Genomic DNA, 57671 nt, shown 5'->3' with positions numbered 1-57671 from the left:
ATGGGATTTGCTGCTCGTAAAGCCCTATCGTGACGGCGGGCCACCGGTGAACGGCTGGGACATTAACGGGCTGAAGACGGCTGTACATATTGATGGTGAGCTTAATCATCCTGGAGCTGCGAACCGGAAGTGGAGTGTTGAAGTGGCCATCCCGTGGAGCAGCCTGAAGGAGTGCGCAGCCGAGAGCCGTCCACCGGTGGCAGGTGAGTTCTGGCGGGTGAATTTCTCCCGTGTCGAGTGGCAAACCGAGGTGCAGGACGGTGAATACCGCAAGGTTCTGAATCCGGAGACCGGCAAGCCGTTTCCGGAAGACAACTGGGTGTGGTCACCGATGGGCATTATCAATATGCATTATCCGGAGTTGTGGGGCTATGTTGTGTTTGCAGACGGAGAAGGACCGGATTTCTTTGAATTGCCGCAGGATGAACGCATCAAATGGGAGCTGCGCCGGCTCTACTACCGCGAGCGGAATTATTTTGAAGCTGAAGGGAAGTTCACCAACGATGTGAAGCTGTTGATGGGCGAGGAATCATGGAGCATCGTACCTGCAATCGAAACAACGAGAAGTCTGTTTCAGATTTCGGCCTCTTCATCGGACGGAACTGCTTTGTATTGCATCCGCGAAGACGGAAAGCTATGGAAGGAGTGCTGAGCAATGACCATGCAGACCTCTGTATTCTCACTGGATCAACAGACAATGGAGCGGATCGAACATAAGCTCCGCGACAAGCAGCGGATGGCACAAGCCAGAGCGCAGGAGCTGTTTGGGGTTTTTCAAGAGGAACTGACGGATGAAGAGACCTGGGCTCTCAAGTATTTGTTTGCCTATATGCCGGTGAATGATATGGCCGATTACGACGGGGCTTTATTCTTAAGCCATGTACGCCGGACACTGGAAATCCGCAAGCAGATGCCTTGGGGAGAACGGGTGCCTGATCACTTGTTCCTGCATTTTGTTCTGCCTTACCGGGTCAATACGGAAAACATCGAGGATTCCCGCGGGATTCTGCACGACCAATTGGCAGACCGCACGAAGTCATTATCCATGGCGGATGCCATCCTGGAAACGAACTACTGGTGTCATGAGAAGGCAACCTACATTGGCAGCGATTTGCGGACGATCTCACCGCTGACGATGATCCGGAACGCGCGTGGACGCTGCGGCGAGGAGTCAACGCTTGCCGTGGCTGCGCTGCGCAGCATCGGAATTCCTGCCCGTCAGGTCTACACGCCGCGCTGGGCGCATTGTGATGATAACCATGCCTGGGTGGAGGCATGGGCTGACGGAACATGGTATTATATCGGCGCTTGCGAGCCTGAGGCCCGCTTGAATCAAGGCTGGTTCAGTCCGCCTGCGCGGCGGGCGATGCTCATTAATACGCGGATTTATGCGGATTATCCGGGACCAGAGGACATTACGCTTGCCGATGAATGGTTCACGGAAATCAATTTGCTGGAAAACTATGCGCCTACGCGGACGATCACCGTTCTTGTGAAGGATGGGCAGGGAAACCCTGTCAGCGGGGCTGAAGTATATTTTGAACTGTACAATATGGCTGAGTTCTATCCGATTGCAGCATTGCCGACGAACGAACAGGGAGAAGCGTCGTTTAAGACGGGCTTCGGTGATCTGTTGATCCGTGCAGTATATGCCGGCAAATGGGGTGAACAGAAGATCACGGTAGCTGACAGTGACCGCTATGAGATGGTTCTGGATCGTACAGAGCAGCCGGCAGGGACGCTGGATCTGGATATGGTTCCTCCGCCGGAACGCGAAGGAGAAGCGGCAGAACCGCTAACCGAAGAGAAGATTCAAAGACATAACACCCGGCTTGAAGAAGGAACGAAGATCCGGACGGGTTATGAGGACACATTCCTGAATGAAGCGCAGGCTGCGGAGCTTGCCGGGGAGACCGGACTTCCAGCAGAGCGGGTGTGGGATGTGCTGAGCAAGGCGCGCGGGAACAGCCGCGAAATTGCCGCCTTCCTGCGTGAACGCGCTGGTGAGTATGGAGAGTGGCCGCTGCGGTTGCTGGAGGGTTTGAATGAGAAAGATCTGGTGGATACGTTCTGTGAAACACTTGATGATCACCTGATTGGTTCATTACCGCAGCGTGGAGAACTCACCGAAGATACATTCGAACAGTATGTACTCTGTCCGCGTGTATTATATGAGATGATCGTGCCGTACAGGCAATTTTTCCAGGATGCATTCACAGATGCGGAAGCCGAATCATTCCGAGCAGATCCCTCCGTGTTAGCCCGCAAACTGGATGGCGAATTTGAATTATGGGAAGATCTCCCGAACATGAAGGGGAAAGGGAACCCGGTCGGCACATACAAACTGCTGAAAGGGGACCGTGTTTCCCTGGATATTCTTTTCGTCACGATCTGCCGCAGTCTGGGTATTCCGGCGCGACTGCATCCAAGCGAGTTGAAACCTCAATATATGACCGGCGGCAGCTGGGAGGATGCGGTATTTGCTTCAACCTTCACGCAGCATGAGGAGGCGAAAGATTGGGGTTCACTCCGCCTGGTGCGGGATACCGAAGCAGCACTGGAGACACCGGCCGCTTCTTACTCCGAGAATTTTACATTTGCCCGGTTGGAGAATGGAATCTATAAGACGCTCTTTTACCCACATGGTAAAACGGATGTATACGATGAGCCGTTCGAGGTGGAACCGGGCTCATACCGGTTAACAACAGGCGTGCGTCTTAAGGATGGCACGGTACAAGCACGCTTTACTTACTTCAAGGTGAGTGCTGGCGAACAGACGGACGTCATGCTCACATACCGCCAAGCTGTGCAGGATATTCCTGTTCTGGGAACATTGGATCGTGCCAACACGCTCACGATGCTGGATGGACAAAGCAGCACGCTTGGAGAGTTAATAGGCATGAATGGTGCGATTGCAGCCTGGATCGAGCCGGAACGGGAGCCGACCAAGCATTTGTTCCGTGAACTCAGCGAGCTTGCCGAGCCTTTTGCGGAACTGGGTGCTCCGATTATTCTCATCGTCGGCGATTCCGAATGGACCGCTTCATTTGATCCGTCCAATTATCCGAAGCTGCCGTCCCGGACGATTTTTGTCCGTGATTCCACATATGCTTCATTACCGGACTTTATATCACAGTCTCCGGCTCATGAATCGGGCTTCCCTCATCTCTTCGTGCTGGATGCTCAAGATCAAATTCGGTATACGGCTTCAGGATATAAAATTGGAACGGGTAAGGAAGCACTGCAGGTATTAACGGGGGTATGGCAGTAATCAACGGATTGGAGTGAAGTGAAATGACGAAGCAAAACTATATTGTCGCGGGCTACGCCGTCGACGCCAAGCTTCCGGAGATGACGCGGGAAGACCTGACGAAATTAACCCATCTTAATGTGGCCTTCGGCCATGTGCGCAGCCATGAAATTTCTACGGATCATCTGCAAAATTTAGGACATCTACAGGAAATTAAACGTGAGCATCCAGAGCTGTGCATTTTGCTGTCCGTCGGCGGTTGGGGTGCGGGAGGCTTCTCCGAAGCAGCCTCTACCGAAGAGGGAAGAGCAAGCATGGCGGATTCGGCGGTTCGCGTACTGACGAATTATCCATTTGACGGAATCGATCTGGATTGGGAATATCCCAGCTACGGTGAAGCAGAGATTGCATCGAGCCCGGATGATAAGACGAACTTTACGCTGCTCCTTAAGACGATTCGGGAAGCATTAGATCGCAAAGGCTCGCAGGATGGACGGCATTACCTGCTCACAATCGCTGCGGGAGCGGACCAGTATTACGTGGATGGTACCGAAATGGATCAAGCACAAAAGTACTTGGATTTCGTACAGCTGATGACCTATGATATGCGCGGCGGATTTCAGGTTCTGACCGGCCACCATACGAATCTGTATACGCCGACAGGGGACTTGTTCCGCATTAGCACGGATGCTTCCGTAAATATATTCATTCGTGCAGGCGTGCCGAAGGAGAAGATCGTCATCGGTGCCGCATTTTATTCCCGCGTCTGGAATCAGGTGCCGGACCGCAATAACGGTCTTCACCAGATGGCTGGCAGCACCGGCGGGTATGGGCCGAACTATTCGACGCTCACCGCAGAGTATATTAACAAGAATGGGTACACCCGTTACTGGGATCAGGAGGCGTGCGCGCCATACCTTTATAACGGCACCAGTCTGATTTCCTATGATGATGAAGAATCGATCGGGCATAAATGTGAATATGTGAAAGACAACAGTCTGGCAGGGATCATGTTCTGGGAATACAGCTGTGACGAGACCCATCAATTGCTTGACGCGATGTACCGCGGACTTAGAGTATAATACTTAAGATATATACAATAGAGAAGGCTGAAGACTTAACGCATGATGACGAACAACACATGCTGTGTCTTTGGCCTTTTTTTAATATCAGATAAACAAAATTCAAAATAATAGAATATGGAGCCGTCTATGAATAAACAAATCAGATTGGAAACAGCAACCGGGCAGGATGCGAAGCAAATCATGGAATTAATGGTCGCGGTAGAAGGAGATGAGACGGCGAGATGGTATGAAAATGGCGAGAGACCCTATATCCCTGGCTATGATTCTGAAGATATGCAGAAGTATCATGCACGTGATGGAAGATACTATAAGATCCTGCTCGATGAAGCTCTTGCAGGCGTTATCCTGATCTCGACAACGGGAAGGGAGCATGCCCGAATAGACCGCTTTTATATTCATCCTGCGTTTCAAGGCCAGCGCATCGGCACCATGGTTCTAGAGCTTATCGAATCCCTCTATCCGCAGGTCAGGCTTTGGACATTGGATACCCCTCAAAAAAGTCCGAGAAATCATCATTTTTATGAGAAAAATGGATATACCGTGGCAGCTGCAGACGAACATGAAAGGTATTACGAAAAGGTGGTCGCAGAAAACAATGTACAATCAAATTCGGGCGAGTTTACGATAGAGAAGGATTACAGCGGACATAACTTCAGGGAGTGCAATTTGCAGGAAGCGGACTTTTATAGTGTGAATTTACATCAAGCAAGCTTCTCCAATGTGAATATGGGTGGCGCGACTTTTCAAAATATCAATTTAGCGCGCACGCGTATTACGAATACGAATTTGAGTGACACCATCATCGGCGACTCGAATCTCAGCGGCGTGGAAATTTGCCATGTTTCGCTCGCAGGCGCTTATCTTCATGATATTCATTTGAATAAAGGTGATCATCAGCAGCCGCTCGTCATCGAGAGATGTGAAATGAAGGATAGTACGATTGCGAATTCGGATTTAAGAAACCTTTCCATTAAGGAGTGTCAAACCGATGGCATGAGCATTGACGGCATTCTCGTGAGTGACCTGTTAAAAGCTTACCATAGCAAGTCTTCTGAAGAGTAAACAGCAAAAAAGCACGCTTGTCAAAATATATCATAATGATGCGATAACTATAGCTTTTACGGATAGAATTTCCAGAGTGTTTGGGAGAATTGTAAGGCTGTTCTCAACAGGTATATCCTATGGTAAACTTTGAATAATACATATTTCCAATTTATGTATTGCGGGCCCTAGACTGTGAGTTTGGTTATAGCGATGCGGCCAACAAGGAGTACTTTCTTTATTTTCTGGAATATAAGAAATTAGGCATAGATACCAATCAACAACGAAATGAGGTGCACAACTGGACAAGGCATGACCTACAAGAATCAGAAGGTAGTCCCTGGCCAGCCCGTGATGGTAGATGATGATCTGATTCTTTATTTGATCAAGAAGCTGTAGAACGAATTTGAAAGTTTGAAATCAAAGGAGGATCCAGCATGGTACAGAAACAGTCTAATGATGAAAACGAGCTGCCGAGCGGATTATCTAAACCAGCACAGCGCGCGCTGATCGGAGCCGGTTTATTGAATCTGAAGGATATTGCCAACATTCGTGAGGATGAGCTGAAGAAGCTGCATGGAATCGGGCCCAATGCGGTGGAGACCCTCCGGCAGGCACTGCAAGAGAAGGGGCTCTCTTTTGCCAAGAAATGAGGATGAACGGTTGCAGGTTTCAAATAATCGGGTCTTTCGAACCGGGAATATAAGCTAAGAAGGAAATGCGGAAGAAAGAAGTGAGCAGATGATGATCCAATTTTCGAACGGAAAAGTGACTGTGTTCCAAAGCGTTTTATTTCAAACCACCTCGACTGTTATTCAGCTGGATGATTTTATCCTGGTTGTGGATCCGAACTGGCTCCCAAGCGAAATTCAGGAGATTAAGGAACATGTTGATGCAGTCCAAGGAGACAAAGCATGTTATTTGCTGTTCACGCATGGGGATTACGATCATATCATCGGGTATAAGGCTTTTCCGGAAGCCAAAACGATTGGGAGCGCGGGATTGCAGCATCATCCGAAAAAGGAGCATAAGCTGAAGCTAATCCGTGATTTTGATGCTACCTATTATGTCACGCGCGGCTATCCGGTTGAATTCCCTGAGCTTGATATTGTCATCGAAAAGGACGGTCAGCAGATTACGATCGGGTCTACCACACTTACCTTTTACCTGGCCCCGGGTCATACGGAAGACGGCTTGTTCACGGTGATCGAGTCTGCGGGAGTTTTTGTGGCTGGCGATTATTTATCCGATTTCGAGCTTCCATTCATTTACCACAGCGCATGCGCGTATGAACAGACCATCCGCAAGGCCGCACGAATCTTAATCGATTACCCGATTCAGCTGCTCATTCCCGGCCATGGACAGTACACGGCAAGCCCTGCTGAAATGGACAGGAGAGTGAGCATGGCGCTGGATCATCTGGAACGATTGAAACAGGCGGTTCTCGCAGGTGATGAGCAGGCTTTGGAGCAGTTGAAGCTTGCTCACGGCTTTTTATCCGAAACAACGATGGAGTGCCATAAGGATAATGTGAGAATCATGCAGCGGGAGCTTCTGGGAGAAGGGGTAAAGGAGGACTAATCATGAATTATACAATCCGGCCGATTACGGATCTGGATATATCTTTTATGTGGGAGATGTTATATGAATCCATGTATGTTCCTGAAGGCCAAAAGCCATTCAGCAGGGATATTCTTCAGGACCCCTCGATAGCCAAGTATGCTGAGCATTGGGGTCGGGATGGAGATATCGGATTTATTGCCTTAACAGAAGATGGACAGCCGATGGGCACGATTACAGCACGGTTGTTTCAGGAGAACAGCCCAGGGTATGGCTATGTCGGAGCTGATGTTCCGGAGCTGGGGATGGCGCTATCTCAGGCGTTTCGGGGTCAGGGGATCGGGACGGCACTCATGAGGACGTTATTTGAGGAGCTGCAAAATAACGGGACGACACGGGTATCGTTGAGCGTAGATCCCAATAATACCGCTGCAGTCAAGCTGTATCAACGCTTTGGATTCGTAGAGGTTGGCATGGTTGATACGTCCATAACGATGGTTGCCGATATACAGCAGCAATTCTCCATTTGAAATGGTAACGGAGGACTGGGATTTGATATCGCTGAATTTATTTATGGAGTAGAGCAGCCAGCCTGCTTGGCAAAGGAGACATTATGCGGATTATTGTTACAGGCGGAGCCATTATTCAGGATGCTGAAGGACGTATACTGCTGCAGCGGCGTTCAGATTACGGGGATTGGGGATTGCCGGGTGGCGGAATGGAACCGGGGGAGCTCATTGAGGATACGATGAAACGTGAGGTCTGGGAAGAAACCGGACTTGAAGTAACGGGGTTTGAACTCTATGGCGTATACAGCGGCCCAAGGATGGAGTACACCTATCCGGATGGAAATGAAGTGGTGTTTGTCATGTTTATTTTTTATGCGGATGTGGATCTTCGGGGGGAAATGGCAAGCGATGGGAAGAGTCTTAAATTCCGTGATCCCGGCGGTGAGTCGCTGGAGCTTGAGTTTAAATCTCTGGATGAAATAGGCAGTCAGCGGATCAGCTCGGTGCAGAGACCTGTTTTTGAAGACTTAAGGGCAGAACGAGAAGGGATTTTAAGATCCTGATACATAGGTTGGATGTTTGAGAGATTTGAGGTGACGAGAGATGATCATTTGGGTTAATGGCGCTTTTGGAGCGGGGAAAACGCAAACGGCGCATGAGCTGCAGCGGCGGATTCCGCATTCTTTTATTTACGATCCGGAGAATGCGGGATACTTTATTCGAAAAAATATCCCCGAAGGCATCAAAAAAGGTGATTTTCAGGATTATCCGATGTGGCGCGAAGTGAATTACGGCATGATTAAGCACATCGATGAACAGTATGATGGAACCCTGATCATTCCAATGACAATCGTCAACCCGCAGTACTTTGACGACATTGTCGGCAGACTGAGACGAGACGGGGTGGTCATTCATCATTTTGCGCTGTGTGCCGCAAGAGAGACATTGCTGAAGAGATTGCGCAGCCGTGGGGAGAATGAGCGTTCCTGGGCAGCACAGCAAATTGAAAGATGCATTGAAGGACTATCTCTTCCGGTGTTCGAAAGGCATGTGGACACGGATACAATGACAACCTCTGAGGTGGTTGAGACCATTGCGGCGGCTTTGAATATCCGTTTATTGCCCGACAACCGCGGGAAACTGCGGAAAAAGTTTGACAGGATAAAAACGCAAGTCAGCCATATTCGATTTTTTCAATAAAGGTAAATGTAATCTTTCTATGAACGGCTTTTTGTTTACTGCCAGCCATGAGGGAGTGAAGGTTGAGCTGAATTGAAATATGTTGAATAAATATTAATATGGTTGTATATTCATACCAATTCAAAACAAGGGGTTGGTATACTTTGAATCAAAGAATCGAGGAATACGCATTAAATGCCTGGCCGACACTGCAAACACTAGTCTATGACGGATGGCTTTTGCGTTTTGCGGATGGTTATACGAAACGCTCCAATTCCGTGAATGCGATCTATAACACAAGTGAAGACGATCTGGCACTAAAAATAACCAAATGCGAGGAAATGTACCGGAATGCGGAACTCGATGCGGTATTTAAGATTACGCCTTTTGTTCCCGCGTCTTTGGATCAGACCTTAGAGGAAAGAGGTTATAAGCTGGTTGATCCGTCCACAGTCATGATCCTGGAACTGGACAAGGCGGCTATGCCGAAGCTGACCCATATTGAGGTCTCGGAATCACTAACTTCGAAATGGGTGGATACCTTCACTTCTTTCCATAATGGTCTGTCAGAGAGAAACCAAGCGGCAATGAAGAAGATGCTGTCCCAAACGGTGCTGCAAACGGGATATTTTACACTGTATCAGGGGTCCATACCTGTTGCCTGCGGACTTGGGGTCATTGAGGATCAAGTTGTCGGGTTATTTGATATCGTCACGTCCGAGCAGCACCGGAATCAAGGTTACGGCGAACAGCTTATCTTGAATATACTGCAATGGGCAAAAGAAAACGGGTCAACACATAGCTATCTTCAGGTTATCCAGAACAATCCGCCTGCTAACCGTCTGTACGAAAAGCTGGGCTACCGTGAAATTTACTCCTATTGGTATCGCAGTAAAACAATACTGTAATATGCATCTTTCACATATATTTCAGACATCAGAAAAGAGGGTTCTATGGAATCTGCAGCATTTTTGATTATATGCATTATCGTGGTAATTGCCGCCGGTTTTATCCAGGGGCTGACGAGCTTCGGATTTGCTTTGATCGCGATGCCCTTTCTGGCAAGGATCATTCCACTTCAGCAGGCAGTTCCGATTGTCGTCATCTTAAGTCTTTGCACGAATTTGATGGTTATCATAGACGCGAGGCGTCACATTGATCTGAAAAAAATCTGGATTCTGATCGTATCGAGCTTATTGGCAGCGCCTCTAGGGACGTATCTGCTTCTTTTTCTGGATGAGCATATTTTAAAATCCTTTACGGGGATTTTCATGATCCTGATTGCTTTGCTGCTCCTGCTTGGTAAGTCTTTTCCCGTCAAAAATGAAAAGCTCGCATTCGTGCCGGTCGGCATCATCAGCGGACTCCTGAATGGAAGTATATCCATGAGCGGCCCGCCTGTCGCGCTCTTTCTATCCAATCAGAAAGTAGATAAAAATACGTTCAGAGCCAATATCACAGCCTATGGCATCATTTTGAATATCATCACCATATGTACATATGCCTACAGCGGCATGCTGACGAAGCAGGTGTTTTCCTACTCTTTGTGGCTGATTCCCAGCATGCTTATCGGCGTCTTCATTGGCATCAAAGCAATCAAAAAATTAAATGATAATCTGTTCAGAAGGCTGGCTTTATGGGTGATTATTCTTTCCGGTATTTGGACATTGATCAGTGTTTTATAAAAAATGAGGTGAAGATATGAAATTCATCATTCTCTTTGGGCCTCAAGCTGTCGGGAAAATGACGGTAGGTCAAGAACTGGAGAAAATTACAGAGTTAAAGCTTTTTCACAACCATATGACGATCGAGTTGGTCACGCCGTTTTTTAGTTATGGTTCGGCACCAGGGAAGCGCTTGGTCAGTTTGTTCCGTCAGGAGATTTTTGAGGAAGTGGCCAAGAGTGATCTGGAAGGATTGATTTTCACGTTTGTATGGGCTTTTGACCTGCAGAACGACTGGGATTATATCGAGAAAATCAGTCGTATATTTGAGAATCAAGGCGGTACAGTATATCTGGTTGAGCTGGAAGCGGATATGGAGGAGCGGCTGGAACGCAATAAAAGCCCGCACCGATTAAGTCATAAAGCGACGAAGAGAAATATTGAGTTCTCCAAAAGGGACCTTCGGGTGACCATGGAAAATCACCGGCTTAATTCCATGGAGGGTGAAATCGGGCATGCCAATTATTTAAGAATCAACAACACGGAGCTCAGTCCGGAAACCGTCGCACAGATGATTAAAGAGAAATTTCAGCTGTGAATCTAATTGTGGCACGGGTAAAATAAGAGATTATAGTCAGATAAATACCATCCAAGAAAGGAAGGTAATCCTGATGAACAAAGTCATTACATACTACAATGCATTCGATGAATGGGGACGGCTGGACCGGGAGCCTATTGAATTCATTATTAATTTGCATCATATCAAAAGTCTTCTGCCAGCTAACGGTCATATTCTGGATAACGGCGCCGGGCCGGGGAAATACGCGATGGAGCTCGCCAAGCTGGGTTACCGGGTGACGTTAACGGATTTGACTCCGAGATTGGTGGAAATCGCGAAGAAAAAAGCCGAGGAATTCCAGGTCGAGGGTCAATTTGCAGGGTTTTATCCGGCAGATGCCCGAGACTTAAGCCTTTTTCCGGAAAATTACTTTGATGCCGCGCTGATGCTTGGACCACTGTATCATTTGCAAGAAGAAGAGAGCCGGGTACAGGCCATTCGGGAGCTGCACCGGGTCACGAAACCGGGTGGGCTCGTATTTGTGGCTTTGATGTCCAAAACCAAGTTTTTAACAACCTCGCTCATGTATCCAGAATTCTGGAAGCCGAACCATACGGTTCAGGGTATCGCGGAATTCCTGGAGTCGGGAACGTTTGACCATCAGGATGAAGGGCGTTTTACCGGAGCGTACTACTTTGACATTGATGATATTAACCCGTTTATGGAGTCTCATGGATTCGAAACCGTCAAACTGGTGGGCTCCAGCAGTATTGCGGGTGCGATGAAAGAGGAACAGTGGGATTACTGGCAGCAGCAGGGTGAAGAAGCATTCCAGCAAATCATGCACATCGTAATGAAGGAATCCGAAAATCCGTATATGCTAGGGTCTGCATCGCATTTGCTTTATATCGGCAGGAAGAGAGCCTGATGGCTCTCTTTTTTATAGGCTGGATTATAGAGTTACAAACCCTTGCCTCCAAGCGGCATTACCGGAATAGATTCCACTCCGGCAATCAGCGGCATGGCACGGGCAATGGAGTCTTTGGTCCCGGGCTGGGTTAGAGACGCTTTGTGAGCTTCAGAACTGCTCCATACTTCGGTTACCCAAATGGCATCGGGTTCCGTTTCCGACAGATTGATAATGTAGACCTCGCATTCCTCAACGGTTTGAGCCGCCGCCGCAGCCTCCAGCAGAATGTTTGCCAGTATTTCCCGCTCTCCAGGCTTTGCCGTGAACTTCACATATGCTCCGTATTTGTTCATTTTAACCGCTCCTTTTTCGCGCCCAAGATTAATTTCTATTTTCTATGATAACGTATACAATTACAACCAATATAGATTAATATTGGAATGAGAATTGGTTCGTTTTTTCAATCACTTCTGCACCTGAAAGGGGCGATACCAATTAAAATCCGGATTATTGGGGCTTGCGGAACCGGGAAGTCATATATCGCGCGCGAGTGCTCGCAGAGGCTTGGAATTCCTCATTATGAAACGGATAATTTCGTGTGGGAACGTGGACTTGAACAGCGCAGATTTCCGACCGAGACGAGGGACAGGCTTGTAAAAGAAGCTGTCAGCACCGAAGCATGGATCATCGAAGGCGTGCATCATAAATGGGGAAAAGAGAGCTTCGAGCATGCTGATCTTATTTTTATCATCTCTCCTAACAAGCTTGTCAGGGATTTCAGGGTTTTTCGAAGATTTATCCGAACCCGGCTTGGCCTCGAGCATGCCAACTACAAGCAGTCCTTTAAAAATTTGCTGGTGATGACCTTTGTATGGAACAAAGGCTTTGACCGGGACACGATGAAGGAAATCCTGGAGCTTACCAAGCCATATGAGGCAAAGCGAAGGATCGTAAAGAGAAACAAAGAGATTTTAGAATGGATTGAGAGCATGTGATGCGAATCCAACAAATAGGCTGAATTCCGGAGGAGCATGAAATGAAAATTGTAATCGGACAACCGAAGATGGAGAAGGAACTGAAGCAGCTGGAAGAAGAGCTAATGGCGCATCCGGATGCGGACATGTTCATTTTCCCCGAAGGATATATCCATGCAAATCTGGAACAGGCTTGCAAGCTGGCGGGTATGCACCATACGGCTATCATTTCAGGCTACAAGAATCCGAAGGATTGGGCAGTGATTATAGATGCTTCAGGAGACCTGCTGGACACGGAAACGATGCAGATTACGGCCTATGAAGTTGCCGGTTTGAGCTAACCTAAACCCCACATGAAATATGCTGATGGTATGCAAATGCTGAATGGAGGACAAAACTTTATTTTTTATATGAAAAATGGGAGGGGTACCGGTGTCTAAGCGTTGCTTTATCATTACAGGGACGTCCAAAGGAATGGGTGAGGCGATTGCCAGACGGATGCTGGAACGCGGGGATAAGGTGTATGGAATATCCAGAAGCAAAGCGGATTCTCTGGCTCATTTGACCGGGTATACCCATGTGAGCTTTGATCTGATGCAGACAACACAAATTGAAGGCATGCTTCATTCCGTTTTAGAGCCAATCCATCCGGAGGATTTTGAGATGGTTTGTCTGATCAATAACGCTTCGATGCTGGAGCCCCTAAAGCTAGTAGAAGACATACAGCCGGAGGAAATGATTGCGAATCTTCAGATTAGCCTGATTGCCCCCATGATCCTTACTTCGGTATTTATCCGGAAAACAAGGGAATGGTCACTTCGGAAAAAGGTGATTCAGATTACGTCGGGATCCGGTTCTTATGCCAATCCGGCCATGAGTGTCTATTCCACGGCAAAAGCTGGCCTCAATATGTTTACCAGATGTGCAGGTACAGAGCTTGCAGACCGCGTCGAAGTGATTGCAGTCGATCCCGGAATGGTGGATACGTCGATGCAGGCAGCTGCCAGAAATAAAGAGATCGAGGATTTTGCTATGGCCGCTCACTTCAAGCAGGCTTATGAGGCTGGTCAGCTGCAGAGTCCTGATGAGATAGCTGCCCATATTGCAAGAATCATCGACACATCCATGGAATCAGGCAGAGTGTTAACTTATTTGGAAAATGAAAATGAAAGAGGCTTATGATGATGAATATGAAGCATAAAGATAAGAATGATATTTTCACAATAGATTGCAAGGATATATTGCTGCGGGAATATCTGATTGAGGATGTGGAGGCACTGTGTGCGCTCACCCGGCAGCCCGAGATCAAGACCTTTTTACCGGATTGGGATGTGCCGCTTGAACAGAGAGTGGACTGGATAACCAATTACGAAACCGTGGATAACCAGCGTTTTCTTCAAGCTGTAGCTTCAGGCGGACATGTCGGTGATCTGATGCTTCGACTCGGAATCATTTTGAAAGAAACGGGTGAGTTCATCGGCTGGTGCAATACTGCAATCAAGGAGGAGCTGCCTGAACCGAACAGAGAAATCATGTACGCCATTTCCAACCAGCATACGAATAAAGGCTACACAACACAGGCTGTTCGTGCACTTGCACAGTATTTGTTTGCCCATACGGATATCATCATGCTTAACGCGGTGGCTTTGACCCATAATCATTCTTCCAACAAGGTTATTCAGAAAAGCGGATTTGATTACGTGGATCAGATCGAGATCGAAGGCCAAAAATACAACCACTATAAGCTTTATAAAGCTGCTTTTCATCTGCCAGGAGTGAACTAATGGGACACGATAGTTAACAGGAAAAAAAGGGGTGAAAGCATGAGTGACCGAAAAAAAATCAAACCAACTTCCCGTGAGCTGATGGAGTTCCATGTAGAGGCGCTATTTACACATGATCAGAACATGAGGCTGCGCACGATAAACGAGCCCTGGCCCGGAGAGGACTCGGCCCCCCGGTTTTTCCTGGGACGGACTATTGAGGGAACGGCTCTCTGCCGGCTTCGGTATGATGTCCCCGAGATGCTTGCCAGGCAATTGGAGGAATTATGCGCTGACGAACCGATCTTAAGTGATTTTCAGACGAAACCGAAACATTTTGAGGCTTACATGAATCTCCTTCAAAGTGAACGCTTCACGATGGGACCCTGTTATCTTATTCCTGAGGAAACCATGCCGGCGATGCAGGTGGTCTGCATTACCCGGGACAATATGAAGGAGTTTATGTACGACGGTTTCGAGTGGCTGATCTCTGAAATTGAATATGTGCAGCCATGCATAGCCCTCGTGCATGAAAGCCGAATCGTCTCGATCTGCCGCAGCGTTCGCATTACATCGAGAGCACATGAAGCAGGGCTGGAGACCTTGGACGTCTTTCGTGGCAAGGGGTATGCCGCGGCAGTTGTTGCTGGTTGGGCTATGGCGGTGCGTAAGATGGAGTGTGTTCCGTTATACAGTACATTGTGGGAGAATCTGGCATCCCAGCATGTGGCAAGAAAATTAGCCCTGTCCTTTTATGGAGTCAATTTTACGGTCATTTGACGATTAATCAGGATCAGAAGGAAAGCAGCTGTCATGATGAACATGGCGGCTGCTTTTTTAAGATTATAGAATTTTTGATTTTAATATGAACTGTGATTCCCCCTGACCGGTATCCATCCGGTTCATCTGCCTATATTCAGTAGGGCTTTTCCCATATTCAAAGGAAAACTGCTTGGAAAAGTGATGAATGGAGCTGTACCCGAGCAGCTCGGCAATGGCAGTAACCGTCTGTGTGGACTCAAGCAGTAGCAGTGCTGCTTTTTTTAGTCTCATTTTGGACTGATAAGCCATCGGCGACATGCCTGTCTCTTCCCGGAACAGCTTGTACAGCTGCGATTTACGCAGCCCGGATTGCTCGCACCAGTGCTCGACCTGGAATTCGGCGTCAGGATACAGCTCGATCTGCTGCATAAGCCTGGTTATCCGGTAATCGCGGACCTTCTGATTAAATGGACTGCCAGCCGCGTGAAGCAGGATGGCCCGCATCAGACTGGAAGCAATCTCCTCGCCATAAACGATGTATTCCATCTGGCATAGCTGATGCAGGCAAACTGCGGGCAATGAGGAGGCCCCCATGACAGTGCAGGAAGGAATGTGCGCTAGCTCCGGACATTCCTCCACTCGTGTCATATATTTAGGATCCGGCTCATCGGGGGCGAAGGCGAACCTAGGCTGATGAGGACGCGGAACAGACCATAGATCGAAATACACATTGTAAGCTTCGAGTGCTTGGCGTGGCAGTGGATGAAAGGAATGAACTTCTCCGGGGCGGATGAAGATCATCGCTCCTTTCTCTGCTTTATATTCGGTTCCTTCAATGCAGACGCTGCCCATTCCGGCGGTGAAGTAGTGGATCCCAAAAGCATAGCCGGTTCTTGTATGCTCATGTATACCTCCGTCGTATACCCAGCGGTGGGCAGAGCGCACAAACGGCGTAAGATCAAGCAAGCTGCTCATAGATCGATCATCCTTTTAACATGTTGGTGGAATGGCGTATAAACAGCGGAATGCCGTTCAAATACACTTCAATACTTCCATGATACACTAAAGGGCAAATCCAGACATAGTGATCATAAGGAGTGAACAGCATGCGATTCAGACAAATTCACCTAGATTTCCATACATCCGAGCATATCCCGGGTATCGGCAAACAGTTTTCCAAGCAGCAGTTCCAGGAGATGCTGAAGCGGGGGCATGTCGATTCCATAACGATTTTTGCCAAATGCCATCATGGCTGGGCCTATTTCCCTTCGGAAGTCAATGAACAGCATCCGAACCTGAACTTTGATCTCCTCGGAGCCCAGATCGAAGCGGCTCATGAAATCGGAGTCAAAACTCCGGTATATTTGTCCGTAGGCTTTGAAGAAAAGATCGCCCGTATTCATCCGGAATGGCTGATGCGCGACGAGAAGGATCGCACCAATTGGGTGGACGGCTTCATGGTGCCGGGCTGGCATCAATTCTGTCTCAACACGCCATACCTGGATCATGTCATCCGCCAGACGGAGGAAGTCGTACGCAAATATGATGCAGACGGGATCTTCCTGGACATCGTCGGCGTACGTAAATGCTATTGTCCGACATGCCTTAATCAGCTGCTGGCTGAAGGCAAGGACCCGCGTGATACGCAAAGCGTTGTCGAGCTGGGTGAAAGAGTCTATGCGAACTATGCCAACCGCATCCGCGATGCGATCCATGCGATTAAGCCAGGGCTTCCTGTTACGCAGAACTCGGGACACTTCCCGCACGGACGCCGTGATTTAATCGATGTGAATACGCATCTGGAGCTGGAATCGCTCCCGACAGCAGGATGGGGATATGATCACTTCCCTCTGTCTGCGCGTTATGTGCAGCCACTGGGCGTGGACTTCCTCGGTATGACCGGTAAATTTCACAAGTTCTGGGGGGAGTTCGGGGGATACAAGCATCCGAATGCCCTTCGTTATGAAACAGCGCTTAGCCTGGCTCATGGTGCACATTGCTCTATCGGTGATCACCTCCATCCGGAGGGACTCATGGATCCGGCAACCTATGATCTGATCGGAGCGGCATACCGTGAGGTTGAAGCGAAGGAGCCTTGGTGTTCAAATACGCGCAATATAGCGGATATCGCGCTGCTGTCGGTCGAAAGCACAGGCTACGAGGATCATGCCTCCGCGATGTTTACGAACCAGTTTGATGCAGGTGCGGTACGGCTGCTGCTGGAAGGTAAATTCCTGTTCAATGTGGTAGATATGGACTCCGACTTTCTTGCCTATAAAGTAATCATCATGCCAGACCATGTGCTTGTGAATGACAAGCTGAAGGCTAAACTGGAAGCATTTATTGCCCAAGGGGGTAAAATCCTCGCTACAGGTAAATCAGGAATGGACCTGGAAGGAGAGCAGTTTGTGCTTGATCTGGGAGTTCGCCGCACGGGGGATAACCTTTATAAACCGGATTACTTCTGTCCGGAGTTCGATCTGCCAAGCTTAAGGCAGGCCAATTTCCTGATTCAAGCCCGTGGTCAGCGTATTGAGCTTACCGAGGGAGGTAAGGTGATCGCCAAACGGGTTGATCCTTACTTCAACCGGGATGCGTTCAAGTTCAGCGGACATCAGCATACTCCGTTCACCTTTGATGCCAAGGATGAAAGTCCGGGGGTTGTCGAGAGTGATGCAGGTATTTATATTGCCTGGAATATGTGTGAGGATTATGCGATTAATGGCAGCCTTCCCGTTAAGGAGCTCATTCATCAATCAATTCGCAGACTGCTGCCTGATCCGACGCTCTCTACCACTCTGCCTGCTCAGGGCGTAGTTACACTTCAGCACCAGACTGAAGAGAGCCGCCTTGTGAATCATTTGCTGTATGCTTCCCCGGTGAAGCGCGGAACGAATGTAGAGATCATTGAAGATATCATACCGGTGCATGATGTGAAGGTGGAATTGCATCTGCCGGGCAAGAAGATAACAGGGGTGTATCTGGCTCCGCAGAAAACGCCTTTGGCGTTTGAGCAAAGCGGAAGTCATGTGAAATATACCGTCCCTGTGCTGGAAAGCCATCAGATGGTTGTACTTGACCTGAAGTAAGGGTGGGCAAAGCAGGAGTAGAACTGAACATAAGACAGGCTGTTTTTGAGCGGACGAACAAGTTCGCCCGAAAACAGTCTGTTTTGCATAGTGAGAGATATTGGAGGTCACTGACAGAATTAGAAAATTGTAGATCCATGTCGAAAAATATTTGATATCCACGTAAACTATATTTGTAACCGATTTCAAAGGATAGAATCCAATTAAGGGTAGGGGGGGGGTTGTCATGCTGCGCAAACGGTCACATAAACTGCTTCCCGGTTCTTCCATCAGCACCAAAATAACCTTTGCATATATCTGGCTGTTTGCTTTGTTGATTGTTCTGCTGGCAGTCACTACGTATTTTATATCATCCAAGATCCTCATTAACAAAACAATCGTTAACATGCAGCAAAATTTGCAGCTGGCTTCCGAGAAGCTGGATATGGTTCTGAGCCAGGCAGAGACCTTTGCACAGATGGCCATCACAGATGAGTACGTGCAGGATATTATGAGCAGCCCGAGATCAGAGTATTTGGCCCATTATAATGATCAGATTGCCATTCAGAACGCGCTTTTTGGGATGACGGAGAAGACCATGATTGATTCCGTTATCGTTTATGACCAGATTGGAGGGATCTATGGATCAGGGGTGGAGAAGAACATTACGGATACCAGTCGACCCTATATGCATAAATTCTCTTCGTCCAAGTCAACCTCGCAGTGGATGGATACGACGCTGGCTAACTATCAGCGGGAGGATGGTCCGAGGAATGTGATCTCCCTGTATCAAAAGTTTTATTCTGCCGGAACAGGTCTGCCGATCGGGCTAATCCAGCTGTCGATCAATGAGAAGAGCATTAGCAAGCAGTACGGGAATATTTCCATCGGCAAGGGCGGAAGCATTTTCATTATGAATCGAAAGGGCAAAATCGTCTCGGATGACAACAAGAGCCGATTGTATACATCTGTGGAGAATGAGCCTTATTTTAACTGGGCCTTGAATCATCAAGCCGGGGATATTTTCAAGATAGACGGTGAGAAGCAGATTGTGGTGTCCCGGTTTTTTCCCAAGCTGGACTGGATTATTCTCGGAGTCGTTCCGGTGGGAGAGGTGACAAAAGACAATCAGATGCTGATCCGCCAATTTACTGCACTCTCTCTGCTGTTCATCGTCTTGGCTGCAGTGCTCACCTATGTTACCTCGAAATCGATTACCCGTCCTCTGCTAGCCATGAAGAAAACCGTGAAGAAGATGAAGGAAGGCAACATGGATGTTGTATTTGATATCGAATCAAGGGATGAGATCGGTGCGCTTGGAGCCGAATTTAATAAAATGGTAAACCGGACCAAGCATCTGATGGAGCAGATTGTAGAGGATGAGAAGAAACGCAAGGAGATCGAGCTGGCTGCGCTTCAGTCGCAGATCAATCCCCATTTTCTGTATAACACGCTTGAGAGCATCAGTGCACTGGCGGATCTCGGACGTGGAAAAGATATCGTAAGCTTGGTCAAACAGCTGGCGGCATTTTACCGTGGTGTTCTCAGTAAGGGAAGCCCAATCATACGGGTGGAGGATGAACTGAACATTACCCGCAATTATCTGGATATTTTGAAGGTGCGTTATGGAGACCGGATCAGCAGCCGTTTTGATGTGGAGCCCGGAGTGCTTCCGTACAGGTCCATTAAGCTGCTTCTGCAACCACTCGTGGAGAACGCGGTATATCATGGCCTGCGCTATAAACGCGGGAAGGGAATCATCGGGGTTCGAGTATACAGCGAGAACAACCTATTGATGTTGAAAGTTACAGATAACGGAATCGGCATGCAGCCGGACAAGCTGAATGCCATCTTGCGGGAACATTCAGTTCACGGAAGCGGCTTTGGCGTAAAAAGTACGGATGAGCGGATCAAATTGCATTTTGGAACTTCATACGGGCTGCGGATCAGCAGTGTATATGGAGAAGGAACAACCGTAACGGCGATGTTGCCGCTGCTAAGAATGGAGGGGGAAACCGATGATACAGACCATGATCATAGATGACGAATATCTGATCCGGGAGAGGTTGAAGCGGTTCGTTGAATGGGAGCAGCTTGGCTTTGAGCTTGCAGGAGAGGCCGAGGATGGAGAAGAGGCTCTGGAGCTGTTGGAAGAAGCAGCGATCCCTATGCAGCTTGCGCTGGTGGATATCAATATGCCGATGATTGATGGACTTGAATTTGCCAGAAGGGCAAGGGAGAACCATCCCGGCCTGCACATCATTTTTCTCACAGGCTACAGCGATTTTGACTATGTGAAGACCGCTTTGCGTCTGGGAGCTGCCAACTATATCCTGAAGCCGATTGATATGGATGAACTGGCAGAAACGCTTGTAAAGGTACGTACGATAATCCGGGAAGAGGAGCTGAAGCGCTCCCATTCCACTGCCTTAGCTGAAGAACTAATTGTGGCTTATGATAGCAGCAGAAGCAGCTTTATGATGCGTCTTCTGGATTCGTCCGCTTCCATGCAAGAGCCGGAACGAAAAGAAGGGCTGAATCGGTATTGCCCGCAGCTTTCCGAAGGGGCTCTGATTATTGCTGTAGCTAGTTTCGACCGACCCGGTGAAATGGATGGCGATCCCGTTCGCTCAAGCATCTGTGCTGAACAGGTTACTGAACAAGCCAAGGACGGGCTGGCCATACTGGCAGAGGTCATCCAGTCCCAACAGAAAACCGGGATCTGCTATGACTCAAGCGGGCGGCTTGTGGTGTTGGCTTCTCCTGAAATCCGGCTGGAGGAAGTTTGGCGCAAAGCCGTGGAGAGAATACACAGTACCGTAGGCATGCTGATGACCATGGGGATCAGCAGCAATTGCAGCACAGCGGATGCAGACCGCGGTTATCAGGAGGCAGTGCTGGCCATGCGTCACAAGGCGGTGTATGGCAGGGGAAGGATCATCAAGTATGATGAGCTCCCAACCGAGTGGAAACCATTACAGCTGGGGGGAATCCGCGAGCAGCTGCTCATTGATTTGCGGCTTGGCAATCCGGAGGATGCTGCCGGGCGCATCCACGAGCTATTTTCCCGCTTTACGGCGAAGCCTACGCATATCGACCAGCTGTATTATATCGTGTATGAGCTTACTGCAATGCTGAATGTATATGCGGAAGAGCAGCAGATCGAAATGACGGAGGATGAAGCGGCTGCTCTGAATGCGGCAGCGGCTGTTGACCGTCTAGAGATGCCGGATCGGATTGAAGTCTGGATCAATGCCAGGCTGATGAGTCTCTATACCCGTTCGGAGTCACAGAAGAAATCCTCTTCGGCCAGGCTTGTCGAGACGGCAAAGGCATATATTGATGCGAACTACAGCAATGCTGAACTGGATCTGCCGGCAATCTCGCAAAGCCTCCATATTAACGCGAATTATTTAAGCCGTATATTCAAAGCTGAAAGCGGCCTGTCTGTGACCGAATATGTGACTCTATGCCGGATGAACAGGGCAAAGGAGCTGCTAATATCGGGGTATCGGAATGTGGAATACATTGCAGCGCAGACCGGATATGCGGACCCTCACTATTTCAGCAAGTGCTTCAAAAAGCATTACCGCGTGCCTCCTTCTAAGTTTTCGGTGTAAGCCATTACGGAATGTTTCTGTGCTGAAAAGTCATAATATTCCCGGTCAGGTGGGGATATTACATTCGTTTTGAAACCGCTACCAACTATAATTTCCAGTATGAAGGCTAATCCAGAACACATCAAAGGAGGCAGCGGTAATCTTATGAAGGTAATGAAAAAAACCCACTGGACACTATCACTATTGCTTATATGTTCCTTAGTTCTTTCAGCTTGCGGCAGTTCGGGCGGATCAGACAGCTCGTCTAACGGCGGGAAGGGGGGCAAAAAGACGCAGGTACGGATTATGACGCGTCTTTCCGGTTCTGATCTGAAATCCAAAGCATTTAATGAACTTCTGGACAAGTTCAAGAAGGAGAATCCGGACATCGAGGTCGTGAACGAATCGGTTAATGATGAAACCTCGTATAACAACAAATTTAAAACGGCCGTTGCGACAGGCAATGTTCCGAATATCTGGATGAATTATGGAGGTCAGTCCTTCAAGGTGTATGCCGAGAATATCGCGATGGATCTTCAGCCGGTTCTTGACGAGGACAAGGCATGGAGCGGTGCGTTTAAGCCCCTGTTCAGCGGATGGCAGTACAGCGATATTCAGGGAACCTTTGCGGTTCCTATGGAAGATAGCAGCGTAGCGATCTATTATAACAAGGATCTGTTCAAGAAGGCAGGCGTAGAGCCGCCAAAAACGATTGAAGAGATGACAGCACTTGTCGAGCCTTTCAAGAAAATTGGAGCCGTACCGATGCTGATGGGGGATAAGGAAAACTTCCGCGGTGGACATTTGATCAACAATCTGTCCTTCAAGCGGTTTGGGTTCCAGAAGACAGAAGACCTCATCAGCCGTAAGGCAAAATGGAATGATCCCGACATGTTTCAACTGTTCCAGCTCATGAAGGACTGGCAGTCTGCCGGAGTTCTTGGGGACAATATCGTCACACTCGATTCCAATGGCACTACAGCGCAGTTCCTTGCAGGAAAGAGTGCGATGCTGTTCGAAGGAAACTGGGCGATCTCCCAGCTCTCATCTTCGGATATGGCTGATCAGATCGGCGTCATTCCATTCCCTTATTTTGCAGATCATCCGGAGAATAAAGACGTCTGGTTCGGAACAGCTGGCGGATACTCGGTATCCAAGTCCATCTCGGGAGCCGAGAAGGACGCTACGATTAAACTTCTGAAATACTTAACGAACGAGGATGCATTTAAGTATTTTGCACAAGCGACCAAAGGAGGCACGTATCCGGTGAATGTGGAGCTGGATTCCTCCCAGATCGATCCGGTGACGAAGGAGTACATGGAAGCTCAGAAGAGCGCCAAGACCTTCCTGTCTGAAATCGAAACCTACGATAATATACCTTCGCTTCAGGACAAGCTGCGCAGTGAAATTCAAGGGATGTTTGCAGGTGCAAGCCCGCAGCAAACCGCCGACAACGTACAGAAGGTCGTTGATTCGAATCACTGATCGTTTACTTACGATAATGATGAACACAGCCGCCGGCAGCTCACAACCTTTATGGAGAGAGTCCCGGCGGCTCTATCATTCACAGCCTAAGAACGAAGCGGAGGGAATCGCGTGAACAAACGAAAAGCATACGGGGCGATAGCAATTTTGCTTTTACCCGGACTTTTACTATATACGATAGCCTTTATTTATCCGGCTATTCAAACAGTGTATCAATCCTTTTTCGACTGGAATGGCATATTTAATGTTCCCTTGACTTTCGATGGAATCAACAACTACAAGGAAATGCTGGATAACCCGAACTTTTACAGATCGCTGAAGAATGTAGGACTGTTCATTGCTGCATCGTTTGTCCTGATTCTGCCCATCGCGCTCTCATTGGCGCTGGTTGTGACAAGCCGGATGAGGGGCAAGCGGTTTTTTAAAGTCGCCTTTTTTATTCCTTCCATCCTGCCGCTCACGTCGGTGGGTCTGATGTGGCAGTTTCTGCTTAAAAGCGATGGCCTGGTCAATAAGCTGCTGGAAATGTTCGGCCTCAGCTCACTGACGCATGACTGGCTGGGCGAGCCTGCGCTTGCCATCTACACGGTCGTTGTCGTGAATGCCTGGATCTACTGCGGGCAGAACATGATTATTTTCGCAAGCGGGCTGGTTGCCATTCCGGATGAAATCTATGAGGCAGCTTCATTGGATGGAGCGAACAGCTTCCATAAACTGAAGCATATTACACTTCCTTTAATGAAGGAGATCTTCAAGGTGTTCGCTGTTCTAGCCGTTACCCAGTCGATCCGTGTATTCGGACAAATCTACGTTATTACAGGCGGAGGCCCGAACGGCGCGACGGATGTGCCGACGACGCTCCTGTACAATGAAGCCTTTAAGTTCAATAACTTTGGCGTCGGTAATAGTATCGGTACCTTTATGATCGTAGCCGCCCTAGTCGTAACGGTACTCATGAACTTCCTGACGAGCTCCAGAAGCCGTGCCAAGAAGAAGGGGGTGCAGGCATGATTAAGCTGAAAAGAACTCCGGTATATGTTTTCTCCGTTATTGCAGCTGTCATTTTCCTGTATCCGCTGCTTTATTCCTTTTTCTCCTCGCTGAAGGACAACGTGGAAATTTACAACAACTCGGTCTTCTCGCTGCCGGATGTATGGCGCTGGAATAACTATAAGATGGCACTCGTGGATGCCAAAATCAGCCGGGCGATTCTAAACTCTTTCATCTATGCGATTCCCGGGACATTCCTGTGTTTGGTGCTGTCGCTCATGATTGCTTTTGTGCTATCCAGGTACAAGCTTCGAATGAATGGATTTCTTTACAATTACTTTGCTATCGGACTCATGATCCCCGTCTTCTCCCTGATGATTCCGATCTCCAAGGTTGTCGGAGCGCTGCATCTGTTCAACAGTTATCCGCTGATGATTGTGCTCTATGGCGTATTCGAGATGCCGCTTGCGATTTTTCTCATTACCGGATATATGAAGGGCATCAGCAAGGAACTGGACGAATCCGCGATTATAGATGGCTGCGGACCCATCCGCTTGCTGTTCCAAATCATTGCCCCGCTTACGATGCCAGCGGTATCGACTGCCGGAATACTGAGCTTCTTCGATATTTATAATGATCTGGTGTGGAACGTCATTCTCATATCGGATCAGAATATGAATAACATCTCCATGGCGCTGATGTCTTTTGTCGGCCAGCAGGGATCTTCTCAGCTGGGGCCAACCTTCGCAGGCATCATGCTGACGATTGTGCCAACCATTGTTGTCTATTTACTGTTCCAGGAGAAAGTGGAAAAGGGACTTAGCGCAGGGGCCGTCAAAGAATAAAAGGACAATTGTAAGCCTCACTAAAAGCCGGATCTATCACATCGATAAGTTCCGGCTTTTGCGTTGTCTCCAGTCTTTTATAAGGAGTAGGGTTCTCGGGCTTCAATGCGGGGTTTACCGGGATCAAGTTTGTATTTTGTGATAAGCCGCCGGTACTCGCTGGGGGAGCATCCTTTCAAGCGTTTAAAGGCACGGGAAAATGTGTAGAGATCAGGATATCCCACGGATAACGCGATTTCACCGATCTGTAATGCGTCATCCTTGAGCAGCTCGCCCGCACGCTCCAGCCTGAGCTGCTGCACATATTGCTGCGGTGATAGGCCAACCTTCTGCGTGAAAACATGTGAGAAATGAGAGCGATGGAGACCGAACATCCGGGCAGCGGTCTCTACACGAAGTAATTCGGTATAGTGCAGCTGGAAAAAACTCACAGCCTCGGCTACCCAATGCACTTCAGACGTGTTACCGGCAGGTGCGTCATATAAGGGCTCTCGTTCCAGTTCCTCAAACAGACGATAGGCTGCAGACATCAGTCTCATGGTGGACAGCTGCTGCGGGCCATGATGCCATATGACCTCTTCGATTGCTTTCAATCGCTCCAGGCACTCCAGAGTCATTGCCTCTTTCCTGTAAGGCTGCTTTCCATTGAGACCGATCATCTGCATCAGCTCCCGCATCTGAGGCCCTTCCATGGTGAGCCATACCATCCGGAGCGGTTCGGCAGAATGAATCCGGTATTCATACGTTTGGTGCGGAAACAGACAGAAAATATCATCGGTACCCAAAATGACCTGCCTGCTGCCATAGCTTAGCTGTAATTCTCCGCTTACGATAAAATGAAGACCGTAGCTGTCGATCTGCTTCGGGCCGACATGATAATGTGGCTTTGCGTCATTTCTTCCGGCTCTGACAAACCAGAAACCACCTGTACGCTCATATCCGGAAGGCATGTGATGCCACAGGTCCGCAAATTCTCCGGTATATTCCTTCAATTCAATCCCACCTAACATTTTGTTAAATACATTATGGCATTCCCTTCTTTTTCAAGACAAGATAAACTTCAAGAGATAAGTATTAAATCAGGAATACCTTACCGCTAGAAGGGAGAGGCAGTATTGAAGCATCCAAACATTCTGCTTATTACCAGTGATCAGCAGCACTGGAACACGATCGGTGCCCTGGGCAGCGAAGTACATACGCCCAATCTGGACCGGCTCGTCAAGGAAGGAACGTCATTTACTCGGGCGTATTGCCCGAATCCGACCTGTACGCCTACGCGGGCTTCCATCATAACCGGCATGTATCCGAGCCAGCATGGAGCCTGGAGTCTGGGGACAAAGCTGCTTGAGGACCGCCGAACCGTGGCGGAGGATTTTGTGGCGGCAGGCTATCAGACATCATTGATCGGCAAAGCGCATTTCCAGCCTTTGCGGGGCACGGAGGAGTATCCATCGCTTGAGGCATACCCGCTGCTTCAGGATCTTGATTTTTGGAACTCATTCCACGGACCGTTTTATGGCTTTGATCATGTGGAGCTAGCCCGCAACCACACCAATGAAGCACATGTGGGACAGCATTATGCGCTCTGGATGGAAGAGAAGGGGTTCGATAACTGGCGGGATTATTTCCTGGCACCTACAGGATCGATGGATCCGGCAATCAAGCATACATGGCCGATTCCGGAAGAAATTCACTATGATGCATGGATCGCGGAGCGGACGAATGCGATGCTGGAACAGTATAAGCAGAAGGATGAGCCGTTCTTTTTATGGTCGAGCTTCTTTGATCCGCATCCTGATTATCTGGTACCCGAGCCGTGGGACCGTATGTATGATCCGGAAGAGCTGACCATTCCAAGTGCGGCTCCAGGCGAGCATGACATGAACCCGCCGCATTTTGGATTGACGCAGGAAGAGAAGCCGGATTTTAGCCATTTGATGGAAACGGGCAAGGGCATTCATGGTTATCACTCTCATCTTTTACCTGAGGCAGAGCGCAAGCAGCTCGTAGGAACTTACTATGGCATGATCAGTCTGATGGACAAATATATAGGCAAAATCCTGGATAAGCTCGATGAGCTGGGTTTGACCGATAACACGGTTATCGTGTTCACAACGGATCATGGACACTTTTTCGGGCAGCATGGATTGCAGTACAAGGGCGGCTTCCATTACGAGGACCTCATCAAGCTACCTTTTATTGTAAGGTATCCTGGTCATGTTCCTGCCGGCAGACAGTCAGCTGCCATCCAGTCTCTGGTGGATCTGGCCCCAACGTTCCTCTCCTTATGTGATATTCCGGTTCCCGCAATCATGACAGGGGTCGATCAAAGCGGGGTATGGAAAGGCGTTCAGGATCAGGCGCGTGATCATGCCATCTGTGAATTCCGACATGAGCCAACTACCATTCACCAGAAGACGTATATTGATGCGCGCTATAAAATAACAGTATATTACCGCCAAACCTACGGCGAAATCTTCGATCTCGTGAATGATCCGGAAGAGCTGAACAATTTATGGGATCATCCAGCTTATGGAGTACTCAAAAGCGAGCTGCTTCTAAAATATGCGTGGGCTGAGCTCGGCAAAGAACCAATGCCCATGCCGCGCATCTGGGGAGCATAACGATCAGAAACCATCCACTTTTCATGCGGATGGTTTTTTCGTTTGTTGTCAGGGCCTTTGCCCGCAGGTGATCCTGTTGTATAATCATAGAAACCAACGTACCTTTCATTTCTATATACTAGACAACTCAGTGACCCGACTTAAGAATATATGCGTGATTCTTAAGCCGGGTCTTGTTGTCTCTGAGCAGATCAATACTACCCGGAGAAGCGGGAGAATAAGAGGGACATCATGACGAAACATTCCGAATTCATTCAGCAGGCAGAACAATTTGTAAAACAGGAGTTATCCGGTGAAGCGAGCGGTCATGACTGGTGGCATATCGAGCGTGTGAGAAACACGGCCTTGGAGATCGCCGGCAAAGAGCATGCGGATGCGGTTGTGTGCGAGCTGGCGGCATTGCTGCATGATGTGGCTGATGAGAAGCTGAACGACAGTAAAGAAGCGGGGCTGGATAAGGTTCGCTCCTGGATGCTAGGGCATACCACTGACATGGATCTGATCGACCAGGTGATGGACATCATTTCGACCATGTCTTATAACGGTGGCAAAAATCCGCCGATGAAGACGCTGGAAGGCCAGGTCGTTCAGGATGCAGACCGGCTGGATGCGCTTGGCGCAGTCGGAATTGCCAGAACCTTCGTATACTCGGGTGCCAATGGGCGTATTATTCACGATCCCGATCTGAGTGAGGAGATTCTTGCACAGGAGGATTACCGGTCGAGCAATAAAACGGCCATCTATCATTTTTATGAAAAGCTGCTGAAATTGAAAGATTTGATGAATACCTCATACGCCAGAGAGCTGGCGGAGCAAAGACATGCGTTTATGAAGCTGTATTTGAAGCAGTTCTACAGTGAATGGAAGGTCCGGAACTAATCCGGCACCACCCTTCCAAATACCGGTTATTGAAAGGAGTCATTCCATTGAATACCGCCAACCGAATTACGATGGCACGGATCGCGCTGATTCCGCTTTTCATGCTGTTTTTTACAAAATGGCCGGCATGGCTGGCTGAAGTCAGCGGGATCATCCAGTTCTTGAACAATTATGGTTTATACATAGCCATTGGGATCTTCGTGCTTGCTTCCGGAACAGACAAATTAGACGGCTATGTCGCGAGAAAATATAACCAGATCACCAATCTGGGAAAGCTGCTGGACCCGCTCGCCGATAAGCTGCTGATTTCCGTCGCGCTGATCATGATGGTACAGGCAGATATGATTGCTTCGTGGGTGGCTGTGATTATGATCAGCCGGGAGTTTGTCATCACAGGTCTTCGCATGATTGCTTCCGCTCAAGGCATCGCTTTGGCCGCGGATAAGCTTGGGAAATGGAAAATGGTTCTGCAGGTGGTAGCGATCGTGGCTGTACTGCTCGGAAATTATCCTTTTCAGTGGTTTACATCCATCCGGGTGGATAACATCCTGATGCTGCTTGCGGTATGCCTGACGCTGATTTCGGGGATCAACTATCTCATTCAAAACTTCAAGATCCTCAAGCTGAATGACATGTAGTACTAGCAGCTTTTTTTAAAAAAAGGGGAGGTTTTTTCGATGACACATTCTTTTTCCTTTCTGCGTATTGGTTATGTTTACATACCTACGACCCGAATCGATGAGTCTATTGCATGGTATACCGAGCATCTGGATTTTAAGCTGATGGACAAGTTTGAAGACCGCGGTTCCCTTTTGGCTGTGCTTCATCATCCGCATTTGAACTCCATCGCGATGCTTCTGATCGAAACACATGTTAAGCAGCAGCTGGAAATCACGAGAAACGGTAAACCATTCCCCATCATGGCTTTAAACTGCGCTGATATTAAGTATACATACGATAAGCTGAAGAATTCAGGAGTTGCGGTGGAAGAGCTTCATACGTTAGGTGAGGGCGAGGCGAAATACTTTTATTTCAGAGACCCTGAAGGCAATCTGCTGGAAGCAGCTTGGTCGAAATGGGACCCTCAGGATGAAATTAAGGATCATTTCAAGTAGGAACCCCAGAGCTTAGAAATGAGAAGCGTCTGAGGATGGAGGGTATCATGAAAAGGGTAGCAGTACTCATGTACATCTTCTTTCTGTTCGTTCATACGGAGGCATCGGCAAGTTGGGCTTATCCATTCGTGGTATATCATAGCAGCGTGTATGTGGTTACAATGGAAGAGGTGAGTTCGGAGCTTATCGGCAATCAAATTGGAAAAGTAACCCGCTTCTCCGACAAGGAAGGCACGTACCGCGGGAATTTCTCCAATCAGTATCCGAAAGGAACTCCTTACTATGCGATCAATGGCATCGATTCCAAGCAGCAGATTGCTGTAAAAACGGATGCCGAAACGTATATAAAAGCCGTATATCAACGAACATATGCTGCTGATGAAACATCAAAAAATAACGGATTATGGTGGATGTATATGATAGGAGCTGCCCTATTGGCCTTGGTCGTCCTCGTCGCAATCAATCGCCGCAGCAGGCGTAGACAATGAACCTCCATGATCCATGGGAAAGGAGATAACAAGAATGAAACAAAAGGTTGTCATTGCCGGAGGAACGGGTTTTATCGGAACCTATCTGGAAAATCAGTGTAAACAGCTTGGCTATGAGGTGTTTATCATTTCCAGACGAGCAGGCCATATTTCATGGGATGATACGAACGGGATCCGGGAAGCGCTGGAGCATGCTGACATGCTGATCAATTTGGCGGGTAAATCCGTGAACTGCCGTTACAATGCGAAAAACAAAGCCGGAATTATGAACTCCAGAACGGAAACAACCATGATTCTGGGACAAGCGGTACTGGCCTGTGAGCATCCACCGGCTCTTTGGATCAATTCCAGTACAGCAACCATTTACCGGCATGCGGAGGACCGGCCCATGACGGAAGTGCACGGAGAGATCGGATCCGGTTTTTCGGTGGATGTGGCCAAGGCATGGGAGCAAACCTTTTTCTCATTCTCTGTTCCCCAGACCCGTCAAATAGCACTCAGAATAGCCATCGTTCTCGGACAGGGCGGAGGCGTTATGATTCCTTATCAAAATCTGGTCCGGTTTGGACTCGGCGGCATTCAGGGACCCGGCAGCCAAAAATTCAGCTGGATTCATCTGCATGACATCCTTGGTATTATTCTATTTCTGAGAGACCATGCAGAGCTGAGCGGGGTTTTTAATGTCTCGTCCCCGAACCCGGTGAACAATCGGGAGTTGATGCAGGAGCTTCGCCAAGCGATGAAAATGCACTTTGGCCTGCCTGCTCCAGCTTGGATGCTGGAAATGGGCGCCGGTGTCATACAAACGGAAACCGAACTGATTCTCAAAAGCCGCTGGGTCATCCCGGAGAGACTGGAACAGGCGGGATACCATTTCAAATATCCTACACTGAAGGAAGCTCTCAACGAAATCATTCCCTCATAAATATTGGGGTTAGGGCTTTAGTTAATTGCAAAAGAGAGGTACACTACTTATATTGGTCCTTTATCCGATACTTTCCTGAAGGGAGCCTCAACCATGTCTTTAGAAGCTACAAATACGCTGGAAGAGAAGCTTGCCAAAGCAGTTAACGAGCCCTCTGCCAGACCTGACTTTTATAACGAACTGCGAAATTCCGAAATCTACACGATTCAGGGCGGGACAACCCCTGTGCAAGAAAAAACGGAGCTGACCGCGGGGCAGTCCGTACAGCTTTTGAGCGTTGAAATGAATGGAAAAAGATACGTACCTATTTTTTCTTCACTCACCCGCATGCAGGATTTTATCAAAGAGCCGGTTCAATACCTGGCGATCAATGCACTGCATTTTTTCCAGTTGACCAAAGGCGCGGATATCCTTCTTAACCCGGGTTCCCCTTTTGGCAAGGAGTTTAGTGCACGGGAAATTGAATCGATCCTGGATGGTTCCGTGTTTAACGCTCCAGAGGCTTATGTGGTGGAAAAGAATACCCAAACCATGATTGGTCCGCCATCAGAGCCGCCGGCAGAACTGCTGGCTGAACTCAGCACCCTCTTTGAACGGTTGAAAAATGTCATTTGCGCTTATAATGCCCAATCCTTTAACCCGCGCACCGACAGAGCGCCGCGTACCCTGATTGCGGTTAGCTATATCGGCAAAGGCGACAACATTATTGCCGAGGCCGGCAAAGTGGCTGAATCGGTACAGGTACAATTCCCGCCTGTAGAATTCATTGAGCTGAATGGTAGCTCTGGGCTGGAGAGTTATTTTGAAAGCCAATGCAAGCCGTTTTATCTGAAGGAGACCTTCTGATCTGTTTCAGATGCTGCAAATACCCGAGTTCCGGCCATGCCGGGATTCGGGTATTTTTTATGTAAAATGCTAGAATGAGATATACCCCTGAATTAGGATTTAGTGTAAAATAGTGGGTGATTGTTATGGCCGCAGATATTCACATCCGAGTACAGACAAACCTGGCTGAGTACATTGCCGGTTTTTTTGTGTTCAAAAAAGGCGTCTGGAGGGAGTCATCGGATGTCCGTTAAAAAGTGGTGTATAGCTGTTATCGCGATTTTGCTGGTGACCAATGGGTTGACGCTCGGCTTGCTGATGATGAGGAATTCCAGTCAGGATAAGCTTTCGGGAAGCGGCAAGGCTTGGGAAGCCTTCATGCTGAATGGGAAAAGCCAACATTGGCAGGTGAACCATTTCATGATCATCAGAACGGCATCTTCCACCTATCGGGGTAAAGGAAGTTTAACCTATTTGGGCGCCCCCGGGAATATTCAGGATTCCACTTATTTCAGCTATTCGTTTTATGAGCAGCCTGCGAATGAAACGCCACAGGCGGTTCTCAGTCACACCGAATCATCTATTAACGGGTCAGTCAGTCTTTTGGATAACACGAAAGAAATTGCTTCGATTCAAGGCGCGCCATATTTCTGGGAACTCGAAGAAACCAAGGAAGATCTGGGATACTCGTATATGGAGATGAGCTGGAAAGACAACCAGGGAAACATGCATACCGAGAAAATACCAATGTCGGTTACAGAAGAGTACGAAAGTATGGAATAACGACTGAGCAAGTTTATGCGCTGAGATTTCAATAAGAGAGGAAGATGAATTTGGATACCGGAACAGGAATTATCGCTATTATTCCATTAATCATTAGTTTGGGATTTTTTGGTTTGGGGATTGTCTGCATGATTTTATTTATCCGTTTCGCTGTACGGGCGATTAAAGCACTCGATATCTATTTGGCTGAAAAATCCCATAGATTAAGATAGATTACAGCAGGGAAAATGTGTATAATTTTGTTAAAAAATGAGCCGTGCTGCGGCATGTATGACATGCCTGGCCAGGTTTGACAATTCGTTGGAGGATGATAGAATGAGTAAAATTGAGTACTCCGTTCAGGTTCGATTGGTGTCAGATCTCGCCGCATCCAAGGATTTCTATGAAAAGGTGCTTGGCTGCGAGGTGAATGACTTCTGGGCTGTTCGTGATGAATTTGCGCTTGGCTTCAAGCTGCTGCAGGCCGTAGAACCGGGAGATGTGCAGCCGAACAAGAAGGGGAAAGACCAGGCGGCTGCATGGGATACATATGCGTATGTCGATACGCACAATGATTTGGATCAGCTGTACGAAGAATTGAAAGCCAAAGGAGCTCAATTCATTCAGGAGCCTGTTCTCACGGAGGCGGATTGGGGAGCTTGGAAGGAATTTTCCATTACGGATCCGGATAACTACTCCATTGGCTTTGGATCGGGTAAGAAGGATTAAGAAGCACGATAACCCGCCGCTGTCATGATGCGTAGTGACAGCGGCTTTATTTTTTTAGGAGGGGGCTATGAATATGAATAATGGTTCAGGCGGTTACGTGGTTGGATGGGGGACATTGGCCCTAATCAATGCCGGACTAGCTCAAGGGAAAAACCGGAGTGGACTGAACTGGTTTCTGATCTCGCTTTTGATCGGCCCCTTGGCAACGCTATTTATCGTAGTCTGGGACAGAAAATGAGTATGCAGCGATTTTTAATCGGGCAGTATGGTTCATTTGACCAGCATAAATTCGACCGGGATTTCCGCGATGAATTTTACGGGATTGAGGCCTGTCTGCTCCAAACGGAGGAGGATGTTCTGAAGTTAATTCAGGCTGCGCAGAAGCATTCCTTCCAGGTGGGCATTCATTTTCCGCTCCGGGATCGAGGGCTCGTTATCCGCGATGCCCTGTTTCTCTCGCCCGATGAAGAGGAACGGAATCAAGCATACCGATTGATTCAGGATGGGCTGGATGAAGCTTTGCGGATGGGGCTGGATCCCGCCTATATTTTGTTTCATTATCCCAAGCCGGTCATTTTGGATGATCGGGTGGACTGGAGCAGATGGCATTTCAGTGACCGAAGGGAATATGTTTACGAAAGTAAGTATTCCTTCGAAGAGTATAAGCAGCGGACGGAGGAGCTTTTTCAGTGGCTGACAGAGCGAAGCAGACAATACGGCTTCGTCCCTGTACTGGAATTCGATGCACTGAACAAATATGTGTATGATTCAGATGTTTTAGAGGAGCTGCTGCAGAAGTACCACCTGATCCGGCTTTGTCTGGATACCGGAAGACTGTACCTGCAGGAGAGAAGGGATCCATCCTTTCAATCTATCCCGATCATGCGGAAATACGCCAAATATGCGGAAGTCATCCATCTATGGAATTTGCAGTACGGTGACGGCTTTATCAAGCTGCGATACCCGGTTCTGCCTGAGCAGCTACGGTCCGACGGCTGGGCGCCGATCGCCGAATATCTCCACATCATCAGGCAGGAGAATCCGAATGTGAAAATCCAGTTTGAGCACCGTTCAGATTTGGTCAGCGATGAGGATTTGCAGCGATGCTACGAGTGGGTTTCGAAGCTGATATCGGCCATTCCAAATAAGAAAGGAGCTGAATAACGATGGAACAATGGGCGTATAAAACAGTCAAGTATAAAACAGGCGGCTTTCTGGGAGGGAAGGTTGATGAGGAGGAGTTCGAGGATCTGCTGAACAGCTACGGCATTGACGGCTGGGAGCTTGTCTCCTGTTTTGACACCAGCGTCAATCAGGGACAATCCAGGGATGTAATCGCAATTTTTAAGCGGAAAGTATAAATTTTATAAATCTTAATGAGTAAAAGCACACAACACCCGCGCATCTGTGGTGGTTGTGTGCTTTTAATTAACGTGATCATTGTTGTTGTTTAGCTGCAAATTCCCGCAGTTCAGGAACGGTAGGATTGGCCATGATAATGGCCGCCTTCAACCTGGATCGTTTGTCCGGTGAGGAACTTCGATTCATCCGATGCAGCTTCATTCTTCAAACCTGAATGCCATGTTAAGCTATTTAGGAAAAGTGGATAAAATGTGGCGCTTCACTTACACTAATAGGATACAGGGCAGAAAAAAGCCTATTTTAACGAAGAAGGAAGGCCTACGACTTGTCTTACGAATGGATTTTATTAGATGCAGATGAAACTTTGTTTGATTTCAAGATGTCCGAATCGCTCGCGTTGTCCAGCGTACTTACGAGCATGAAACTTGATCCGATGGATAAGGCGATAACGGATTGCTATAACCGGATTAATCACGGGCTATGGCAGGAGCTGGAGCAGGGTTTGATTAATTCGACCGAGCTGAGGGTGGAACGTTTCCGGAGATTTTGTCTGGAACAGGGACTGAATGAGGATGCAGGCATCATCAGCGACCGATATATTGAATCGCTCTCGGAGCAGGCGTTTGTTCTGGCCGGAGCGCTGGATCTTTGCCTCTATTTGAAGGAGAACGGTTATCGCATGGCGATTATCACCAATGGCATCAAGCAGGTACAGTTTGGGCGGATTGGCCGCTCAGAGCTCAAGGATTTCTTCGAAGCGGTGATCGTTTCCGAGGATACGGGCTTTCAGAAGCCGCAGCCGGGCATATTTGAGCATGCCTTTTCCAAAATTGGAAGCGCGGAGAAAGAGAAAATGCTGATGGTCGGAGATTCCCTGACCTCGGATATTCAAGGCGGAAACAATGTAGGGATAGATACGTGCTGGTATAATCCGAACCGTCTTCCGAACACAACAGGCATTGTACCAACCTACGAAATCCATGACTTGGCTGAGCTGAAAGAGATTCTAGAGCGCAGCAGAGCCTGATTGATATATGAAAGCGTATCGTTCATGACAACAATTTGACGTGGCTGTAACCTTATTGTGACGATTTGGCGCAAGGGATGATTTATAGTAAATCTATAAGATCACCGCGCCCGATTGGAGCTATTCCGGGATTTTTTCTTCAATCTCGTTTGAAAATAACTCAGCAGGGTAATGGATGATATGGAAATGAAATACATTGTCCATAAAGGAGATATTTTCAATGAAAAAAATCACGCTGCTTGCTACCCTCATGATCGTCGCCCTGCTGAGCTTTATCACATCGGCCAGTGCAGTCGGAACGGATAAGGAATACACACCGGTTCCTCCGAGCGAGGACACAGTAACAGCCTTGATTTCTACAATACAGCAGGATAATGGACACCTGAGTATTCAGGCAGATCCGATTGATTGGTATGAAGGCGCCGCAGCCGACCAGAAGTTTGCGGAACAAGATAAGGATGCAGCTGAGGAATTAGGCGGAGCACCTGACGGCTATTACATTGTGAATGATGATAAAACGCTTCAAACCTACGAAATCGCTCCAGATGCAACGGTGCTGATGCAGCTTTATGACCACGATGGAACCTACGAAGGTATGGAGATCAAGTGGAACGAAGCCGTATCGCTCGACAAGTATTTGGCCATTATGAACAACGACAAGCTGATGGACATGAAAAGCTTCCCGTATTACCTGACGATTCAGGACGGCAAAGTCATCAAAATTGTACAGCAGTATATCCCTTAAACAAAAAGATCCGTCATCTTCTGGATGGCGGATTTTATTTTGTCAGGATGAATGTTAAAATATTGAAGCAATTCCTGAACTAAAGATATGAATGAAGGTGATAAGTTGGAACAAAGCACTATGAAAAGGGTTAGTCCCCTATACAGGTTCCTCATATTCGGGTATCTGGAAGCCCGATCCTGCATTTTTCCGGCGGTTATCTTTTTGACGCTGGCTGCTTCGAAGCTGCTGCATATCCCTTTTTTACCGAGATATGATTTTATTCTGCTGGTATGCGTCCTTGCGCAGGTGCTGATGCTGGTATTCAAACTGGAAACCTGGGATGAATTTAAGGTGATCTGCATGTTTCACATCATCGGGCTGCTGCTCGAATTATACAAGGTACATATGGGATCGTGGTCGTACCCGGAAGCGGGTTGGAGCAAAATTGGCGGCGTTCCTCTATACAGCGGCTTTATGTATGCTAGCGTAGCCAGTTATATCTGCCAGGCTTGGCGGAATTTGAATCTGCGGATCACCAACTGGCCGCATGCTTTTTGGACCGTGGGTATCAGTATCCTCATCTATCTGAACTTTTTCACCCACCACTATGTTTGGGATATCCGCTGGTGGCTGACGCTGCTGCTGGCAATCATCTTTTTTAGAACGGTCGTACATTTTGATGTTGCGGGTAAATCCTACCGGATGCCGATGGTGTTGTCTTATGTGCTGACTGGCTTCTTTATCTGGGTAGCAGAGAATATATCCACCTTCTTTGGAGCGTGGCAGTACCCTGACCAGGATCATGTCTGGAGAATTGTACACATCGGAAAAATCAGCTCCTGGTTCCTGCTCGTGGTGATCAGCATTATCATCGTTGCACAGTTGAAAAGAGTGAAAGAAAATGAACAGGCAGCCGATCAAAGCGCTTCTCCCCTGCAGGAGCAGATCAAATAAACAACGCAACCCAGCACCGATACGGTACTGGGTTGATTTTTTGTCTGAAGCTGTATCGTTTTCGGAGCTCTCTATGGCAGGGTGGCCTTTTTATTGAAGATTCCGGTATTCGTATGGAGTACAGCCGGTTTCCTGCTTGAACAGCTTGGAGAAATAGGAATAATTAGAGTATCCGACTTTGCTGGCAATCGCATTGACCGACATAGGGGTCGTTTTTAACAAATGCTTTGCAATACGGATACGTGCCTCAATAATATAGGTTCCCAAGGATACCCCGGTTTCTTTTTTAAACAGACGTGCCAGGTAATCCGGATTCAGATAGACGGTTTCCGCCAGACTCATCCTTGTCAGATCATCTCCATAGTGTCTGCTGATGTGCTGCTGAATTTCTTCGACAACGGATCTTGGCTGCTCTGCGAAATCCCGGTATTTCGTGGCGGTATTCACCAAGTAGGTGAGATATTTCTCCATATCCTCTATCGAATTCAGCGACTGTATAAACAACTGGTCATTCGTTCTTCCTGTATACAGCTTATGGGCTTGGATCTCTTTGCTCTTAAGAAAAGAATAGACCAGCTGAACCAGGTCGAGCCGGAACAAGCGAAGCAGCGATGCATTCATGGATTGGTTGTTCACGAGACTATGCAGGTATCGATGGATCTCTTCGAAAAATGCCGCAGGATTAGACTGGTTCACCAGCTCTTCCAGAAGTCCCAAATCAGGAGGGATGTATGCCGCCTCTTGATAATTGTATTTCTCCAGAAAAAAGATTTGATTGCGGCTGTTGATCAATTCCTCATTCATATGGATTAATTGCCTGATAACGGGATGCACTGCCGGCAGGGCTGAAACGGTGGCAATGTTACAACAGGCATCACATCTTAGAAATTGGTTGGCTTTTTGAATAAACGAAGTACATATCTCTTCCATTCGATGCGGCTCTGGAGGCAGATTCCATTTCAGCATGGCGATCCAGTTGTAATCTTTGTACTCCAGGATCGTTTCAACGGAATAGTGGGAACTCTGAAACAGTTCATATAGTACATTCAGAAGCGCATAGTTAAACAGATCCTTATCTTCCTTGCCCAGGCTGGTGTCATAAGGAAATACTTTGATGAGTACAGGCAGGAACATATCCGAGATCTGATAGGATAGATTCTGGTCAGCAATGGAATGGGCGATGACAGCCGGATCGGAAGGAAAAGTCTTTCCCGAAATCAGTTTACGCCAGAAATGCTCAACAATTTTATTTTGATTTTTTTTCCACAAATATCCTTCCTTGATGGCCTTCTCGATGTTCTTCTCTTCATTAGCTTTGGACACAGCCTTCCGGATGATTAAGGTCAATTTATCGAACTCAATCGGCTTCAGAAAATAGTCAAAGCTCTGCAGTTCAATCGCCTTCTGGGCATAATTAAAATCCGCATAATTGGTTAGGAAGATGGTCTGAACGGTGTACTCTTCCTCACGGATCCACGCCAGCAGCTCCAGTCCATTGCCCTGAGGCATTTCGATATCGCAAATGAGAATATGAACAGGATGCTGCTGCAGAATCTCTCTTGCCTGGGAAACGTTATAGGCCGTAAATATATTTTCAATAGAGAGCGCCTTCCAATCAATCTTCTTTTCAAGCGCCGTCACGACAAAATAGTCGTCATCGACCAGCAAAGCGTTCATCTGGATCTCTCCTTTCACAATGATTCGAGCGGATGAAATGGAAGGCAGATGGTAACGCAGGCGCCGCCTTCTTCGCGGTTATGAAATCGGATTTCTGCCTTCCGGCGGTAGAGCAGCTCTAGTCTCTGGAGGGTATTCATGATGCCGATATGCGTTCCATCGCTCTGATCCAAAGGATGTCCATGGGTGAGCTGATCCAGGATATGGGCAGGGAAACCGGGTCCGCTATCGGATATTTTTATCATGACCATCTCTGCGTCCTTATCGATCAAACGGCAGACCGAAAGGGATATCTGCACCTGGTTTACTCTGGAAACGGCATATTTCACCGCATTTTCGATAAAGGTCTGGAGCACAAGCGGGGGAATGCTGATGTCCTCCGTATCCACATTCTCCTCAATGGTATAAGCGAATGCATTCCGGTACCGATGCTGTTGAATATCCAAATAGATTCTGACATGATCAATTTCATCCTTTAGCCTGACAAAATCCTGACCATTCTGGAAGATATACCTGAAATACCGGGAAGTGGATAAAGTCATGTGTTCAATTTCCTCGTACATTTGCATTTGCGCCATACTGTAGATGTTCGTGAGGCAGTTCAGAAAGAAATGGGGCTTAATTTGCAGTTTCATATAGTCCAGCTGAATTCGCTGTTTATCCAGTTCCCGCTCGTAAATATCGATCTTGAATCTCCGGATCTGCTCAATCAGATCCTTCACTTGCAGATTGGCCTGTTCCAGCTCGATAATCTTACTGCTTTGGAAATCCAGGTTCTCGTTGTCCTCATTCAATTGGGTCAGATTATCCGAGAAAGTCTGGATCGGTCTCAGCACCCGTTTGTTGAAGTAGATCATGACCACGCACAGAATAAAAGCAATGAACAACGCGAGTAAAATAATCAACAGCTGGGCTACCATAATTTTCTCGAACGTCCCGAACCGGATGACCATTTGTACACGGAACGAAGCGTTAGAGAACTGCCGGCTGACCGTTGTCTGGGATTGTACGAAGCTGAGGAGCGCCGGCTTGGAAGTGTTGAGTTGAAGCTCTTTCTCACTGACTCCAATCGGAGTAGAGATGCTCTCACGGTTTTCATTCATCAATGAAGCGGAACCGTTTTCTCCAAGATTGATGGCTCTGAGCGGCCGGATCAAATCATCTGCGGAGATCAGACAAATCAGATAGCTGTCATGGTAAGGCACAATATTGATAATGTAATATTTGTCTTTGACAAGAACGGGAGTCCAATCGGAATAAAACTTTTCATAGACGTTTTTATCTTCAGCGTAAGACATAACCTGTTTTTTTAAATCCAGGTAATCGGGATATTGGATACTTAAGGGGGAGCAGTTCAAAAAGAAATCTTTCTTCTTTAAATAAAAGAAAAAATTGTACTCCTGGCCGTAATTTTTCTGCAGTTCGGTAAACCGCTGATGAAGCTGCGTGTTTGACTTCAGAAATTCGGTGGAATGAGTGTCGTACTTATTCATGTTTTTCACGATCTCATCGTTGGCCAGGGTCCAGCCCATGTAGTGGTTGATGTAGGCAAAATCATGATTGATCCGGTTGATATACAGATCGGCGGTGTCCTTCAAATACCGTGTAGACTGCTGCTTGACGATCGAGATGGAAGCATCACTAATGATGAAATCCAGAATCAGCGCAGTAAATAAAGTGAAAAGCATAATGTTAACATAATGTTTCACCGGATACGGTTTGCCCGTTTTTTTTGCCATGAGTCTCATGAAAAAACCTCTCTCATCTCTTCCTAAGAAAATGAATGCGCTTTAATTGATATTATATCGAACCCCTAATCATAACAAAACGTGCGAATGTATGTTTTTTTCCAAAAGTCCGGATAGTACCATCAAAAAGTCTGGATATTGTTAGTTTTTCCCATGCATGGATAGGCCTTGAATCAAGAGGGTCCGGATAATGCTTTTACGAAGTCCGGTTTAGCTTGAATGGAGCAGATATAATAAATCTTGTTTAGAGAATCAGCATCTGACTAAAGCGCGGGAAAAAGTGGGAAGGGGGAGTCTTTCTGAAGTTGAATTCATCCAGTAGCACAATCCAGCGTACGTTCGGGCGGATCGGAAGAAACTGGGGGCTATATGTGCTGCTGCTGCCGGCGGTCGTACTGCTGCTATTGTTTTCCTACAAGCCGATGTACGGTGTTGTGATTGCGTTTAAAGATTATAGTCCCGCACTTGGTATAACGGGAAGCCCATGGGCAGGACTGAAGTACTTTGAAAAGTTCTTTCATTCGTATCAATTTTCAGTAACGATCAAAAATACGCTGATTATCAGTCTATACAGCATCGTCACCTTCCCGATCCCGATTATACTTGCACTGATGGTGAATCAAATGCGGGTGAACCGGTTCAAACGGGTATTTCAGACGGTAACCTACATGCCGCATTTTATTTCTACGGTTGTTATGGTGGGATTGATGCTGATCCTGTTTTCACCAGGCAATGGATTGATCGGTAACATCTACCGGCTATTTGGCGGAGAAGCCCCAAACCTGATGGGTTCCGCCAGTCTTTTCAGCAGTGTCTATGTATGGTCGGATGTGTGGCAGCATGCCGGATGGGACAGCATCATTTTTATCGCCGCATTATCCGCGGTTGACCCGAGCCTGTATGAAGCAGCGACGGTCGATGGTGCGAGCCGGTGGCAGAAAATACGTTATATCGATATTCCAATGCTTGTGCCCACGGCGGTCACCTTGTTCATTCTCCGTATGGGCGGACTGCTGGGCGTAGGTTTTGAAAAAGTATACTTGATGCAGAACAATCTCAACATTTCATCGAGCGAAGTGATCTCCACTTATGTGTACAAAATCGGCCTGCTCAGCAGCCAGTACAGCTTCTCATCGGCCATTAATCTCTTCAATACCCTGATTAATTTTGCATTGTTGATTGTAGTGAATCAAATTTCGAAAAAGCTCAGCGATAACAGTCTATGGTAGCGGGGGAGGGGATCTTATGGAAGTTATAGCGAACACCGCAGCGGGGAAAGTAAACAACCGATCTTCCGACCGCGTCATGGAAATTTTTCTCTATATCTTTGCTGTGTTTTTACTGCTCATTCTTATTTATCCGCTGTATTTCATCATCATCGCATCCTTCAGTGACCCTTCAGCCGTTGGCAATGGACAGGTATGGCTGATACCTAAAGGCTTTACGTTCGATGGTTATAAGGAACTGCTCAAGCATGAAAATATATGGATCGGATACAGAAATACGATTCTGTACACGGTTGCAGGCACAGCGATCGGCTTAGTCGTCAACATCTCGGCAGCATATGCGCTCTCAAGAAAAGACCTGGTAGGGCGCAAGTTCATCTCCCTGTTTTTTATCTTTACGATGTTCTTCAGCGGCGGATTGATTCCGACGTTCCTGACCATCCGCGATTTCCATATGTACAATACGTTTTTGGTTATGGTGCTTCCGTTTTCGGTCGTGGTTTATGACATCATTGTGGCAAGAACCTTCTTCCAGTCGAGTATTCCGGGTGATCTGTGGGAAGCGGCGCAGATCGACGGATGCGGCAATCTCCGGTATTATGCCCTCGTTGTTCTGCCGCTCTCCAAGGCGATCATCGCGGTGCTTGGTTTATGGATCGCGGTCGGATATTGGAATTCCTATTTCAACGCCTTGATCTATTTGAAAAATCCCAATCTGTATCCTCTGCAGTTAATACTGCGGAATATCCTCATCACCAACCAGATGCAGTCCAGTCTTGGAAGCGGCGAAGCGGCCAACATTGCATTACGGCTTGCCAACATGATGCGTTACTCCGTCATTATCGTGTCCACGATACCGATTATGTGTGTCTATCCATTTGTGCAGAAGTACTTTAACCAGGGGGTGATGATCGGAGCGGTCAAGGAATAAATAACCGGTTATAATTTTAATGAATATTAGGGGGATTTGGCGGAATGGGTAAAAAAAGGATTGCCAGATTTTTGATTACGCTTGGCGTTATTTCGACGCTTCTGGTTGGAATGACCGCATGCAGCGGAAGTAAAGACGCAAGTAAATCATCCACCGATTCGGATTCATCTTTTAACAAAACGGGCCTTCCTATTGTAAAAGAACCGATTACACTGAATGTATTAACCGTCCGCTGGGGCAACATGGGCGATACCTTTACAAAAAATACATGGCTTCAAAATCTGGAAAAGGATACGAATGTGAAAATCAACTGGCAGGTCATGTCTTCCAATGACTGGGCTGAGCAGAAATCCATTATGCTCGCCAGTGGTACGATGCCCGATGTTGTGCTTGGTGATATTGCGTTCTCCGACTCAGATATCGTAAATAACCTCAGTTCGTTCCGTCCATTGGATGATTATATTGAAGAGTACATGCCGAACCTTAAAGCTGCCATATCGGAATCCCCGGAGCTGAAGAAGTTGAGCACATTCCCTGACGGGAAAATGTATTCGCTGCCGGCAAGACTGCCGTCCCGGCCGGTGACGCAGAATCAGCCGGTAATCAATAAAGCCTGGCTGGATAAATTGGGGCTGAAGGTTCCTGAAACGATCGATGATCTCTACAACGTCTTCAAAGCTTTCAAGGACAATGATCCGAACGGTAACGGGAAAAAGGATGAAATTCCTTTCAGCGGTTCACAAGATATCAGCGTGGATCTTCTGGCTCCTTTCGGAATTACGGATTTGAACGCAACCAGCATGATGGTCAAGGACGGTAAACCGGTTTATTTTCCTACCTCTAACGAGTACAAAGAAGCGATCAAATGGGTTCATAAATTGTATTCGGAAGGTTTGATTGATCAAGAGCTGTTTACCCAAGATAACACCATGCTGACTGCAAAGCAGCAAAATCCGGATGCCGCGCTGGTTGGATTCACGAATCAGTGGACGCCTGATGCTGTATTCGGCAAATGGAAAGATCAATACGTGACGATCCCGACCATTGCCGGTCCGGATGGAAAGCGTTATCAAGTGGGTGATCCGAATGGACTCAGTTATAGACGTAACGAGCTTCTTATTACGACTTCCTGCAAGAATCCTGAGGTAGTAGCCAGATGGGCAGACCAATTCTATACCAATGAAGCCAGCATTCAGAACTTCTGGGGCGCGATGGATACGGTAATTAAAAAGAATGACGACGGTACCTTCACACTCATGAATCCGCCAGCAGGTACCAGTGCGGATGCCTGGTATTGGGATAGCTCCCTCCGTGACTTTGGTCCGAAGTACGTGAATCCAAGCTTTGAAAAGAATATCGTTCTGGATCCTGCCAACGGAGACGGATTGAAGCTTGAAATTGATAAACTGGGCAAAGAATATGTGACAACACCATTCCCGAATGTCATGTATACATCGGAAGAATTCCAGGAGCTGCCGACGCTTACAACAGATATCGACACCTATGTAAGAACAAACCGTGCCCAGTGGATTACGAAAGGCGGCATTGACGAGCAGTGGGATGCTTATGTGAAGAAGCTGAATGAAATGGGACTTGAAAAGCTGGTGAAAATCCGCACGGATGCTTACGACCGCTACAATAGTGTCAAATAGGAGGATGGAGTTTCTGGTTTTACGGAGAGTTAAGGGATTGTAATCAGATCATAAATTAGAGTTTGCCGCCTCAGCCAAAAACGGGTAATCGTTTATGGCTGAGGCGGTTTTTATTTGTTTTAAAAAATGCCCATGCTTAAATAACGTTCTCCCGTATCCGGTGCGATGCACAGCACCCGCTTGCCGGGGCCAAGACGCCGGGCTACCTGCAGAGCGGTCCATACGGCAGCCCCGGAGGAGGGACCTACCAGAATGCCTTCTCTTGCAAGTCTCCGCGTTGTTTCAATGGCATTTTCATCGGTTACCTGAAAAATTTCATCATACACATCGGTATTCAGAATGGCGGGGATAAAGCCCGGGCTTGTACCCACCAGCTTATGGGGTCCCGGCTGGCCGCCGGACAGCACGGGCGAGCCTTTGGGCTCCGCCACATAGATACCAATGCCGGGAATCCGCTCCTTCAAGACCTCACCGGTACCGGTGATGGTACCGCCAGTTCCTGCCGTGGCAACGAAGGCATCCAGCCGCCCTTCCATCTGCTCGATAATTTCCAGTGCCGTGGTGCGGCGGTGAATGTCTGGATTGGCCTTATTTTCAAACTGCTGCGGAATGAAGCTGTTAGGAATCTCCCTGCTCAGCTCTTCAGCCTTGCGGATGGCTCCCGGCATGCGCTCGGCGGCAGGAGTCAGCACAACCTCTGCGCCATAAGCCTTGAGAATATTGATCCGTTCCTTCGTCATATTATCAGGCATAATCATGATGGCGCGGTAACCCTTAGCCGCAGCATTCATGGCCAGACCGATCCCGGTATTGCCGCTGGTAGGCTCAATGATCGTGGAGCCGGGCGCGAGCAGTCCGTCTTTCTCTGCCTGTTCTATCAGATTGAAGGCAGCGCGGTCCTTCACGCTTCCGCTTGGGTTATAGTATTCGAGCTTTACGTATACCTCGGCATCTTCTGCACCAACCAGGCGGTGAAGCCGGACGACAGGGGTATGGCCAATTAGCTCAGTTATATTTTGTACTACTTTGGGTTGTGTCATGGTTAATAGCGCTCCTTTATGATGTTATATCACACTAAACCGATAGACTTCTCCGTTTATTATAGTTCTTCCAAGTCGAATGCACAATTAAAGAAGAGTTTCTCAGACTTATTCATTTTGATGCTAACAGCCTATAAAACCATGTCTTTATATCGCGGAATGATCGCGAGATTTACCCGTTCGGGATATTTTTTCCGGAATAACAAAAAACAGGAGCAGCATGATCGTAAATATCAATAGGGCAATGCCTTCTTCTGCTAACAAATAAACGGGGTAGGGGCCAAGCCAGTCCAGTATGGATGCCGTTGAAGGCTTATGCATCAGGAACATATAGTTCGCGCCTACATAGTAATCTGTAATACCCACTAAAAGAGCTGCGACATTCAAGAAAATCATGGTCAATCCGATGGACTTCCATGTCGGCCTGTAATTTTCGATCCAGGTCATATAGAGGGATGCTAGAATGATCAAAATATGGGCGGCGAAAAACTGATAGAAACGGATATGCGGAAAGGGATAACCGAGATTAGGTGTAATCAGTGCCTGCAAAGCTCCGCCAATACCGGCGAAGAACAGGATTTCATACAGCAGACGGCTCTTTGACAGAAGCATAATGATGGATAGCAGCAGCGTCAGACTGCAGAGCTCTAGAGGTAATGTGTATTTGGGGCTCCACGTACCTTCAGTGATATTCCAGATATCGAGAACGGCTTCGGAGCCTGCGAGAAGAGCGGCCAGCGTATAGCGGAGAATCTTTTTGTTCCGGGGGCTGCGTTGGAGTCGGTGCCTGAATGCATAGAGCAGAAGCGAAGTAACAACGAGCAGCAGGAGTGCGAGCAGATGGGGAGAAGAGAACAGGACAAACGGATCGCTCATGGTCATGCCTCCTGAAAGATATTTATATTACCATGATATCCATATCATGGATGAACGCAAGGCGAAGTATTTGAACGGCCGGTTCTGCAAACTGATTTCATTGTTGAATCCAAATTTTTGCTTGCATTTTTGAAAAGTCAGGAATAAAATGTAGCCATACAACTTGTACGTACCATTAATTAATATTATAAAATACATATGATATGTATGTACAAGAGAGATAAGACATACACATAACTTTGGGAGGCGCTAACAAGATGAATTTGAAACCGCACTCATTTTGGTTTGTAACAGGCAGTCAGCATCTATATGGACCAGAGACGCTGGACCAGGTAGCTGAGCATTCCCGGATTATCGCAGAGCAGCTTGATCAGGATCCTTTGTTCACCTATCCGGTCGCATTCAAGCCAATTGTGACCACGCCGGATGAAATATACAATTTGATCGTTCAAGCGAACAGCGATGAGACCTGTGCAGGGATTATGACGTGGATGCATACCTTCTCTCCGGCGAAAATGTGGATTGCAGGGCTGTCGCAGCTGCAGAAGCCTCTCCTTCATTTTCATACGCAATTTAACCGGGATATCCCGTGGGAGACCATGGACATGGATTTTATGAATCTGAACCAGTCTGCACATGGTGACAGAGAATATGGTCATATCGGCGCTCGCCTGGGAATCGCTCGCAAAATAGTCGTCGGATACTGGGAAGATCGTGAAGTGCGGGAGGGCATTGCCGGTTGGATGCGCACGGCAGCAGCATATGCCGAGAGCCGCCGCCTGAAGGTGGCACGTTTTGGCGATAACATGCGTGAAGTAGCGGTAACGGATGGTGACAAAGTCGAAGCGCAAATCAAGCTCGGATGGTCGGTAAACGGCTATGGCGTAGGGGATCTTGCACAGGTATTAAATGAAGTCGGCGATCATGAAGTGAAAGCGCTTCTGAATGAATACGCGGAGCAATACAGCATCACGAAGGCGGGACTCAGCGACGGACCGGTGCGGAACGCGATAGCGTATCAAGCCCGTATTGAAATCGCGATGAAACGCTTCCTGGAGGAGGGCGGCTTCGGTGCTTTTACGACCACCTTCGAGGATCTCCATGGATTGAAGCAGCTTCCGGGACTTGCTGTACAGCGTCTGATGGAAGCCGGTTACGGCTTTGGCGGAGAGGGAGATTGGAAGACGGCGGCGCTGACCCGTGTACTGAAGGTACTGGCCGACAATAAGAGCACATCCTTCATGGAGGACTACACCTACCACTTTGAACCGGGTAATCATATGATTCTTGGCGCACATATGCTGGAGGTATGTCCGACGATAGCGGCTACACGTCCAACCGTCGAGGTTCATCCGCTTAGCATCGGTGATAAGGAAGATCCGGCCCGGATTGTATTTGATGGTCAGGATGGCCCTGCAGTTAATGCATCCCTCATCGATTTGGGACACCGTTTCCGCTTGCTTGTGAATGTGGTCGACGGCGTGAAGATCGAAAAGGCGATGCCTAAGCTGCCGGTAGCGCGTGTGTTATGGAAACCTCAGCCCTCTTTGCGTGAATCGGCAGAGGCATGGATTTTGGCAGGTGGAGCGCATCATACGGTCCTATCTTATGCGATTACCGCCGAGAATCTGGCTGACTTTGCTGAAATGGCCGGAATCGAAGCCGTCATTATCGATAAGAATACATCGGTTCAACGCTTCAAAAACGAACTTCTTTGGAGCGATGCGGCATACCGCTTACGATCGTAACGACTTGTCTGTATTCGCCCAGCCTATGATACAATAACCATATAAGAAAAGCTTTCCGGTATCGGCTATTTGCAAGATCCGGCAAGGTTTTAATCTAGAGCGTTTCGCTGAGGTGAATGATGAATAACAGACGAGTTCCTAAATATATTCAATTAAAAAATGAACTGCTATCCTGGCTTGAATCGGGAAAGCTCCAGCGCGGACAACAGGTGCCTTCGGAGAACGAAATCGCAGAGCAGTTCGGCATGAGCCGCCAGACGGTCCGCCAGACCTTTGGAGAGCTGGAGAAGGAGGGCTGGCTCGAGCGGATTCAGGGCAAGGGAACCTTTGCCCGGAGTCCTGAACGCCGCGAAGGCGAGCAGGTGAAGACGATTGGCATTATCACAACCTATATATCGGATTATATTTTTCCGCATATCGTGCGGGGAGCAGAAGCAGAGCTGCGCAGCCAAGGCTACAGACTCCTCTTGTCCAGTACGGATAACAATAAGGAGAAAGAGATGGAGAGCCTTCAGCTGATGACGAGTCAGCCGCTTAGCGGACTGATCATTGAGCCGACAAAGAGCGCTGAGGGCAATCCGAACCTGGCATACTTTCTGGAGCTTCAAGAAAAAAGCATTCCTTATCTGATGATCAACGAAAAGTACCGGGAGCTGGAATGCGCTTGTCTTAAGGTGGATGATGAAGCCGGGGGCTATAAGGCAGCGCAGTATTTGCTCGAGCAAGGACATACGCAGATCGCAGGTTTTTTCAAACGTGATGATCTTCAGGGCGTAAACCGGCTGAAAGGTTTCCTGGCAGCACATAAAGCGGCTGGGATCAGTGCTTCTCCCAAACGTGTCGTTACATACACGACCGAGCAGAAAACAGATTTCCCTTATCAGCAGGCTCTTCAGATGCTCACAGAAGGAGAGATGCGTCCAACGGCCTTCGTATGTTATAACGACGAGCTTGCCGTGATGCTGATGGAAGCTGTTGCCGCAAGCGGCCTTCAAGTTCCAGCGGATGTATCGGTCATCGGATTTGACGACTCCAGTCTGGCATCCGCTTCGGGTACAAAGCTGACTACGCTGACGCATCCCAAAACGGTGATGGGGCAGGCCGCCGCAAGCAGGCTTATAGCCATGATTGAGCAGGGAGAGCCGGCAGAAGATATGGTTTATGAGCCTGAGCTGATCGAACGGGATTCAGTGGCGAGGATAAATAAAGGATAAGTGCGCAGAGTCTGCCGGATGCGGACTCTGATACGATAACTTGTACGTACAATCGGAAAAGGAAGGAAGTGGCTGTGATGCTGGAAGCTTTAAAACAGCAGGTGCTGGAGGCCAATTTGGCTCTGCCCAAACACGGACTTGTTACCTTTACATGGGGAAATGTAAGCGGAATTGAACGGGAAAGCGGATTGTTCGTCATTAAGCCAAGCGGCGTACCTTACGAGGATCTAAAAGCAGAGGATATGGTGGTTGTTGACCTGGAAGGCAGAGTTGTCGAAGGAGATCTGCGTCCATCCTCCGATACGCCTACGCATATGGTTTTATATCGGTCATTTCCGGATATCGGGGGGGTTGTACACACCCATTCGCCATGGGGAACAAGCTGGGCACAAGCGGGACGCGCGCTTCCGGCTTCGGGGACCACGCATGCGGATTATTTTTATGGGGAAATCCCAGTGACTCGTCCAATGACCAAAGTAGAAATTGAGGGCGCTTACGAGCTGGAGACCGGCAATGTCATTGTGGAGCGGTTCCTGGAGCTGGGGCTTGATCCGAGCCAGGTACCGGGCGTGCTTGTGCATGCCCACGCACCTTTTGTCTGGGGAAACGATGCGCATAATGCGGTCCATAATGCTGTAGTATTGGAGGAAGTTGCCAAAATAACCGCAAGGATGCTGCAGCTGAATCCGGACTGCCAGCCGATGGACCAAACGCTGCTGGACCGTCACTTCCTTCGGAAGCATGGAGTGAATGCGTATTATGGGCAGAAATGATATTCAATAATCATCGTCAGTGATCATAACTCGTTTACGATCTGGAGGGATTCATATGGGCAAAAAGTATACCATCGGAGTGGATTACGGAACACAGTCCGGACGTGCCGTCCTGGTTGAGCTGTCAAACGGCCAGGAAGTGGCCGATCACGTTACTCCTTATCCGCATCATGTTATTGATGAACGACTGCCGGGTTCGGGAAAGAAGCTTGCACATGACTGGGCTCTTCAGCATCCGGATGACTATTTGGAGGTGCTGAGAAACTCGGTGCCAGCCGTCGTCAGGGAATCGGGAATAGATCCGGAAGACATTATCGGAATCGGCATTGATTTTACGGCCTGCACCATGCTGCCTGTGGATGCGAAGGGAGAGCCGCTTTGCCTGAAACCGGAGCTTCAAGATCATCCACACAGCTGGGTAAAGCTGTGGAAGCATCATGCGGCACAGCCGGAAGCGGATAAAATCAACCAGATAGCCGCGCAGCGCGGCGAAGCCTTCCTACCCAGATACGGAGGCAAAATCTCATCGGAGTGGATGATCGCCAAGGTGTGGCAGATTCTGGATGAGGCACCGGAGATCTATGAGCAGACGGATCTGTTCCTGGAGGCGACAGATTGGGTTATTTCGCAAATGACCGGCAAAATCGTCCGAAACAGCTGCACCGCTGGTTATAAAGCGATCTGGCATAAGCAGGAGGGATATCCTGACAAGGAATATTTCAAGGCGCTTGATCCGCGGCTTGAGCATCTGACAGAGACCAAGCTCCGCGGGAATGTCATTCCTCTGGGAACGAATGCCGGCGGATTGACGGAGCCGATGGCAGCGCTGATGGGGCTGAAACCTGGCATAGCTGTAGCGGTAGGCAACGTCGATGCCCATGCTGCAGTTCCTGCCGTAGGAGTCGTTACGCCCGGAAAGCTGGTGATGGCGATGGGAACATCGATCTGTCATATGCTGCTCGGCACGGAAGAGAAACAGGTTGAAGGTATGTGCGGAGTCGTAGAGGACGGCATTATACCTGGATTGTTCGGCTATGAGGCTGGGCAATCAGCGGTAGGAGATATTTTTGAATGGTATGTTGAGGAAGCGCTTCCGGCCTATGTGAAGGAAGCGGCAGCAAACGAAGGCCTTGGAGTTCATGCGTGGCTGGAGAAGGAAGCAGCACTATATAAACCGGGACAAACCGGTCTTCTGGCGCTCGATTGGTGGAACGGCAACCGTTCCGTACTCGTTGACACGGATTTGACAGGCTTGATGCTGGGTATGACGCTGCTGACGAAGCCCCAGGAAATTTACCGGACATTGCTGGAGGCAACGGCCTTTGGCACGCGTAAAATAGTGGATGCCTTCCACTCGAGCGGCGTTCAAGTCGATGCCCTGTACGCATGCGGCGGATTGCCGCAGAAAAATAAACTCCTGATGCAAATTTATGCCGATGTGACCAACCGTGAGATTTTCGTAGCGGATTCCAAACAGACGCCAGCGCTGGGTGCAGCGATTTTTGCAGCCGTGGCGGCTGGTGAGGCTGCCGGTGGCTATGACACGGTCATTGCAGCAGCTGAGAACATGGCAAGGGTGAAGGATGAGACCTTTAAGCCGATTCCGGAAAATGTTGAGGTCTATGATCGTCTTTATCGGGAATACAACCTTCTCCATGATTATTTTGGCCGCGGTGAAAATGACGTCATGAAACGGCTGAAGAGTATTAAAAAGTCCGTTGAATAAAGATAAAACACCGATTATTTCGCAGAAATGGGGCCTCATTGCTGATGAACAGATCATGGGGGGGATAAGCATGAACAAGGGCATGGAGACACAGGGCCTGGATCAAATGGTACTGGAAAAGGGCGCCATTAATAAAGCGGCTGCGTATCTGGCGGGAAAAGGGTATCAGCAAGTGATCATTACGGCTGATGCAAACACATACGAGGCTGCGGGCAAGCAGCTGGAACAGGAACTGCGGAAGACAATCCAAAGGGCCAGCTTGTGTATTATTGATCCGGGAGCTGCGGGAGATGTCGTTGCAGACGAACAATCGCTCCTGCAGCTGCTGATCGAGGTTGATCCTGAAAAGACAGACGCCGTTATTGCTGTAGGTTCAGGCACCATTCATGATATCGTCCGCTTTGCATGCTATAAAACGGGCAAGCCATTTATTTCGATACCTACAGCCCCGTCGGTAGATGGTTTTACGTCAAAAGGAGCACCGCTGATTATTCGCGGCGTCAAGAAGACATTTCCGGCATCGGCACCTGTGGCAATTTTCGCAGATCTGGATATCTTGGTGAAAGCTCCCCAGAAGCTGGTCGCTGCGGGATTCGGGGATATGCTCGGCAAATATACCTCGCTATTTGATTGGAAGTTCTCTCATCTTACAGCGGATGAGCCTTATCATGAACCGTCGGCAGTGATGACGGAAAAAGCGCTGCGCTCATGTGTGGAGCATGTGGATGATATCGGGAACCGGACAGAGGAAGGGATACGTATTCTCATGACAGCTCTCATCGAATCCGGAATTGCCATGCTGATCTTTGGGCAGTCCCATCCGGCATCCGGTGCAGAGCATCATGTATCCCATTATTGGGAAATGGAATATTTGCGCAGAGGCAGCCGGGCGCTGCTGCATGGTGCCAAGGTAGGCGTCGCCTGCGCTGAAATTTCACGCCTCTACCATGATGCGGTTGACCATGGGGTCTATCCGGGGCAAGAACCAGAAGCCCTGCGCCAGCATGGGGCAGTCATACGGGAATGGCTGGAAGAGTTACCTACGGAGGGAGAGATCCGCTCGCTGCTCCAGCGTGCGGGTGGTCCTGTAAGCAAGGCAGAGCTCGGGATTGACGATGCGTTGTTAGAACAAAGTCTGCGGGAAGCACATCATGTGCGCGAACGCCGTACGCTGCTGCGCGCATTAAATGAAGCTTAGTTTGGGAGGCTGCCATCTATAAAGAATGTCAGCAGCCCAAGAAAGCGACAAAGGACCTGAAGCATAAACCGCATACTTCAGGTCCCTATTCGATAGCTGGCGTTTGCCGTGTTGTGGTTTGATTAACCTTCCTTCACGTCATAAAGCACACGCGCCAACAAATCCTGGCCGTAATTGCCAAAGTTTTTGCCAAAGATGGTCAAGCCTCTTTTATTCTCGGGCTGCTCCGTAACGGCGATGCGGAAGGTCAATTCGCTTTTATAGTCAAGATTGATCTGGTCCAGGGTTACATCCGAAATCCGGCAGCCATCGATAAAGCTGCCTTCATGATTGATCCGGATCAGCTTCAGCATACCGTACTGGTTAAGATGAGGCGGCCACCAGTCCGGATTGAAGGTGCCGCGTGCATCCCCGAAGTCTCCGGGACTGGTCCATAAGCCGATCTCAATCCCGTTGATATAAAAGTAAATATCCGACGGGTAATTGTCGCAGAATCCGGGAGCCTCAGAGCCCAGTTCCATCGAGAACTGAATCTCCCGGAATGTCTGGTTAGGCTTCAGATAGTTGGGGATCCGGTATTCCAGAAACCCTTCCGTCAACCATATGATTTCTGCATCGATCCGCTGCGGATCGGCAAAATAGCGGGGATCATCAAAATCTCCTACAATGCTGTCTTTGGTCGCCAGGCCGCAGGTAGGCGTTGCTTGATAGTTGCTATAATGTCCGACCTGGATCTCTACTTCATATAAATTCTTCACATCTTTGCTGCGCAGGTCCACCATCAGCTTATCTTTATTAAGGTAGCATATCTTCTGAATACCATGTTTGCCAACACTGGTGTTGATTTCAATGAGCCCGCTTTCCTCAAGTTTTTTGACATGCATCGTAATGGCTCCATTGCTCAAATTAAGCTTGCCCGCTAGGTCATTCAGGTTGAGAGCCTGATTTTGGGCAAGCAATTCGAGGATACGGATTCTGATTTCAGAGCTCAATGCTTTAAAAATATCAATGCCGCTCATTAAATCCTTGATGTAGATCATATAAACGAAACCCTCTTCCGATAAGGTAATGGATAAAATTTCATTCTTTTATTTTAGATAATTATAAACCAATGAGGTCGTCAAAGATAGTATCTAATCATATTTTGCTAAAATATCACGATTTATTAATGGTAAGATGTAGAATGTTCACTTTTGTTTTATGTGTATTTGAAATATAAAACAGGAAACAAGCAAAATACGGACTTTTTACAAGTGTTATAAGCCTGTTCAAGAATTAATTTTATAAAAACCTAAAAAGATTTATATTTTATCGTTTACATTCCATTTTCGATATGTTATTTTATACCTGTAAGCGGATTCATTTAGTGTTATATGAAATGTTTTATAAAACTATAAAATAAAATGGGAAGGGGATGTACACATGTCATCCACAGCACAGAAGGCAAGAGTTATCGTAGATAAGGCCTTTAGAATCGCAGAAGTTGATAATCGAATCTACGGATCTTTTATAGAGCATTTGGGACGGGCGGTATATAGCGGAATTTATGAGCCTTCGCATCCAACGGCAGACAGCCTTGGTTTTCGCGGAGATGTGAAGCAGCTAGTCCGGGAGCTGGGGGTTCCGATTATCCGATATCCTGGAGGCAATTTCGTGTCGGGATATAACTGGGAAGATGGGGTTGGACCAGCGGATCTTCGGCCGAGACGTCTTGAATTGGCCTGGAGAACGACGGAACCGAACGATGTAGGAACGAATGAATTCATGAGCTGGGCGAAGGAAGTCGGCTCAGAGGTAATGATGGCGGTCAATCTGGGAACCCGGGGTGTGGATGCTGCCCGCAACCTGCTTGAATATTGCAATCATCCTTCCGGAAGCTACTACAGTGATCTGCGCCGCAGTCATGGATACGAACAGCCTCATCGGGTGAAAACCTGGTGTCTCGGCAATGAAATGGACGGTCCTTGGCAGATTGGACAGAAGACACCCGTAGAATACGGGAGACTGGCATATGAGACCGCAAAGGCTATGCGTCTTGTTGATCCGAATATCGAACTTGTCTCTTGTGGAAGCTCGAGTACCGGAATGCCAACCTTTCCTGAATGGGAGGCTGTCACGCTCGATCACACCTACGAGGTTGCCGATTACATATCCTTACACCAGTACTATGGCAATAGAGATGGAGATTCAGCAAACTTCCTGGCAAGAACGATGGATATGGAGCATTTTATCCGGACGGTTACGGCCACATGTGATTATATCAAAGCGAAAAAACGCAGCAAAAAAACGATGTATCTCAGCTTCGATGAATGGAATGTCTGGTATCACTCGAACGAAGCGGATACCCAAATCGAGCCTTGGAGCGTAGGTCCTCCGCAGCTGGAAGATATCTATAATTTTGAAGATGCTCTGCTTGTCGGCGGTATGTTAATTACGATGATCCGCCACGCAGACCGGGTCAAAATGGCCTGTCTGGCGCAGCTGGTCAACGTCATCGCACCCATCATGACGGAAGCTGGCGGCCGGGCCTGGAAGCAGACGATATTTTATCCATACCTTCATGCTTCGCTGTTTGGACGCGGCACATCGCTACAGCCAATCATCGACTCACCGAAATACGACGCACAGGATTATACGGATGTTCCTTATTTGGATAGTGCTGTTGTTCATAACGAAGCCGAGGAAGAACTGACTATCTTTGCCCTGAACCGCAATCTGACTGATCCGCTGGATTTGGAATGCGATGTCCGCAGCTTCGCCGGCTACCAGCTGGTTGAACATATCGTTCTGGCGCACGAGGATTTGAAAGCGGTCAATACCGCAGCTGAAGAAAAAGTCAAACCTCATTCCGGAGGAGGGGCAGAATGCAGGGATGGTTTACTCCACGCCCGCTTATCCAAAGCTTCCTGGAATGTTATACGTTTGAAAAAGACTTATGACGACAAATAAAAATGCAGGAGGGTCAAGTATGAAGAAAAAATGGTTGGTTACACTGCTGGTGCTTACGATGACATCGCTTTTGTGGGGATGCGGCGCCAAGTCGTCCTCGTCTTCCAAAGGGGAAACCTCAGTGCTGAACGCCGGTGCAGGGGAAAGCGCAACGGAATTATCTTATTGGACATTTGTAGAACTGCATGGACAGCATTTTGAGAAAATGCTTGAAAAATGGAACAAAGCAAATCCGGACCGCCAGATCAAGCTGAATGTAACCGTGATGCCATACGATGACATGCACAACAAGCTGTCGATTGCTGTTCAAACCGGTGTGGGCGCGCCGGATATTGCGGACATCGAGCTTGGCAAATACCCGGACTTCATGAAGGGCACCCCGCAGCTTGAGCCTCTGGATGACGTGGTGAAACCGTACAAAGACACCGTTGTCCAATCACAGCTGGATCTGTACAGCAAAGATGGGACCGTTTACGGGTTGTCCACGCATGTCGGAGCTTCCGTTGCTTTTTACAACACGGAAATCTTGAAAGAAGCAGGCGTTGATTATAAAACAATCGTCACCTGGGATGATTTCAAGAAAGCGGGCATGCAGGTCTACGAGAAAACCGGCAAATACATGGGAACTGCCGACACCAGCGCCACCTGGCAGGAATCCATGATGCTTGCCCAGCAGGGAGCTGATTTTACCGATGAGGCTGGTAATCCGAAAGTAAATTCCGAGCAAATGGTCAAGGGGCTTTCCATCCTGAAGGATCTGAAGGACAACAACGTGATTGCAACCATAGCAGGCGGCCAGCCGGATACTGAAGAGGCTTACGGCGAATTCAATTCAGGAAATTATGCCACCGCATTCATGCCGCTATGGGAGATGTCCCGTTACACCAACTATATGGCTGACCTTTCCGGCAAAATTGCCATTGCACCGATTCCTGTCATCGAGAAGGGCATGCCGCGCTCCTACGGCGGTGGTGGTACGGCAACGGTTGTAACCAAAACAGCCAAAGACGTTCAACTGGCAAAAGAATTCATTGCCTATGCCAAGCTCTCCCTTGATGCCAACATTGAAATTTGGAATACGCTAGGATTTGATCCGATCAATATGGACGTATGGGATATGAAGGATGTGACCCATAATCCGGAAAACAAGTTCGTTAAGTATTTCGTCAACAACCCGTTTGACGTACTGAATGACATTAAAAGTGAAATTAAGCTGATCAAATCCACTCCTGCCAGTCCAACCATCAATAACG

General features: G+C 48.2%; 58 protein-coding genes and 1 pseudogene (2 of these 59 cut by a window edge). 50 read left to right on the top strand and 9 right to left on the bottom strand.

What is annotated here, in order from left to right:
* The 13 genes from KJS65_RS22045 to KJS65_RS21985 all read left to right on the top strand — a co-directional run.
* Positions 1-652: the 3' portion of a carbohydrate-binding family 9-like protein gene (locus KJS65_RS22045; protein ID WP_213652003.1), read on the top strand. Its footprint begins 374 nt before the window's first position; only the last 652 of its 1026 coding nucleotides appear in the window; its start codon lies beyond the left edge, outside the window; it ends in the stop codon at positions 650-652.
* A 3-nt stretch (positions 653-655) separates the two neighbouring features.
* On the top strand, positions 656-3271 hold the full coding sequence (locus KJS65_RS22040) for a transglutaminase domain-containing protein (RefSeq protein WP_213652002.1): 2616 nt from the start codon (positions 656-658) through the stop codon (positions 3269-3271).
* A 23-nt stretch (positions 3272-3294) separates the two neighbouring features.
* Positions 3295-4332: a glycoside hydrolase family 18 protein gene (locus KJS65_RS22035; RefSeq protein ID WP_213652001.1), complete on the top strand. Its 1038-nt coding sequence runs from the start codon at positions 3295-3297 to the stop codon at positions 4330-4332.
* Between the two features lie 129 nt (positions 4333-4461).
* The gene (locus tag KJS65_RS22030; RefSeq protein ID WP_213652000.1) at positions 4462-5397 is read left to right on the top strand and encodes a GNAT family N-acetyltransferase; all 936 of its coding nucleotides are present in this window, start codon (positions 4462-4464) and stop codon (positions 5395-5397) included.
* 416 nt (positions 5398-5813) lie between these two features.
* On the top strand, positions 5814-6029 hold the full coding sequence (locus KJS65_RS22025; protein ID WP_213651999.1) for a helix-hairpin-helix domain-containing protein: 216 nt from the start codon (positions 5814-5816) through the stop codon (positions 6027-6029).
* A gap of 88 nt (positions 6030-6117) precedes the next feature.
* A complete protein-coding gene (locus KJS65_RS22020) occupies positions 6118-6957 on the top strand; it encodes an MBL fold metallo-hydrolase (RefSeq protein WP_244864720.1) in 840 nt (279 codons plus the stop codon).
* Between the two features lie 2 nt (positions 6958-6959).
* Positions 6960-7466: a GNAT family N-acetyltransferase gene (locus tag KJS65_RS22015; RefSeq protein ID WP_213651998.1), complete on the top strand. Its 507-nt coding sequence runs from the start codon at positions 6960-6962 to the stop codon at positions 7464-7466.
* An 83-nt stretch (positions 7467-7549) separates the two neighbouring features.
* The gene (locus KJS65_RS22010) at positions 7550-8008 is read left to right on the top strand and encodes an NUDIX domain-containing protein (protein ID WP_213651997.1); all 459 of its coding nucleotides are present in this window, start codon (positions 7550-7552) and stop codon (positions 8006-8008) included.
* Positions 8009-8048: 40 nt separating this feature from the next.
* A complete protein-coding gene (locus KJS65_RS22005) occupies positions 8049-8645 on the top strand; it encodes an AAA family ATPase (RefSeq protein WP_213651996.1) in 597 nt (198 codons plus the stop codon).
* A gap of 143 nt (positions 8646-8788) precedes the next feature.
* On the top strand, positions 8789-9532 hold the full coding sequence (locus KJS65_RS22000; RefSeq protein ID WP_213651995.1) for a GNAT family N-acetyltransferase: 744 nt from the start codon (positions 8789-8791) through the stop codon (positions 9530-9532).
* Between the two features lie 45 nt (positions 9533-9577).
* Positions 9578-10309: a sulfite exporter TauE/SafE family protein gene (locus tag KJS65_RS21995; RefSeq protein WP_213651994.1), complete on the top strand. Its 732-nt coding sequence runs from the start codon at positions 9578-9580 to the stop codon at positions 10307-10309.
* Between the two features lie 16 nt (positions 10310-10325).
* Complete coding sequence (locus KJS65_RS21990; protein WP_213651993.1) at positions 10326-10886, top strand: DEAD/DEAH box helicase family protein; 561 nt, start codon at positions 10326-10328, stop codon at positions 10884-10886.
* Between the two features lie 73 nt (positions 10887-10959).
* Complete coding sequence (locus tag KJS65_RS21985; RefSeq protein ID WP_213651992.1) at positions 10960-11775, top strand: class I SAM-dependent methyltransferase; 816 nt, start codon at positions 10960-10962, stop codon at positions 11773-11775.
* 32 nt (positions 11776-11807) lie between these two features.
* Here the strand turns inward: KJS65_RS21985 and KJS65_RS21980 are convergent, their stop codons facing one another.
* The gene (locus KJS65_RS21980; RefSeq protein WP_213651991.1) at positions 11808-12110 is read right to left on the bottom strand and encodes a putative quinol monooxygenase; all 303 of its coding nucleotides are present in this window, start codon (positions 12108-12110) and stop codon (positions 11808-11810) included.
* Between the two features lie 87 nt (positions 12111-12197).
* On the opposite strand from KJS65_RS21980, the gene KJS65_RS21975 reads away from it, so the two are divergent.
* The 5 genes from KJS65_RS21975 (at position 12198) to aac(2')-IIb (ending at position 15274) form a co-directional block, all read left to right on the top strand.
* Entirely contained in the window at positions 12198-12752 is a 555-nt protein-coding gene (locus KJS65_RS21975) for a P-loop NTPase family protein (RefSeq protein WP_244864718.1), read from the top strand.
* Positions 12753-12793: 41 nt separating this feature from the next.
* Entirely contained in the window at positions 12794-13072 is a 279-nt protein-coding gene (locus KJS65_RS21970) for a hypothetical protein (protein WP_213651990.1), read from the top strand.
* 91 nt (positions 13073-13163) lie between these two features.
* Positions 13164-13913 carry an SDR family NAD(P)-dependent oxidoreductase gene (locus tag KJS65_RS21965; protein ID WP_213651989.1) on the top strand — a complete coding sequence of 250 codons (750 nt, stop codon included), beginning with the start codon at positions 13164-13166 and terminating at the stop codon, positions 13911-13913.
* Positions 13910-14515 carry a GNAT family N-acetyltransferase gene (locus KJS65_RS21960; protein WP_244864716.1) on the top strand — a complete coding sequence of 202 codons (606 nt, stop codon included), beginning with the start codon at positions 13910-13912 and terminating at the stop codon, positions 14513-14515. The genes KJS65_RS21965 and KJS65_RS21960 overlap by 4 nt, the downstream gene beginning before the upstream one ends.
* A 39-nt stretch (positions 14516-14554) precedes the next feature.
* Positions 14555-15274 carry a kasugamycin N-acetyltransferase AAC(2')-IIb gene (aac(2')-IIb, locus tag KJS65_RS21955; RefSeq protein WP_213651988.1) on the top strand — a complete coding sequence of 240 codons (720 nt, stop codon included), beginning with the start codon at positions 14555-14557 and terminating at the stop codon, positions 15272-15274.
* A 63-nt stretch (positions 15275-15337) separates the two neighbouring features.
* Here aac(2')-IIb and KJS65_RS21950 read toward each other — a convergent pair whose 3' ends face one another.
* Positions 15338-16231, bottom strand: a complete 894-nt coding sequence (locus tag KJS65_RS21950; RefSeq protein WP_213651987.1) for an AraC family transcriptional regulator — start codon at positions 16229-16231, stop codon at positions 15338-15340.
* A gap of 131 nt (positions 16232-16362) precedes the next feature.
* On the opposite strand from KJS65_RS21950, the gene KJS65_RS21945 reads away from it, so the two are divergent.
* The 6 genes from KJS65_RS21945 to KJS65_RS21920 all read left to right on the top strand — a co-directional run bounded on the left by KJS65_RS21945 (position 16363) and on the right by KJS65_RS21920 (position 25243).
* Positions 16363-18345, top strand: coding sequence for an alpha-amylase family protein (locus tag KJS65_RS21945; protein ID WP_213651986.1), 1983 nt, complete (start codon positions 16363-16365; stop codon positions 18343-18345).
* Positions 18346-18571: 226 nt separating this feature from the next.
* Positions 18572-20368 carry a sensor histidine kinase gene (locus tag KJS65_RS21940; protein WP_213651985.1) on the top strand — a complete coding sequence of 599 codons (1797 nt, stop codon included), beginning with the start codon at positions 18572-18574 and terminating at the stop codon, positions 20366-20368.
* Positions 20343-21944 (top strand): response regulator, encoded by a 1602-nt coding sequence (locus KJS65_RS21935; RefSeq protein WP_213651984.1) that lies wholly within the window; start codon positions 20343-20345, stop codon positions 21942-21944. Before KJS65_RS21940 ends, KJS65_RS21935 begins: the two co-directional genes overlap by 26 nt.
* Positions 21945-22088: 144 nt before the next feature.
* Positions 22089-23408 (top strand): extracellular solute-binding protein, encoded by a 1320-nt coding sequence (locus tag KJS65_RS21930; RefSeq protein ID WP_244864714.1) that lies wholly within the window; start codon positions 22089-22091, stop codon positions 23406-23408.
* A gap of 111 nt (positions 23409-23519) precedes the next feature.
* Positions 23520-24419, top strand: coding sequence for a carbohydrate ABC transporter permease (locus tag KJS65_RS21925; RefSeq protein ID WP_213651983.1), 900 nt, complete (start codon positions 23520-23522; stop codon positions 24417-24419).
* Entirely contained in the window at positions 24416-25243 is an 828-nt protein-coding gene (locus KJS65_RS21920; RefSeq protein WP_213651982.1) for a carbohydrate ABC transporter permease, read from the top strand. The genes KJS65_RS21925 and KJS65_RS21920 overlap by 4 nt, the downstream gene beginning before the upstream one ends.
* Before the next feature lie 77 nt (positions 25244-25320).
* Here the strand turns inward: KJS65_RS21920 and KJS65_RS21915 are convergent, their stop codons facing one another.
* Positions 25321-26235 carry an AraC family transcriptional regulator gene (locus KJS65_RS21915; RefSeq protein WP_213651981.1) on the bottom strand — a complete coding sequence of 305 codons (915 nt, stop codon included), beginning with the start codon at positions 26233-26235 and terminating at the stop codon, positions 25321-25323.
* 123 nt (positions 26236-26358) lie between these two features.
* On the opposite strand from KJS65_RS21915, the gene KJS65_RS21910 reads away from it, so the two are divergent.
* The 13 genes from KJS65_RS21910 to KJS65_RS21850 all read left to right on the top strand — a co-directional run bounded on the left by KJS65_RS21910 (position 26359) and on the right by KJS65_RS21850 (position 34951).
* Entirely contained in the window at positions 26359-27867 is a 1509-nt protein-coding gene (locus KJS65_RS21910; protein WP_213651980.1) for a sulfatase family protein, read from the top strand.
* Between the two features lie 231 nt (positions 27868-28098).
* A complete protein-coding gene (locus KJS65_RS21905) occupies positions 28099-28746 on the top strand; it encodes an HD domain-containing protein (RefSeq protein WP_213651979.1) in 648 nt (215 codons plus the stop codon).
* Between the two features lie 47 nt (positions 28747-28793).
* Positions 28794-29384 (top strand): CDP-diacylglycerol--glycerol-3-phosphate 3-phosphatidyltransferase, encoded by a 591-nt coding sequence (gene pgsA, locus KJS65_RS21900; RefSeq protein ID WP_213651978.1) that lies wholly within the window; start codon positions 28794-28796, stop codon positions 29382-29384.
* A 39-nt stretch (positions 29385-29423) separates the two neighbouring features.
* Positions 29424-29861 (top strand): VOC family protein, encoded by a 438-nt coding sequence (locus KJS65_RS21895; RefSeq protein WP_213651977.1) that lies wholly within the window; start codon positions 29424-29426, stop codon positions 29859-29861.
* A 47-nt stretch (positions 29862-29908) separates the two neighbouring features.
* On the top strand, positions 29909-30349 hold the full coding sequence (locus KJS65_RS21890; RefSeq protein ID WP_244864713.1) for a hypothetical protein: 441 nt from the start codon (positions 29909-29911) through the stop codon (positions 30347-30349).
* A 34-nt stretch (positions 30350-30383) separates the two neighbouring features.
* Positions 30384-31274, top strand: coding sequence for a TIGR01777 family oxidoreductase (locus tag KJS65_RS21885; RefSeq protein ID WP_213651976.1), 891 nt, complete (start codon positions 30384-30386; stop codon positions 31272-31274).
* 93 nt (positions 31275-31367) lie between these two features.
* Entirely contained in the window at positions 31368-32120 is a 753-nt protein-coding gene (locus tag KJS65_RS21880) for an enhanced serine sensitivity protein SseB C-terminal domain-containing protein (protein WP_136603953.1), read from the top strand.
* Between the two features lie 222 nt (positions 32121-32342).
* Entirely contained in the window at positions 32343-32882 is a 540-nt protein-coding gene (locus KJS65_RS21875) for a hypothetical protein (protein WP_213651975.1), read from the top strand.
* A gap of 50 nt (positions 32883-32932) precedes the next feature.
* The gene (locus KJS65_RS21870) at positions 32933-33094 is read left to right on the top strand and encodes a hypothetical protein (RefSeq protein ID WP_213652384.1); all 162 of its coding nucleotides are present in this window, start codon (positions 32933-32935) and stop codon (positions 33092-33094) included.
* Between the two features lie 103 nt (positions 33095-33197).
* The gene (locus KJS65_RS21865) at positions 33198-33590 is read left to right on the top strand and encodes a VOC family protein (RefSeq protein WP_213651974.1); all 393 of its coding nucleotides are present in this window, start codon (positions 33198-33200) and stop codon (positions 33588-33590) included.
* A gap of 67 nt (positions 33591-33657) precedes the next feature.
* Positions 33658-33828: a hypothetical protein gene (locus KJS65_RS21860; protein ID WP_168928801.1), complete on the top strand. Its 171-nt coding sequence runs from the start codon at positions 33658-33660 to the stop codon at positions 33826-33828.
* A gap of 2 nt (positions 33829-33830) precedes the next feature.
* Positions 33831-34754, top strand: coding sequence for a sugar phosphate isomerase/epimerase (locus KJS65_RS21855; protein ID WP_213651973.1), 924 nt, complete (start codon positions 33831-33833; stop codon positions 34752-34754).
* 2 nt (positions 34755-34756) lie between these two features.
* Positions 34757-34951, top strand: coding sequence for a DUF4177 domain-containing protein (locus KJS65_RS21850; RefSeq protein ID WP_213651972.1), 195 nt, complete (start codon positions 34757-34759; stop codon positions 34949-34951).
* Positions 34952-35027: 76 nt separating this feature from the next.
* Here the strand turns inward: KJS65_RS21850 and KJS65_RS29965 are convergent.
* Positions 35028-35145, bottom strand: a pseudogene (locus tag KJS65_RS29965) (oxidoreductase); the annotation flags it as partial.
* A gap of 132 nt (positions 35146-35277) precedes the next feature.
* Here KJS65_RS29965 and KJS65_RS21845 point away from each other — a divergent pair.
* The 3 genes from KJS65_RS21845 to KJS65_RS21835 all read left to right on the top strand — a co-directional run bounded on the left by KJS65_RS21845 (position 35278) and on the right by KJS65_RS21835 (position 37660).
* Entirely contained in the window at positions 35278-35979 is a 702-nt protein-coding gene (locus tag KJS65_RS21845) for a YjjG family noncanonical pyrimidine nucleotidase (RefSeq protein ID WP_213651971.1), read from the top strand.
* Between the two features lie 220 nt (positions 35980-36199).
* Entirely contained in the window at positions 36200-36724 is a 525-nt protein-coding gene (locus KJS65_RS21840) for a hypothetical protein (RefSeq protein ID WP_213651970.1), read from the top strand.
* A gap of 120 nt (positions 36725-36844) precedes the next feature.
* On the top strand, positions 36845-37660 hold the full coding sequence (locus KJS65_RS21835; protein WP_213651969.1) for a DUF817 domain-containing protein: 816 nt from the start codon (positions 36845-36847) through the stop codon (positions 37658-37660).
* Between the two features lie 90 nt (positions 37661-37750).
* Here KJS65_RS21835 and KJS65_RS21830 read toward each other — a convergent pair whose 3' ends face one another.
* Entirely contained in the window at positions 37751-39337 is a 1587-nt protein-coding gene (locus KJS65_RS21830; RefSeq protein ID WP_213651968.1) for a response regulator, read from the bottom strand.
* Between the two features lie 14 nt (positions 39338-39351).
* Complete coding sequence (locus KJS65_RS21825; protein ID WP_306432984.1) at positions 39352-41085, bottom strand: cache domain-containing sensor histidine kinase; 1734 nt, start codon at positions 41083-41085, stop codon at positions 39352-39354.
* A 374-nt stretch (positions 41086-41459) separates the two neighbouring features.
* Between KJS65_RS21825 and KJS65_RS21820 the strand changes: the two genes are divergently transcribed.
* The 3 genes from KJS65_RS21820 to KJS65_RS21810 are packed head-to-tail and all read left to right on the top strand — an operon-like array spanning position 41460 to position 44894.
* A complete protein-coding gene (locus KJS65_RS21820; RefSeq protein ID WP_306432991.1) occupies positions 41460-42314 on the top strand; it encodes an ABC transporter permease in 855 nt (284 codons plus the stop codon).
* A gap of 16 nt (positions 42315-42330) precedes the next feature.
* Positions 42331-43242 carry a carbohydrate ABC transporter permease gene (locus tag KJS65_RS21815; protein ID WP_213651966.1) on the top strand — a complete coding sequence of 304 codons (912 nt, stop codon included), beginning with the start codon at positions 42331-42333 and terminating at the stop codon, positions 43240-43242.
* 44 nt (positions 43243-43286) lie between these two features.
* On the top strand, positions 43287-44894 hold the full coding sequence (locus KJS65_RS21810; RefSeq protein WP_213651965.1) for an extracellular solute-binding protein: 1608 nt from the start codon (positions 43287-43289) through the stop codon (positions 44892-44894).
* Between the two features lie 119 nt (positions 44895-45013).
* Here KJS65_RS21810 and cysK read toward each other — a convergent pair whose 3' ends face one another.
* Positions 45014-45934, bottom strand: coding sequence for a cysteine synthase A (gene cysK / locus KJS65_RS21805; protein WP_213651964.1), 921 nt, complete (start codon positions 45932-45934; stop codon positions 45014-45016).
* Between the two features lie 147 nt (positions 45935-46081).
* Positions 46082-46810: a YwaF family protein gene (locus tag KJS65_RS21800; RefSeq protein WP_244864712.1), complete on the bottom strand. Its 729-nt coding sequence runs from the start codon at positions 46808-46810 to the stop codon at positions 46082-46084.
* A 257-nt stretch (positions 46811-47067) separates the two neighbouring features.
* On the opposite strand from KJS65_RS21800, the gene araA reads away from it, so the two are divergent.
* The 5 genes from araA (at position 47068) to KJS65_RS21775 (ending at position 53469) form a co-directional block, all read left to right on the top strand.
* Positions 47068-48558: an L-arabinose isomerase gene (gene araA / locus KJS65_RS21795; RefSeq protein ID WP_213651962.1), complete on the top strand. Its 1491-nt coding sequence runs from the start codon at positions 47068-47070 to the stop codon at positions 48556-48558.
* A gap of 119 nt (positions 48559-48677) precedes the next feature.
* Positions 48678-49772: a GntR family transcriptional regulator gene (locus KJS65_RS21790; protein WP_374706212.1), complete on the top strand. Its 1095-nt coding sequence runs from the start codon at positions 48678-48680 to the stop codon at positions 49770-49772.
* A 77-nt stretch (positions 49773-49849) separates the two neighbouring features.
* Positions 49850-50545: an L-ribulose-5-phosphate 4-epimerase gene (gene araD, locus KJS65_RS21785; protein ID WP_213651960.1), complete on the top strand. Its 696-nt coding sequence runs from the start codon at positions 49850-49852 to the stop codon at positions 50543-50545.
* A 55-nt stretch (positions 50546-50600) separates the two neighbouring features.
* Positions 50601-52271, top strand: coding sequence for a ribulokinase (locus tag KJS65_RS21780; RefSeq protein WP_213651959.1), 1671 nt, complete (start codon positions 50601-50603; stop codon positions 52269-52271).
* Between the two features lie 70 nt (positions 52272-52341).
* A complete protein-coding gene (locus tag KJS65_RS21775) occupies positions 52342-53469 on the top strand; it encodes a sn-glycerol-1-phosphate dehydrogenase (RefSeq protein WP_244864711.1) in 1128 nt (375 codons plus the stop codon).
* Positions 53470-53591: 122 nt separating this feature from the next.
* On the opposite strand, the gene KJS65_RS21770 is transcribed toward KJS65_RS21775, so the two are convergent.
* The gene (locus KJS65_RS21770) at positions 53592-54509 is read right to left on the bottom strand and encodes an ArsR/SmtB family transcription factor (RefSeq protein WP_213651958.1); all 918 of its coding nucleotides are present in this window, start codon (positions 54507-54509) and stop codon (positions 53592-53594) included.
* Between the two features lie 382 nt (positions 54510-54891).
* Between KJS65_RS21770 and arfA the strand changes: the two genes are divergently transcribed.
* Both arfA and KJS65_RS21760 read left to right on the top strand, forming a co-directional pair.
* Complete coding sequence (arfA, locus tag KJS65_RS21765) at positions 54892-56418, top strand: arabinosylfuranosidase ArfA (RefSeq protein ID WP_213651957.1); 1527 nt, start codon at positions 54892-54894, stop codon at positions 56416-56418.
* 19 nt (positions 56419-56437) lie between these two features.
* Positions 56438-57671, top strand: partial view of an ABC transporter substrate-binding protein gene (locus KJS65_RS21760; RefSeq protein ID WP_213651956.1) — the 5' portion only. The gene runs 101 nt beyond the window's last position; 1234 of the gene's 1335 nt are visible here — the first part of the coding sequence; its start codon is at positions 56438-56440; the stop codon falls past the right edge of the window.

Source organism: Paenibacillus sp. J23TS9, from assembly GCF_018403225.1.
GTDB lineage: Bacteria > Bacillota > Bacilli > Paenibacillales > Paenibacillaceae > Paenibacillus_AQ.
Note: the sequence above shows the minus strand (reverse complement) of the source record. Positions and strands in the feature narration are given on the sequence as shown.

Excerpts from the sequence above, each read along its gene's own strand:
- KJS65_RS22040 (WP_213652002.1), top strand. The coding sequence starts at position 656 with ATGACCATGCAGACCTCTGTATTCTCACTGGATCAACAGACAATGGAG.
- KJS65_RS22035 (WP_213652001.1), top strand. The coding sequence starts at position 3,295 with ATGACGAAGCAAAACTATATTGTCGCGGGCTACGCCGTCGACGCCAAG.
- KJS65_RS22030 (WP_213652000.1), top strand. The coding sequence starts at position 4,462 with ATGAATAAACAAATCAGATTGGAAACAGCAACCGGGCAGGATGCGAAG.
- KJS65_RS22025 (WP_213651999.1), top strand. The coding sequence starts at position 5,814 with ATGGTACAGAAACAGTCTAATGATGAAAACGAGCTGCCGAGCGGATTA.
- KJS65_RS22020 (WP_244864720.1), top strand. The coding sequence starts at position 6,118 with ATGATGATCCAATTTTCGAACGGAAAAGTGACTGTGTTCCAAAGCGTT.
- KJS65_RS22015 (WP_213651998.1), top strand. The coding sequence starts at position 6,960 with ATGAATTATACAATCCGGCCGATTACGGATCTGGATATATCTTTTATG.
- KJS65_RS22010 (WP_213651997.1), top strand. The coding sequence starts at position 7,550 with ATGCGGATTATTGTTACAGGCGGAGCCATTATTCAGGATGCTGAAGGA.
- KJS65_RS22005 (WP_213651996.1), top strand. The coding sequence starts at position 8,049 with ATGATCATTTGGGTTAATGGCGCTTTTGGAGCGGGGAAAACGCAAACG.
- KJS65_RS21995 (WP_213651994.1), top strand. The coding sequence starts at position 9,578 with ATGGAATCTGCAGCATTTTTGATTATATGCATTATCGTGGTAATTGCC.
- KJS65_RS21990 (WP_213651993.1), top strand. The coding sequence starts at position 10,326 with ATGAAATTCATCATTCTCTTTGGGCCTCAAGCTGTCGGGAAAATGACG.
- KJS65_RS21985 (WP_213651992.1), top strand. The coding sequence starts at position 10,960 with ATGAACAAAGTCATTACATACTACAATGCATTCGATGAATGGGGACGG.
- KJS65_RS21980 (WP_213651991.1), bottom strand. The coding sequence starts at position 12,110 with ATGAACAAATACGGAGCATATGTGAAGTTCACGGCAAAGCCTGGAGAG.
- KJS65_RS21975 (WP_244864718.1), top strand. The coding sequence starts at position 12,198 with ATGAGAATTGGTTCGTTTTTTCAATCACTTCTGCACCTGAAAGGGGCG.
- KJS65_RS21970 (WP_213651990.1), top strand. The coding sequence starts at position 12,794 with ATGAAAATTGTAATCGGACAACCGAAGATGGAGAAGGAACTGAAGCAG.
- KJS65_RS21960 (WP_244864716.1), top strand. The coding sequence starts at position 13,910 with ATGATGATGAATATGAAGCATAAAGATAAGAATGATATTTTCACAATA.
- KJS65_RS21950 (WP_213651987.1), bottom strand. The coding sequence starts at position 16,231 with ATGAGCAGCTTGCTTGATCTTACGCCGTTTGTGCGCTCTGCCCACCGC.
- KJS65_RS21945 (WP_213651986.1), top strand. The coding sequence starts at position 16,363 with ATGCGATTCAGACAAATTCACCTAGATTTCCATACATCCGAGCATATC.
- KJS65_RS21940 (WP_213651985.1), top strand. The coding sequence starts at position 18,572 with ATGCTGCGCAAACGGTCACATAAACTGCTTCCCGGTTCTTCCATCAGC.
- KJS65_RS21935 (WP_213651984.1), top strand. The coding sequence starts at position 20,343 with ATGATACAGACCATGATCATAGATGACGAATATCTGATCCGGGAGAGG.
- KJS65_RS21930 (WP_244864714.1), top strand. The coding sequence starts at position 22,089 with ATGAAGGTAATGAAAAAAACCCACTGGACACTATCACTATTGCTTATA.
- KJS65_RS21920 (WP_213651982.1), top strand. The coding sequence starts at position 24,416 with ATGATTAAGCTGAAAAGAACTCCGGTATATGTTTTCTCCGTTATTGCA.
- KJS65_RS21905 (WP_213651979.1), top strand. The coding sequence starts at position 28,099 with ATGACGAAACATTCCGAATTCATTCAGCAGGCAGAACAATTTGTAAAA.
- KJS65_RS21895 (WP_213651977.1), top strand. The coding sequence starts at position 29,424 with ATGACACATTCTTTTTCCTTTCTGCGTATTGGTTATGTTTACATACCT.
- KJS65_RS21890 (WP_244864713.1), top strand. The coding sequence starts at position 29,909 with ATGAAAAGGGTAGCAGTACTCATGTACATCTTCTTTCTGTTCGTTCAT.
- KJS65_RS21885 (WP_213651976.1), top strand. The coding sequence starts at position 30,384 with ATGAAACAAAAGGTTGTCATTGCCGGAGGAACGGGTTTTATCGGAACC.
- KJS65_RS21880 (WP_136603953.1), top strand. The coding sequence starts at position 31,368 with ATGTCTTTAGAAGCTACAAATACGCTGGAAGAGAAGCTTGCCAAAGCA.
- KJS65_RS21875 (WP_213651975.1), top strand. The coding sequence starts at position 32,343 with ATGTCCGTTAAAAAGTGGTGTATAGCTGTTATCGCGATTTTGCTGGTG.
- KJS65_RS21865 (WP_213651974.1), top strand. The coding sequence starts at position 33,198 with ATGAGTAAAATTGAGTACTCCGTTCAGGTTCGATTGGTGTCAGATCTC.
- KJS65_RS21860 (WP_168928801.1), top strand. The coding sequence starts at position 33,658 with ATGAATATGAATAATGGTTCAGGCGGTTACGTGGTTGGATGGGGGACA.
- KJS65_RS21855 (WP_213651973.1), top strand. The coding sequence starts at position 33,831 with ATGCAGCGATTTTTAATCGGGCAGTATGGTTCATTTGACCAGCATAAA.
- KJS65_RS21850 (WP_213651972.1), top strand. The coding sequence starts at position 34,757 with ATGGAACAATGGGCGTATAAAACAGTCAAGTATAAAACAGGCGGCTTT.
- KJS65_RS21840 (WP_213651970.1), top strand. The coding sequence starts at position 36,200 with ATGAAAAAAATCACGCTGCTTGCTACCCTCATGATCGTCGCCCTGCTG.
- KJS65_RS21835 (WP_213651969.1), top strand. The coding sequence starts at position 36,845 with ATGAAAAGGGTTAGTCCCCTATACAGGTTCCTCATATTCGGGTATCTG.
- KJS65_RS21830 (WP_213651968.1), bottom strand. The coding sequence starts at position 39,337 with ATGAACGCTTTGCTGGTCGATGACGACTATTTTGTCGTGACGGCGCTT.
- KJS65_RS21825 (WP_306432984.1), bottom strand. The coding sequence starts at position 41,085 with ATGAGACTCATGGCAAAAAAAACGGGCAAACCGTATCCGGTGAAACAT.
- KJS65_RS21815 (WP_213651966.1), top strand. The coding sequence starts at position 42,331 with ATGGAAGTTATAGCGAACACCGCAGCGGGGAAAGTAAACAACCGATCT.
- KJS65_RS21810 (WP_213651965.1), top strand. The coding sequence starts at position 43,287 with ATGGGTAAAAAAAGGATTGCCAGATTTTTGATTACGCTTGGCGTTATT.
- cysK (WP_213651964.1), bottom strand. The coding sequence starts at position 45,934 with ATGACACAACCCAAAGTAGTACAAAATATAACTGAGCTAATTGGCCAT.
- KJS65_RS21800 (WP_244864712.1), bottom strand. The coding sequence starts at position 46,810 with ATGAGCGATCCGTTTGTCCTGTTCTCTTCTCCCCATCTGCTCGCACTC.
- araA (WP_213651962.1), top strand. The coding sequence starts at position 47,068 with ATGAATTTGAAACCGCACTCATTTTGGTTTGTAACAGGCAGTCAGCAT.
- KJS65_RS21790 (WP_374706212.1), top strand. The coding sequence starts at position 48,678 with ATGAATAACAGACGAGTTCCTAAATATATTCAATTAAAAAATGAACTG.
- araD (WP_213651960.1), top strand. The coding sequence starts at position 49,850 with ATGCTGGAAGCTTTAAAACAGCAGGTGCTGGAGGCCAATTTGGCTCTG.
- KJS65_RS21780 (WP_213651959.1), top strand. The coding sequence starts at position 50,601 with ATGGGCAAAAAGTATACCATCGGAGTGGATTACGGAACACAGTCCGGA.
- KJS65_RS21775 (WP_244864711.1), top strand. The coding sequence starts at position 52,342 with ATGAACAAGGGCATGGAGACACAGGGCCTGGATCAAATGGTACTGGAA.
- KJS65_RS21770 (WP_213651958.1), bottom strand. The coding sequence starts at position 54,509 with ATGATCTACATCAAGGATTTAATGAGCGGCATTGATATTTTTAAAGCA.
- arfA (WP_213651957.1), top strand. The coding sequence starts at position 54,892 with ATGTCATCCACAGCACAGAAGGCAAGAGTTATCGTAGATAAGGCCTTT.